The organism is Micromonospora sp. NBRC 110009 (assembly GCF_030518795.1).
Classification (GTDB): Bacteria; Actinomycetota; Actinomycetes; order Mycobacteriales; family Micromonosporaceae; genus Micromonospora.
The window spans coordinates 5,023,309-5,079,272 of record NZ_CP130427.1; the positions used below are offsets into that span (position 1 = coordinate 5,023,309).

Consider the following 55,964-nt stretch of genomic DNA (forward strand, 5'->3'; position numbering starts at 1 on the left):
AGTCCGGACAACGACGACCCGGAGCACGCCTCCCGGCCGTTCGACGCCGACCGGCACGGCTTCGTGCTTGCCGAGGGCGCGGCCGTGCTGGTGCTGGAGGAGGCCGAGCACGCCCGCCGCCGGGGCGCGCACGTCTACTGCGAGCTGGCCGGCTACGCCAGCCGCAGCAACGGCTTCCACATGACCGGGCTGCGCCCCGACGGGGTGGAGATGGGCCTGGCCATCTCCGATGCGCTGCGCCAGGCCCGGCTCGCCCCGTCGGCCGTGTCGTACATCAGCGCGCACGGCTCCGGCACCCGGCAGAACGACCGGCACGAGACCGCCGCGTTCAAGCGGGCGCTCGGTGCCACCGCCTACCGGGTGCCGATCAGCTCGATCAAATCGATGGTCGGGCACTCGCTCGGCGCCATCGGCTCCATCGAGATGGCCGCCTGCGCGCTCGCCATCGAGTACGGGGTGGTGCCGCCCACCGCGAACTGGAGCACCCGCGACCCGGAGTGCGACCTGGACTACGTGCCCAACGAGGCCCGCGAGGTGCCGGTCGACGTGGCGCTCTCGGTGGGCAGCGGGTTCGGCGGCTTCCAGTCCGCGATGGTGTTCCGCCGGCTGGCGGTGAACTCATGACGGCGCGGGCGGTGGTGACCGGGATCGGGGTGGTGGCGCCCAGTGGCGTCGGCGCCGACGCGCACTGGGCCACGGTGCTCGCCGGCACCCGGCGGATCGGCCCGATCACCCTGTTCGACCCGGCGACCTATCCGACCCGGGTGGCGGGGGAGGTGCCCGACTTCGACGCCGGCGGGTTCGCCGACACCCGGCAGCGGGTGCAGACCGACCGGTGGACGCACCAAGGCTTCGCCGCCACCCGGCTGGCGCTGGCCGACGCCGGGCTGCCGGAGGTGTCGCCCGACCCCTACCGGTGGGCGGTCACCCTGGCCAGCTCCTCCGGGGGCAACCTGTTCGGCCAGCGGGAGCTGCAACGGCTCTGGGGCGGTCCGACCCGCACGGTCGGGGCGTACCAGTCGATCGCCTGGTTCTACGCGGCCAGCGTCGGGCAGCTCTCCATCCGGCACCAGTTCAAGGGGCCGTCCGGGGTGACCGTGTCCGAGTCCGCCGGTGGGCTGGACAGCCTCGCCCACGCCGTGCGGACCGTGCGCCGGGGCACCCCGGTGGTGATCGCCGGGGCGACCGAGTGCCCGCTCAGCCCGTACGCGCTGGCCTGTCAGCTCCGCTCCGGCCTGCTCAGCGACACCGCCGACCCGGAGCGCGCGTACCGGCCGTTCGACGCCGCCGCCAACGGCTACGTGCCCGCCGAGGGCGGTGCGGTCTTCGTGGTGGAGGAGTTGGGCCACGCCCTCGCCCGGGGTGTCCGGATCTACGGCGAGATCACCGGCTGGGCGGCTACCCACGACGCCGCCCCCACCGACCGCGACGCCGGCCCGGACCCGACCCACTACGCCCGGGCGCTGCGGCTGGCCCTGCAACGGGCCGGGGTCCGCGCCCACGACGTGGACGTGATCTGGCCGGACGCGCTGGGCGTGCCGGCGTACGACCGGGCCGAGGCCGCCGCCCTGCGCGCCGTGTTCGGCGACCGCACCCCGCCGGTGACCACCCAGAAGCCGCTGACCGGCCGGGCCCACCAGGGGGGATCGGCGCTGGACGCGGCCACGGCGCTGCTCGCCTTCCACCACGACCTGCTGCCCGCCTCGGCCGGCCCGGACCGGCCCGCGGCGGGGTGCGAGCTGACCTTCCTGCGGCAACCTCGCCGGCCGCGCAGCCGCATCGCGCTGGTCGGCGCCCGCGGCTTCGACGGCTTCAACAGCGCGCTGGTGCTGCGGGGCGCCGCGCCACCGCCCAGCGGCGACGCCTAGGCAGGGCCGTCGAGGATCTCGTGCCGGTGCCGCTCGGCCGGGGTGTGGTCCGCCGGCCCGGTGCCGACGTCACCGTGGTCGCCGTCGGACACCTGGTGCAGGACGCGCTCGCCGTCGCCGACGAACTCGCCGACCAACTGTCCGTGGAGGTGTTCGACCCGCGCACGCTCCACCCGTTCGACTGGGACGGCCTGCTGGCGTCGGTCTCCCGCACCGGGCGTCTGGTGGTGGTGGACGACTCCAACCGGAGCTGCGGCAGGACCCCTTGTTCGCGTTGACCAAGGAGTTTGCGTCACCGGAAGCCCCGATCCTGACGCAAACTCCTTGATCAACGAAGTGGCGCCTTGCTCAGGCCGGGGTGGCTCGCTCGGACGGTGTGGGGGTGGCGAGGAAGGCGGCGATCGGGTCGACGAGTCTGAGCGGCGCGGCCGCGATCCCGTTGTGCCCGCAGCGGGGGACCTGGAGCGTGCGCGCCCGCGGCAGGACCGCGGCCAGCAGCTCGTTGACCTCGGCGTACCAGGGCGCGGCCTGGGCGCCGCAGGCCAGCAGGACGTCGGCGGTGATCCCGGCGTACTCCTCGGCCGGTCCCTCGTGCGCCTGGATCTGCCGGGTCTCGCGCAGCGTCATGGAAAGCAGCCCACCCATCTTCCGGCCGATCGGGGTGCGGAGGAACAGCCGGCAGACCGCCGTCTGTACGCCGAGCGGGAGGCGCGACGCCGCGTCCTGCGGGTTGACGCCGGCGCCGACGAGCGCCATCGCCCGGGGGATGTTCCCGGCACGGATCGCCTCCTCTGCCGGGTCGAGATAGTCCGTCGGCAGTCCGTGTCCCGCGAGGCAGAGCGGCGCGTCGTAGACCACGACCTGGTCCAGCGGCAGCCGCAGCGCCGCCCGCAGCACCACGAACGCGCCGTAGCTGTGCCCGATGGCCCGGCGGGCGCCGGTGTGCGCGAGGACTGCGCCGAGGTCCTCGATCTCCTGCTCGACCGTGTACGGCTCCCGGCGCGCCGGAGCGTCCGCCCGGCCGCGCCGGTTGTAGAGGTGCACCGTGAACCGGTCGGCGAGCCGCGCCGCCAGCCTGCGGTACTCGTCGATGGTGACCCCGCCGCCGTGCACCACCACGACGTCCGGGCCGGTGCCCGTCGAGTGCAGGACGATGGCCGCCCCGTCCGGTGCCGTGATCCGCTCCATCACCGTCTCCTCCTCACCCCGCCGAAACCGCGAACGGTGTTTGCAGTTTACAGTGGTGTGGTGAGCGGCGCATCCACGGATTCCGGCGGGCGGTCCATCTGGAGCCGGCCGGAGCGGGGCACCCGGGGGCCCATCCCGACCCACGGCCGGGACGCGATGGTCGCCGCCGCAATCGAACTGGCCGACAAGGGGGGCCTCGGCGCGGTGTCGATGCGGGCCGTGGCCGGGGCGCTCGGCATGGCCGCCGGATCGCTCTACCGGCACCTGTCCTCCCGCGACGACCTGCTGGCCCTCATGGTCGACCGGTGCGTCGGCGAGCTGCGGCCGTACCCGGAGGGCGCCGGTGACTGGCGGGACGCCATGCTGCTGCTGGCCCGCCGTCAACTGGAGCTGTACCGGCGGCACCCGTGGCTGGCCGCCGCGATCACGCACGCGGGCACGCCCGGCCCGAACACCCTCGCCTGGTTCGACACCTGCCTGCGCGCCCTCGAGCCGGTCCACGCCCCGGTCACCGCGAAATTCGAGGCGATCGCCATGGTCACCGGCGTGGTCTCGCTCTTCGCCCGCGCGGCGGCGGCGTCCGGCCCGGTGAGTTTCGACCACGTCGACCTCGCGGCGTACCCGCACCTCGCCGCCGCGTTCGCCGAGCCCCCGTCCGCCGCGCCCCGCCAGGACCTCTTCGAGCGGACGCTGCGCGGCCTGCTGACCGGCCTCCTCACCACCGAGCCCGACTGACCACCGTCGGACAATGCGATCGACGTCCAGCCGGCCACCTCGACAGAATGCCCGGGTGAACGGCGTGCGGGGGTTGCCAACCGGGGTGCTGGACGCGGTGGTGCGCCAGGTGTACGGCGGGACCCGCGCCCCGCGGGACGTGACGCGCCTCGCCGGCGGCACCAAGAAGGGTGTCTACCGGCTCACCCTCGACGACGGCACGAGTTGCGTCCTGCACCGCTGGGACGACACCGAGGACTGGTGGCCCGCCACGGACCAGGACGCGGACGGCCCGTTCGCCGCCGCGACCGGCCTCGACCTCTTCGTCGCCGCGCACGCCGAGCTGACCGACGCCGGCGTGCGCGTACCCGAGATCCTGCTGCTCGATCCCGATGGCGACCTGGCCGTGGTGGAGGACGTCCGCGGCGGCAGTCTGGAAGCCCTGCACGCCCGCGACCCCGGCCGCGCCGCGCCCGTGCTCGCCCGGCTGGCCGAGCTGGTGCGCGCCCTGCACGGCCGCTGCGGCGACCGGTACGGCCGCCCGCTCGCTCTCGCGCCCGCGGACGCGCCACCGCCGCAGACGGTGATCCGGGACCGGGCGCTGCGTCACCTGGCGGAGTGCGCGCGCCGGGTGCCCGGCCTCGCCGCGGCTTGGGACCGGATCGCTGCCCTGCTCGACACCGCCCACGCCGCCGTGGCGCCCCGGAACGGCTACACCCTGATCCACGGTGAGCTGGGTCCGGACCACGTCCTCGTTGACGAACAGGACCGGCCGGTGCTGATCGACGTCGAGGGCGCGATGTACTTCGACCCGGAATGGGAGCACGCCTTCCTGGAGCTCCGCTTCGGCGACACCTACCATCACCTGGCCTTCGAGGGCCTGGACGAGGCCCGCCTGCGTCTCTACCGCCTGGCCCTGGACCTGTCCCTCGTGGAAGGGCCACTCCGCCTGCTCGACGGCGACTTTCCTGACCGCGCCTTCATGCGGTCCATTGCCGACCACGCGACGAACCGCCTCCTGGCCCGCCCTCCGTCCCGTTGACCGAGGAGTTCGTGTCGCCGGAGGGCGGATTTCCGACGCGAACTCGTCCGTCACCGGGGTGCGAGGTAGGCGCCCAGCACCCGGAGGGTCTCCGTCGCGGCGATGGCGTCGCTGCGGGCGCTGCCATGCCGGCCGTCGCTGCTGTACAGCGACGGGTCGGCGACCATCGGGTGGTCGGTCAGGTGCACGTGCAGGGTGCCGAGCCGCCGCGCCACCGCGGCCGTGTGCGAGGACAGCAGGCGCATCCGCTCACCCAGTCCGGCTTGGAGCGCCGGGGGGACGGCCGGGCTGTGCGACACGTCGAACATGCCGACCGTGATGACGTCCGCTCCCACGTCCCGCAAGGCGGTGACCATCGCGGTGAGCTCGGCGTCCACCGCGTCCGGGTCGTAGCCGGGCCGGAAGGCGTCGTTGCCGCCGCAGACCACCAGCGCCAGGTCGGGGCCGAAGTCGAGTGCGGGAGCGACCTGCGTCGCCCGCACCTCGTGCGCCCGCAGCCCCCGCCGGCCCAGATTCAGGTACGCCAGTCCAGGGTGGACGGCCCGCAGCTCGGCGGCGATCCGGTCCGCCCACTGCAGGTCCGGGTACCCCTCGACCGGCTCGCACATGCCCTCGGCCACGCTGTCGCCCAGCACCACGAACCGTCGCCACGGGTGGCCGCGCAGCAGGTCCGCGCTCTCTCCCTCGCGCAGGCACCACGGGTCCGTCGCTTCGGTCACCGTCGATCCCACAACCGCACGCTAGCCGATCCGCGCGTGGCCGTCGATCGTCGATCAGCGCGGCGCGAGGGCGAGCAGGAGGAGGGTCGCCACCAGGCCGGCGCCGGCCACCACGAGCATCGGCCGGGGGGTCAGCACGGCATGCCGGCGGTCGGCGATCAATCGGGCCGGAGCCAGCCCGACCAGCGGTCCGAGCAGCGTGACGACCAGTGCCAGCACCGGCATGCCGACCGCGAGGTCGCCGCCGGAGCCGTGCCCCAGCGCCCGCGCGGCCAGCCCCAGGGCGTACGCGACGACCGCGCCGCCGATCCCGCAGCCCACCAGCAGCGGGTTGGCCGAGCCGGGCAGCTCGCCCGGTTGGCGGGTACGGTCCAGCAGCTCGCGTACCCCGTGCAGCAGCGGCACCGGGTCCCCGGCGGCGTCCCGGGCCGGCCCCGGCGGGTCGCCCAGCCGCCGCCCGCCCGCGCCGACCCGGGCGCGCAGCTGCCCCCACAGGTGGGTGGCCTCACCGTCGACCCGCTCCACCAGCTCCCGCGCCTGCGCCACCTCCGCCTCGGCCCGGCGGACCTGCTCGGTGGCCTCGGCCACCGCCCGGTCGGCCGCGGCGCACTGCTGCGCGTACCAGGTGTGCGCCTCGGCGCGTTGGGCGGCCACCCGGGCGGTCAGCTCGGCGAGCCGACGGATCTGGGCGGCGTACGTCTCACTGGTGACCGGTGCGTTCATCGGGGAGGACCATAGGGGATGATCACCTGTCCGGTGCGGTGCACCGCCCGGTCGAAGTAGAGACCGCGCCACGGCCGCGGGTACCAGTCCGGGCCGCCGGTGCCCGGGTAGAGCGAGGAGCCCAGCTCCGCGCCCTGCACGTCGAGGGCCACCCACGCGCCGATGTTCTCGATGCGGGCGGCCGGACCGCCCAGGTCGGCCCGCATCCGTGCCACCCCGCGCCACCAGGCCAGCACGTGGGTACGCCGTTCCGGCCCGTCGTGCAGGATCCGGCGCAGCTGCTCCAGGCCGGTACGCCCGCCGGCCTTGCCGGCGAGCTGCCCGGCCGCCGCGTCGACCGCGTACAGCAGCAGGTAGTGCGGGCTGTTCGGGGTGCCCGGGGCGCCCAGCGTGTCGCCCACCTCGGCCATCAGCTCGGGCACGGTCTCCTCGTCGTACCAGGCGGCGTCGCCGGCCAGGTCCTCGTAGAGGGCGCGGGCGGCCGGGTCGGCGTCCGGGTCGAGGCAGGCGATGGAGAACCGGGCGGTGCCGGGGCGGTGCTGGCGGGCGAGGGTGCGGGCCGCCGCGTCGAGCACCGCGCACGCCTCGTCGACGCGGGTGCCGAGCACGGCCAGGTTCCGTCCGGGGGCGCGGGGCAGCCGCAGCGCCGCCGAGCGGGCCTGCACGTCGATGATCTCCCCGAGCAGCGCCACCGGGTTGCGCGGCACGCCCTGCTCGGGGGCGGTCAGGGCGCGGAAGTCCGGTGCGCCGGCCAGCTTCGGGATGGCGTCGCCGTCGAAGAGCCGGGCCGGGGCGGCGTCCTGCGGGCGCATCCGCCACAGCCGGTGCTGCAGTTCGCTCCAGGTCTCCCAGTCGCTGGCCGACGGGATGCGGGCCACCTCGTTCCCCTCGACCAGGCCGGACTCGGCGTTGACCACGGCGTGGTGCCGGGGCAGCGACTGCGCCGCGTCGTTGCGTTCGGCCAGGATGCGCAGCGCCTTGGGCAGCGCGATCCGCAGGGTGAACTGGGCGACCAGCGCGGGCCTCCCCCAGAGCGCCTCGATGCCGCGGACGTCCTGCGAGGCGAGCACCAGGTGGATGCCCTGCGACCGGCCCCGCCGGGCCAGGTCCTCCAGCAGGTCGGCGGCCTCCCGGGCGACCACGTCCCGGCCGGCGAGCAGCGCCTGGAACTCGTCGACCACCGCGACGATCCGGGGCCAGTGCCCGGTCGGGTCCACCGCCCGCAGCTCGGCCAGCTTGGTGACCTCGTGCTTCTTCGCGGCGTCCGCCCGCCGGCGCAGCTCCTCGGCGAGGAAGCGCAGCAGCGCCAGCCCGAACTCGCGGTCGGTGTTGACGTTGATGCCGACCAGTCGCATGTGCGGCAGCCAGCTCGGGTCCCGCCGGCCCTTGGCGAACCGGGCGAAGGACACCCCCTCCTTGAAGTCCAGCAGGTAGAACTCCAGCTCGGCGGGGGAGTAGCGGGAGGCGAGCGCGCCGATCCATGCGAAGATCAGGTTGGTCTTGCCGGTGCCGGACGGGCCGCCGATCAGCGCGTGCGGCGGGTAGTCGCCGAGGGTGAGCAGCACCGGCCGCCCGTGCGGGCCCTCGCCGATCGGCGCGGTGAGCCCGTGCGCCGAGTCCTCCCGCCAGTACCCCTCGGCCGGGGGCAGCAGGTCGGTGAAGGGCGCCGGCGGCGGGCCGGCGTTGACCCGGGACGCCACCTCCCGGCAGGTCTCGGTGACCAGGGTGGCCGGCGGCGGCTCGTCGAGGACCACCGGCAGCCCGGCGATCCGGGCGTCGTCCGGCTCCACCGCCACCCGGGTGACCGTCGGAGCATCCGGCAGGTCGATGCCGCGGACCACCAGGTGCACCCCGCAGGCCGCCCCGGTGCGGACCACCCGGTCCAGCTGGCCGCGCTCGTGCCGGGACAGCTCGTCCCCGCCGAGCAGCACCGCCACCCGCCACGGCTCGGGCCGGCGGCCGGTCGCCGCGGCGAGGGCGCGCAGCGACGGGTACTCGCCGGCGAGCACGGTCTCGTTGATCCGGCGGATCTGTTCCACCAGGTCGTCCAGCAGCTTGCCCAGCCCGCCGGGGCCGACGAACGTGAGCAGCCCGCCGGTGCCGAGCGGGGCGAACCCGGCCAGCCCGCCGCCGAGGTGCTCGGGGTCGTACCCGAACAGCCGTACGCCGCCCGGGTCGGCGCGGCCCACCGAGCGCAGCAGCAGCGCGGGCAGCAGCGCGGCGATGCCCTCCCCGTCGCTGCCCGCGAGGTGCACGTGCCCGCCGTCGAGCAGCGGAACCAGCGCCGGCACGGCCTCGCCGCCGGGGATCCGTACCGTGCCGACCCGGACCGCGCCGGGGGTCTCGGTCCGGCCGGCCGGGGTGGGGCGCCAGTGGTCCCAGCGCGCGGACGCCGCGCCCGGCGCCTCCCGCTCGGCCGCCGCGGCGGCCCGGCGGGTGAGCTCCGCGATCCGCCGGGCGTGCCGGGCGTCGATCTCGGCCAGCCGGCGGTCGCGGGCGGCGCCCACCCGCTCCGGTACGGCCGCGGCGGCCCGCCGCACCCGGGCCAGCCGGTCCCGGCCGGCGGCCAGTTCCGCGTCGGCGGCGGCGAGCCCGTTCCGGGTCGCGCCGAGGGCCTCGGAGAGCATCCCCCGGACCCGCGTCACCAGTTGGGCGCGGACGTCAGCCACGGGTCCGCTCCCGCTCGTCGGCGGCCCTGGGCAGGTCCCGCCCCAGCCGGTCCAGCAGGACCCCGGTGACGACCCCGGCGGTCACCGCCGGATCCGCCGCGTGCGGCTGCCCCTCGTCGCCGGGGCGGTGGGGCGGGGGCATCCGGCAGACCCGGCTCAGCAGGGTGTCCAGCACCGGGGGCGGCAGTCCGGGCAGCAGGTCCCGCACCCGCCCGTCCAGTTCCCGGCGCAGCCGGCCCAGGTCGTCGGCGCGCGGCGGGTGCCCGAGCAGCTCGCCGGCCAGGTCGCGGAGCATCGGCGGGGCGATCGCGGCCAGCCCCAGCCCGACGTCGGCGTGCGCGCCGCGCAGCTCGCGGTGCAGCCGGTCCCGGTCACCGGAGCGGACCCCGGTGACCACCCGCCGCAGCAGCTCCCGGGAGTCGCCGACCCGCTCGTCCGGCTCGTCCGGCGCGCCCTCCCGGCCGCCGGTCAGCTCCGCCACCCGCACCGCCCACCAGCGGCGCACCGTCGGCTGCTGGCCCGGCTCCGGTACGCCACCCGGGGCGGGCGGTGGTGTCTCGCCCCGGGTGGCGTACCGGGGCCGCCGCTCGCCGGTCGGGGCCGGCGCTCCGTCGGCGGCCAGCCCGATCGCCGCCAGGTACGCCGACAGCTGTTCCTGGGCCACCCGCAGCGCGTACCCGGCGGTCTCGGCGTGCTCGGTCGCGGCCGATAGCTCCGGCACCCCCATCGGGTTGGCCGACTCCTGGCGTACCCAGCGCAGCCGCTCGGTGGCCTGGCCGAACTTCTCGAGGGCCAGGGCGAGCGGGGCGAGCGGTAGCTCCTCGGCGGCGGCGCGGACCTGCGCGCCGATGTCCTCGACGATGGACACGGACCGGCCCTCAGAGGGTGGCGACGTAGAGCTGCGCCTGCTCGACCGCGACCAGGGTGGCGGCGAGGCATTCCTCCAGCTCCTGGCTGGCCTGCGTCAGCGACGCCTGGGCCGCCTCCACGGTCTCGTGCCCGCTGCCCTCCAGCGCCCCGGCCAGCGTCTGCTGCGCCTCGGCCAGCTTCTCGCCGGCCGCCTGCACGGCTGTCTGCCCGTCACCTATCTGTTGGAGGGCGACATCGATGGCTGCCTTCAGCTCGGCGACGCTCGCCACGGGGGACCTCCTGGGGGCAAGGGAGATCTCCATTACAACCCATCCCCACGGGTGGGCGAACATCCGCCCTCGCGGTGTTCCTGCCCCGTTGTCCGATTGTGCCGCTGAAGTGCGCGAAGAGCCGCGACGGCCGACCGCCCGGTCCCGCCGGGGAGACAACCGGTCCCGCCCACGGTCGGGCGGCGGTGGTCACCGGAGCAGCCAGCGCGGTCCGTACACCTCGGCGCCCAGCGCACCCACCCGGGACCGCAGCTCCCGGTCGGCGGTGACCACCACCCGGCGGCGGCCCGGCGCCGCCGCGACCAGCTCGACCATGGTGTCGTCGCCGGACCCCGGCGCAGCCACCACGGCGACCCCGGGCACCGCCGGCACGTCCCGCGCGGCGCCCTCCAGCACCAGCACCACCTCCACCGGCGGCGGCAGCTCCGGGGGTACGCCCGCTTCGGCCAGCGGCACCAGCGCGTCGCGCAGCCGCGCGGCCGCCCCGGCCCGGTCCCGCCACCAGCCGTCGGGCCGCGAGCCCACCACGTTCGCGCCGTCGACGATCAGCAGCGGCCTGGTCTCCATGCCCCCAGCGTGCCACCCGGCCGCGTTTGTCGCGCCGAGCGCCGGGTAGCCACCGCCGACCGTGCCGCGCCATGTCGCGCCCCGGCCGTGCCGACCGACTGCGGAGGACAGAGATGATGGGACCCGGTGAATTCGGCAACGACCCGTGGGACGAGTTCCTGGCCCGGTACTTCGGCCGGGGCGAGGGGGGACGCCGGCCGGCGCACCGGGTCGACATCACCCGTCTGATGACCGCCGACGCGCGGGAGATGCTCGCCGACGCGGCCCGCCGGGCCGCCCAGAAGCACAGCAACGACCTGGACACCGATCACCTGCTCTGGGCGGCGTTGCAGCGCGAGCCGCTGCGCGACCTGGTACGCCGCGCCGGCGCCGACCCGGACGCGCTGGTCAACGCCCTCGGCGGGCGCGGGGACGGGGCGCCGCGCGGCGAGGTGCCGCCGAACCTGTCGCTCACCCCGGCGGCCAAGCGGGCGCTGCTCGACGCGCACCAGCTGTCCCGGGCGATGGGGGCCAACTACATCGGTCCCGAGCACATCCTGATGGCCCTGCCGCTCAACCCGGAGTCGCCGGCCGGCCGGATGCTGGCCGCCGGCCGGATCCAGCCGGAGTCGTTGCAGGCGGCCAGCGCCGAGCGCGGCCAGACGGGCGGACCGCGGCCGGACCGCGGCACCCCCACCCTGGACCAGTACGGCCAGGACCTCACCGACCTGGCCCGGATGGACCAGATCGACCCGGTGATCGGCCGGGCCGACGAGATCGAGCAGGCCGTGGAGATCCTCTCCCGGCGGACCAAGAACAACCCGGTGCTGATCGGTGAGGCCGGTGTCGGCAAGACCGCCATCGTGGAGGGGCTGGCCGAGCGGATCTGCGACGGCGACGTGCCGCAGACCCTGATCGGCAAGCGGGTCATCCAGCTCGACCTGGCCGGCCTGGTGGCGGGCACCCGCTACCGGGGCGACTTCGAGGAACGCCTCAAGAAGGTGATCGACGAGATCCGCGCCCACCGCGAGGAGCTGATCATCTTCCTGGACGAGATCCACACCCTGGTCGGCGCGGGCGGCGCCGGCAGCGAGGGCGGGATGGACGCGTCGAACATGCTCAAGCCCGCGCTGGCCCGCGGCGAGCTGCGGGTGATCGGCGCGACCACGCTGGACGAGTACCGGCGCAGCATCGAGAAGGACGCCGCGCTGGCCCGCCGGTTCCAGCCGGTGCTGGTCCCCGAGCCGTCCGTGGAGGACACCGTCAGCATCCTGCGTGGCCTGCGCGACCGCTACGAGGCCCACCACCAGGTCCGCTTCACCGACGAGGCGCTGGTGGCCGCCGCCGAGCTCTCCGACCGGTACATCACCGACCGGTACCTGCCGGACAAGGCGATCGACCTGATCGACCAGGCCGGTGCCCGGGTCCGGTTGCGCACCCGCACCCCGGCAGAGGATGTCCGCGAGCTGGAGCGCCAGCTCGACGAGGTACGCCGGGACAAGGACCAGGCGGTGGCCGACGAACAGTACGAGAAGGCGTCCTCGCTGCGCGACCGGGTGTCCGACCTGGAGGACCAGATCCGCCGCGCCCGCGGCGAAGGGGGCCCCAACCAGGTGCCGGAGGTGGGACCGAAGGAGATCGCCGAGGTGGTCTCCCGGTCCACCGGCATCCCGGTCAACCAGCTCACGGAGGAGGAACGCGACCGGCTGCTGCGCCTGGAGGGGTACCTGCACGAGAAGGTGGTCGGCCAGGACGACGCGGTCAGCGCGGTCGCCGAGGCGGTGCGCCGCTCCCGTACCGGGCTGGCCGACCCGAACCGGCCGATGGGCAGCTTCATGTTCCTCGGGCCCACCGGCGTCGGCAAGACCGAGCTGGCCCGGGCCCTCGCCGAGGCGCTGTTCGGCGAGGCGGACCGGATGGTCCGGGTGGACATGAGCGAGTTCCAGGAGCGGCACACGGTCAGCCGGCTGGTCGGCGCCCCGCCCGGATACGTCGGCTACGAGGAGGCCGGCCAGCTCACCGAGGCGGTCCGCCGCCGCCCGTACGCGGTGGTGCTGCTCGACGAGATCGAGAAGGCGCACCCGGATGTGTTCAACATCCTCCTTCAGGTGCTCGACGACGGCCGGCTCACCGACAGCCAGGGCCGGACGGTGAACTTCAAGAACACCGTACTGATCATGACGAGCAACCTGGGCTCGGAGCTGATCACCGGCACTCAGCGCACCGTCGGCTTCGCCGCCGGCGAAACCGGCGGCCAGCAGGAGTCCAACGAGCTGCGGGAGCGGCTGATGCGCCGGCTCCAGGAGAACTTCCGGCCCGAGTTCCTCAACCGGATCGACGAGATCATCATCTTCCAGCGCCTCGAGGCCGAGCAGCTGCGGCAGATCACCGAGCTGCTGCTGGAGGAGACCCGCCGCCGCCTGCACGCGCAGGACATCCAGGTCGAGTTCACCACCGCCGGCATCGACTGGCTGGCCGAGCACGGCTACCAGCCCGAGTTCGGCGCCCGGCCGCTGCGCCGGGTCATCCAGCGGGAGGTCGACAACCGGCTGTCCCGGATGCTGCTGGAGAACGAGATCTCGCCGGGCCAGAAGGTCGTCGTCGACGCGCGGGACGGTCAGCTCGCCGTCGACGTGACCGCCGGCGAGCGCGGCTACACGGCAGCATCGACGTCCCACCCGCGGTGAGCGGGGACGTGCCGTCTCCGACGGGTGCCGACGTCCCATCCCGGAAGGATCGGAGGGCGGAGATGACCGAACCCGAGGAGACCCGGGAGGACAGCGAGCGCAGCGAACCGATCGTGGCGCCTCCGACGGCCAACCCGTCCCGGGTCAAGGTGCCGCCGGAGGGCCTGCAGCAGCAGACCGACAAGGACGAGGGCGACCGGACGCCGTCCGGGCCGTCGCCGGGAGAGGAGGCGTGATGGTACGCGGAGGGCGCGTGGATCCTGAGGTCGACGTGATCTGGGACGACTTCCACGCCCTGGTGAACGTCCCCTCCGAGCAGCTGCGCCAGTGGTTGCTGACCCGCGGCTCGGGGGAGGAGACGTTCGGCCCCGACCCGGACATGGGCCTGCCCGAGCCGGGCCGGCACATCCTGCGGGTGCTCAGCAAGCGCAAGGTGGACCTGACCCGGCAGGACATCGAGGTGATGCAGGAGGCGATCGACCGCATCGAGTCCCTCATCGACGAGCGGCCGAGCCAGGGCAACACCGACAACGAGTGGCGGCACTCGCTGCTCGACCTGGGCCACGACGTCCTCGTCGAACGCTGACCCGGCCAGCCCGACGCCGTGCCCCCTCGCGGGGCACGGCGTCGGCGCGGGGCGGCCTACTCCGATTCCATGCTGGGCAGTTGCAGGCCGGCGGCGTCGGCCGCCGCCTGCCGGTCCGCGAGGGCGCGTTCCTCCCGGCTGAGCAGGTTGGCGTACTCGGTGATGTCCCCCGGTTCGGGCACCTCCGGCAGCCGGCGCAGGAAGGTCTCGACGTCGGCGGAGGCGGCGGTGTGCGCGGCGGCCGCCTGACGCAGCAGCTCCCGTTGGTCGGCGGCGGGGTACAGATCAGTCATGTCGCCGTGATACCCGCGTTCAGGCCGTTCGCACCCCGCCGGCCGTCACCGGCTGCGCGCCGAAGTCCGGGTGGCGGAGCAGCCAGGCCAGGTAGTCCGGGTGGTTGGCCAGCGCGTCGGTGTACGCGGCCACCGCCGTCTCCAGCACCGTCTCGGCCACCCGGGCGGCCGGCGCGTCCGGGTGCCAGCCGAGCAGCAGCCGCCAGCGCAGCGGCGCCCCGGCCAGCCGGCGGGTGACCAGACCGGCCACCGGCCGGAAGGTGGCCTGGCAGAGCGCCACCGCCTCGCCGGCGTCGACCAGATCGAGGCAGCCGCGCACGTCCGTCTCGTAGAGCTTGCGGGGGGTGAAACCGGCCCGGGCGCAGGCGGCGGCGAAGCAGTCGCCGAAGCAGCCGTCGCCCGGTGCCGCCACCCACTGCTCGCGCCGCAGGTCCACCAGGCGGATCTCGTCCCGGTCGGCCATCGGGTGGGTCTGCTTCAGCAGCACGAAGACCGGGTCGACGGCGACCTCCCGCCAGCTCAGCCCGAACTCGGCCGACGGGGCGGCGTCCCCGCAGGCCCCGGTGAGCGCGAAGTCCAGCCGGCCCCCGGCCACCAGCTGGGCCAGCTCGTCCCCCGACCAGGACGCGTACGTGCTGATCTGCACCTCGGGCCGCTCGGCGGCGAGCCGGTGCACCAGCCGGCCCAGGATCGGGCTGTTCACCCCGCCGAACCGGTAGCGGTTGAGCGGGTCACCCGCCCCGGCCAGCCTTGCCGCCTCGTCCTGAAGGCCCTTCATCGCCGGCAGCAGCACCCGGGCCCGGTCCAGCACCAGCTCGCCCAGCGCGGTGGGCCGGGCGCCGCGGCGATCCCGCTCGAAGAGCGGGCCGCCGAGCGCGCGTTCGATGCGCTGGAGCTGGGCGGTCAGCGCCGGCTGGGCCAGGCCGAGCGTCGAGGCGGCCTTGGTGACGCTCCCCGTCTCGGCGATCGCGCAGACCACCCGCAGGTGTCGCAGCTCCAGATTCATAGGGTGACGGTAGGACCACGAACGGGTATGCGGAAGGGTTGATCCGCCATCGGCCGGTGCCGATCAGTGGATGCCGCCGGCGGTCACTGCTCCCGGGGCCGTTCCAGGTCCGACAGGCGAGTGCGCCGGCCGGTCACCACGTCGCGCACCTTGTCCAGCACGCCCACCGCGGGCTCGACGATCTTGTTCCAGGGCGGGGTCGCCGGGGTGCCCGGGTGCGGCCGGGTCGGCGCCGCCTCCTCGGCGATCTCCCACCGGTTGCCCAGCCGGATCAGCTCGGCGTCGCTGGCCACCTCCCGCAGCGGGGTGACCAGGGCGGCGACCCGGCTCACGTGCCGGCGGACCCGCTCGGCCACCTCGGTCAGCCCGGGGTCGTCCGGCCCGGACAGTCCCTTCAGGGCGGTCAGCAGCGCCGCGTCCGCCTCGATCTCCCGGTCCACCAGCTCGGCGCCCTCCGGCACCGCCGCCCGGGCGGCGGGGAAGAGGTACTGCTCCTCGGCGGAGACGTGCCGGGACAGCGCGGCGGTGAGCACGTCGAGCACCTCCCGCCGCCGCGGCGCGGTCAGCCGCGGGTCGGTGACCTGCTCGACGAGGCCGAGCAGCGCCCGGTGCTCCCGGTCCACGAGGTCGGCCAGGCTCCGGCCGCCCGGCCGGTACGCATCGTCGGCGGCGGGCGGCAGCGGCGGCAGGGGGACGGTCATGGTGCCCTCCTCGACTGGTGGCTACGGCCATCCGGGCTCGGGGGGGGGGGGGGCCCCCCCCCGCCCCCCCCCCGCGACCCCGGACAACCGATCGACGGGTGTGGCGGTCCGGCGGTACCCGTCGGCGCGATCCGCGAAACCGCACGCGGGCGGGGGTGCGCCCACGTCGGGGCCGGCTGGTATGAAGATGCGATGACGAGCGACGCCGCCTCCGCCCGACCGGACCCCACCGCCGAGGTCGTGGATCTCTGCCGCGACCTGCTGCGCATCGACACCACCAACACCGGGGACAACGACACCAGCGTCGGGGAACGCCGCGCGGCGGAGTACGTCGCGGAGAAGCTCGCCGAGGTCGGCGTCGACGCGGAGATCCACGAGTCCGCACCCGGCCGGGCCAACCTGGTCGCCCGGATCCCCGGCACCGACCCGGGCCGCGACGCCCTGCTGGTGCACGGCCACCTCGACGTGGTCCCCGCGGACCCCGACGAGTGGTCGGTGCACCCGTTCTCCGGCGAGCTCCGCGACGGCTACCTGTGGGGCCGCGGCGCGATCGACATGAAGGACTTCGACGCCATGGTGCTGGCCGTGGTGCGCGGCTGGCAACGGTCCGGGGTGCGCCCGGCCCGGGACATCGTGCTCGCCTTCACCGCCGACGAGGAGGCTGGCAGCGACTACGGCGCGCACTTCATCGCCCAGCGGCACCGCGACGTCTTCGACGGCTGCACCGAGGCGATCGGCGAGGTCGGCGGCTTCTCCTACGCCATCGACGACCAGCGGCGCCTCTACCTCATCGAGACCGCCGAGAAGGGCATCGACTGGCTGCGCCTGCACGCCAAGGGCCGCCCGGGGCACGGCTCCTTCATCCACGACGACAACGCGGTCACCGCGCTGGCCGAGGCGGTCGCCCGGATCGGCCGGCACCGCTTCCCGATCACCGTCACCGACACCGTGCGGGCCTTCCTGGCGGAGGTCTCCGACATCCTCGGCATCGAGATCGACCCGGAGGACCCGGAGACCGCGATCGCCAAGCTCGGCCCGATCGCCAACATCGTCGGGGCGACGATCCGCAGCACCGCCAACCCGACCCGGCTCGCCGCCGGCTACAAGGACAACGTCATCCCGGGCCGGGCCACCGCCACCATCGACTGCCGCAGCCTGCCGGGCCAGTCGGAGCTGCTGGAGGAGCAGCTGCGCGAGCTGGTCGGCCCGGACATCGACATCGAGTACATCCAGCGCCAGCCGGCCCTGGAGACCACCTTCGACGGCGACCTGGTCGAGGCCATGTCCGCCGCGCTGCGCGCCGAGGACCCGGGCGCCCGGCCGGTGCCGTACATGCTCTCCGGCGGCACCGACGCCAAGGCCTTCTCGCGGCTCGGCATCCGCTGCTTCGGCTTCGCGCCGCTGCGGTTGCCCGCCGACCTCAATTTCTCCGGCCTGTTCCATGGCATCGACGAGCGGGTCCCGGTGGACGGACTACAGTTCGGCGTGCGGGTTCTCGACCGGTTTCTCCGCAACTGCTGATCGCGCCCGTCGCGTCACCGTCGGCGCGGAACCCCCCATCTGCGAAGGGACTGCCACCTATGACCGACCAGCACGGTGAGCTGGACGCCGCCCTGGAGCGCGTGATCGACGCGGCCCGCGCCCACCTGGCCGCCGTTCGCGCCGCCCAGGGGCGGATCGACGACGACAACGTCTGGCAGGCGTACGTCGCGTTGAACAACGCCTCCTTCGCGTACGACGAGCAGCTGCTCGACGCGTTCGGCGAGGTGACCCCGTGGGACGTGGAGTCGATCGACCCGGACGAGGCCGACGAGCGCTTCGGCGCCGCGGAGGGCGTGGAGGCCACCGACCCGCACCCGCGGGTCATCTCGGTGCGCCAGCGCCGCGACTACCGGGTGCCGAGCGTCTCCGCGCTGATCCGGGTGGCCGAGGCGGCCCGCCGCGAGGGCACCCCGGAGGAGGATGAGCCGGCCCCGGTCGAGGGGGTCGGCGAGGCGGTGCTGGAGCTGCTGCAGAGCGGCGACGGCTCGCTCGGCGCGCTGGACGTGCCCGAGCTGGAGCCGCTCGACGGCGTGGTCATGGTCAGCGAGGTCGGCACCCCGGTCGACCTGGAGTCGTTCGACGACGACGACCCGGTCGGCCCGTTCCAGCCGGCCGCCGAGGACCGGCTGGTCGGCCGGCTCGACGAGCACCCGTTCCTCGACCTCGACGAGGAGCACGACCACGACCACGCCCACTAGGCCGTGACGGCTCCGGGGCCTGACCGCAGGGTGCGGGCCCCGGGCGCCGGCACGGGTACGGCTGGCGCCGCCCTCAGTACGACAGGCCCGGCTGCGGCTGGTTGACCCGGCGACGGCGCAGCATCACCTGCCGCGTCCCGTCCCGGTACAGCCGCACCCGGGCCAGTTCCCATCCGGAGAACTCCGCCTGGATCGCCAGCTGCGCCGCGGCGGTCAACCGGTCGACATTCGCGGGCAACCGCAGCGGCGCGTATTCGTAGTCCATGCCCCCTATGCTGCCCAGCCCGATCGCCGACCGCCACCCCCTGACGGTGAGCCACGTCGCGCCGTGGCCGGCGGCGGGCTCAGCCGTCCCGTTCCGGGTAGCCGACCGGCACGGCCGAGACGTCGTCCAGCGCAGTGACGATCTCGTCCGGCAGGGTCATCCGCTCCACCTGCAGGGCGCCGAGCAGCTGCCCCACGGTCCGGGCGCCGAGGATCGGCGCGGTCACCCCGGGCCGGTCCCGGATCCAGGCCAGCGCCACCTCCAGCGGCGACACGCCCAGCCCACCCGCGGCGGTGGCCACCGCCTCCACGATGCTGGAGCAGCGCGGCTCCAGGTAGGTGGCGACGAAGCGCTCGAAGTGCGGCGAGGCGGCGCGGGAGTCGGCCGGCCGGCCGTGCCGGTACTTGCCGGTGAGCACCCCGCGACCCAGCGGCGACCAGGGCAGCACCCCCAGCCCCATCGCCGCGCAGGCGGGCAGCACCTCGCGCTCCACGCCCCGCTCCAGCAGCGAGTACTCGACCTGGGCGGCGACCACCGGGGCCCGCCCCGGCCAGGCGGCCTGCCAGGCGGCGGCGCGGGCGGTCTGCCAGCCGGAGAAGTTCGACACCCCCACGTACCGGGCCTTCCCGCTGGACACCGCGTGGTCCAGGGCGGCCAGGGTCTCCTCGAGCGGGGTGTCCGGGTCGTACCCGTGCACCTGCCAGAGGTCGACGTGGTCGGTGCCGAGCCGGCGCAGCGACGCGTCCAGCGTGCGCAGCAGGTGCCCGCGGGAGCCGTCCCGGCGGCGACCGCTGCCCGGCCGCAGCCCCGCCTTGGTGGCGATGAGCAGGTCGTCCCGGGGGACCAGGCTGCCCAGCAGCGAGCCGATCACCGACTCGGCGTCACCGTCGGCGTACACGTCGGCGGTGTCGACGAGGTTGCCGCCCGCGTCGAGGTAGCTCTTCAGCTGGGCGGCCGCGTCGTCGGCATCGGTGTCCCTTCCCCAGGTCATGGTGCCGAGCGCGAGCCGCGAAACCGCCAGCCCGCTTCGGCCGAGCGGTCGCTGTTGCATGGGTGAACCTTATTTCGAACCCGGCGTCACGGATATCCTCGCCCGGAGTCAAGTTCCTGCTCAACCTTCCGCCCGGGTGTGACCTTTTCGGGGTGACCGGTGATCGGCCGCCCCACCCGCATTGCGTAACCTGATGCGACCTGTCGTGCGGATGGTGGGAGGACCAGTGCGACTCGGACTCAGCCTCGGATACCAGACGGCGTGGAGCACGCCCGCCGACCACCTCGCCCTGGCACAGGAGGCGGACCGGCTCGGCTACTCGGTGGTGTGGGCGGCGGAGGCCTACGGCTCCGACTCGCCGAGCATGCTGGCCTGGATGGCCGGCCAGACCGAGCGGATCGACGTGGGCGCCGCGGTGATGCAGATCCCCGCCCGTACCCCGGCGATGACCGCGATGACGGCGGCGACCATCGACGCGCTCTCCGGCGGCCGGTTCCGGCTCGGCCTGGGAGTCTCCGGCCCGCAGGTCTCCGAGGGCTGGCACGGCGTCCGCTTCGCCAAGCCGCTGGCCCGGACCCGGGAGTACGTCGACATCGTGAAGCTGGCGGTCGCCCGCAAGGAGGTCGCGTACGACGGCGAGCACTACACGCTGCCGCTGCCGGACGGGCCGGGCAAGGCGCTGCGGCTCGGCTTCCACCCGCCGCGCGAGCACATCCCGATCTACCTGGCCGCGGTCGGCCCGAAGAACCTGGAGCTGGCCGGGGAGATCGCCGACGGCTGGCTCGCCGTCTTCTACGCCCCCGAGTTCGCCGAGGAGCAGCTCGCCTCCGTCGGGGCCGGGCGGGCCAAGGCCGGCAAGGAGCTGGCCGGCTTCGACGTGGTCCCGTCCGTGCCGGTGGTGGTCGGCGACGACATCGCCTCCTGCGCCGAGCTGGTCCGCTGGTACGCCGCCCTCTACGTCGGCGGGATGGGCAGCCGGCAGCAGAACTTCTACAACCAGCTCGCCACCCGGATGGGCTACGGCGACGCCGCCCGCGAGGTGCAGGACCTCTACCTCGCCAAGCGGCAGCGCGACGCCGCCGCAGCCGTGCCGATGGAGTTCATCGACCGCACCTCCCTGCTCGGCCCGAAGGAGCGCATCGCCGAGCGGATGCGGGACTACGCCGCCGCCGGCGTGACCACCCTCTCGGTGACCCTGTTCGTGGCCGACCGGGAGAGCGGCGTGCAGACGCTGCGTACCGTCGCCGAGGCGCTGGAGCTCGCCGGAGTCGGCGAATGACCTGGGTCGAGGCCATCGTCCTGGGCATCGTCCAGGGGCTCACGGAGTTCCTGCCGGTCTCGTCCTCTGGACACCTGCGGATCACCTCGGCGATCTTCTTCGGCCGGGACGCCGGGGCGTCGTTCACCGCGGTGACCCAGCTCGGCACCGAGGCGGCGGTGCTCATCTACTTCTTCAAGGACATCTGGCGGATCGTCCGGACCTGGTTCCTCGGCCTGGTGGACCGCTCGGTCCGCGCCAGCCTCGACTACCGAATGGGCTGGTACGTCATCATCGGCACGATCCCGATCGGGCTCTTCGGGCTGCTGTTCAAGGACCAGATCCGCACCGCCGGCCGGAACCTGTGGCTGATCTCCTTCACGCTGATCTTCTTCGCGATGGTGCTGGCCTTCGCCGAGTACTGGGGGCGGCAGACCCGCACGCTGGAGAACTTCCGGATGCGCGACGGCGTCATCATGGGCTTCGCCCAGGCCATGGCGCTGATCCCGGGCGTCTCCCGCTCCGGCGGCACGCTCACCGCCGGCCTGCTGCTCAACCTCACCCGGGAGACGGCGGCGCGCTACTCGTTCCTGCTGGCCATCCCCGCCGTGGTGATCTCCGGCGTGTTCAGCATCCCGGACGTCTTCGAGCCGTCCGCGCCGGGCACCGCCGCGCCCAGCGGGGCGCAGATGGTCGTCGCCACGGCGATCGCCTTCGCCATCGGGTACGCGGCCATCGCCTGGCTGTTGCGCTACGTCGCGCACCACACCCTGTACCTGTTCGTCCTCTACCGGGTGGCGCTCGGCTCCCTGGTCCTCTGCCTGCTCCTCACCGGGACGATCAGCGCCACCTGATTCTCCGGGTGACCGGCTCCGGCCGGTCGAGATGAAGACGCCGCTGGCCGGCACCCGTGTTCGGGTGCCGGCCAGCGGCTTGGTGCGCTTGTGTGGTTGTCAGCTGTTCCAGTGCTGGGCGACGAGGTCGGCGGCCTGCTGCTCCCACTGGGCGTAGGCGTCCGGGTAGGCCGAGACCTGCACGGTCTGGGCGGCCTGGGTCAGCGGCATGTCCTGCCACCCGTCGACCTGCTTCAGGCCCTTCTCGAAGGCCAGGGTCGAGTACTCGGGGTTGGTGATCTGCTCCGGCGTACCCCAACCGCTGGAGGGGCGCTGCTGGAACAGGCCCAGCGAGTCGTGGTCGTTGGCGTCGCCGAGGTGGCCCAGGTTCTCCAGCTTCGACTCCTGCAGGCTCGTGGCGATCGAGATCACCGCGGCCCGCTCCGGCAGACCCGCCTTCTTCGTCGCCGCAATGATCGCCTTCGCATTACCGACCTGCTCATCGGAGAGGTCGATGCGCGACTGGGCGCCCTGCACACCATGCGGAATCAGCTTGCCCATATCCGGCTTGTCGGCCTGCACGACCGCGACCGGCTTCACCTGGCTGGTCGGGGTGTCGGCGTGAGCGGCGATCGGACCGGCGAACACACCACCGGTGAAAGCCAGACCAGCAACACCCAGCACGCTCTTACGCAGCATCGAGTTCATGACAAAGCTCCATTCGGGGGTTTGGCGTCCACGCCCAAAAGGGGGGTCAGGCAGCAGACGCAAGCACCGTCAGGCGCTCAAACAAGGGGAAAGTCTTCGACCGGCAGGCCCGCGGGGCATCGGGGGAACGCCTCTTCGCGGCGCCGGGACCATGTGTAACGACCGGCGGCCCACCATCATTCCGGCGGCCACGCACCCGCCTCGGCGGCGCGTCTTCCTCGGTCGTTCACCCGTGTTCAACGACCCCCGCCCACCCACGATTCCGGCCCCGGGATGCCACCGGTCACACCCGGAAACCGGACACACCACCCCGTCACGGGCCAGGCGGCGCAGGCCCCGGCACGGTCAGTGGAACACCAAGGAGGTCACCGGAGCCCGGAGACAGCCATGACGTTCCACCCAGCACATCCCGGCCAGCCCACAACCGGACAAAACAGCCCGCGCTCCGTGCGGAGCAGGGCGGCAGCGTCGTGGGCCCGCCGCCGGAAGACCTGGAACCAGACATCCGGCGTACCTCAGGCGCAGACCGCGCAGGCCGCACGGCGCCGGCCCCAACAACCGCAACCAGGCAAGGCACGCAGCGGGAAATGCAAGGACCTAGGGTGGTCAGGGTGGCGACCCTTCTGCTTCTGCGACACGGCCGGACCACCGCGAACGCCGACGGCGGACTGGCCGGCCGGCAACCGGTCGAGCTGGACGAGACCGGTCGGACCCAGGCCACGGCGGTCGGCGAGCGGCTGAAGGGGCTCCCGCTGGCGGCGGTGGTGACCAGCCCGCTGATCCGCTGCCGGCAGACCCTGGAGCTGGCCCTGCCCGAGGCCGAGCCGGTGGTGGAGGAGGGGCTGATCGAGTGCGGCTACGGCGCCTGGGAGGGGCAGCCGCTGAAGAAGCTGGCGAAGGAGCCGCTCTGGCCGGTGGTCCAGCAGCACCCGAGCGCGGCCATCTTCCCGGAGGGGGAGTCGATGGCGGCGATGGCGGCGCGGGCGGTCGCGGCGGTGCGTGCCTGGGACGCGCGGGTGAGCGCCGAGCACGGGCCGGAGGCGGTCTGGCTGGCCTGCAGCCACGGCGATGTGATCAAGGCCATCGTGGCCGACGCGCTCGGCGTACATCTGGATCTTTTCCAGCGGATCGTGGCGGACCCGGCGTCGGTCACGGCGATCCGTTACACGCCGCTGCGGCCGTTCCTGGTCCGGCTGAACGACACCGGCGGTGACCTGGCCGGCCTGGTGCCGCCGCCGCGCAAGCGGCGCCGGCGGGCGGTGCGGGCGACGGACTCGGACGCGGCGGTGGGCGGCGGCGCGGGGGCGGCCCGGTGAGCGGCTCCGCCACGCCCGGCGACGGCCCGGGTGGGTCCTGGCGTTTCGCCCTGGGCGGATTCGCAGTCGGTGCGCTGCGCGACGCTCCCACCCTCCGGATAGGGTCGTGGGTATGACCCACCAGGTGCACGCCTTCGAGCCGCCCGAGCGGTTCGTCGCCGGAACCGTCGGCCCGCCGGGGGAGCGTACGTTCTTCCTGCAGGCGCGCGGCGGTGGCCGGCTGGTCAGCGTCGCGCTGGAGAAGGTCCAGGTGACCCTGCTGGCGGAGAAGCTGGAGGAGCTGCTCTCCGAGGCGCAGCGCCGGTTCGGCGTCGACCTGCCGGAGCTGCCGGCCGCGGTCGGCGACAACGACCCGCTGGACACGCCGGTCGACGAGGAGTTCCGGGTCGGCACGCTGGGCCTGGCCTTCGACGTGGACACCGCCACCGTGGTGATCGAGGCGATCGCCGTCGGGGAGGCGGAGGTCGAGGTCGCGCTGGGCGAGGCCGACGACGACGAGGACGAGGACCCGGACGAGCCGGACGACGACCTGGACCGGCTCCGCGTCCGGCTGACCCCCGAGGCGACCCGTGCGTTCATCGAGCGGGCCCGCCGGGTGGTCAACGCCGGCCGTCCGCCCTGCCCGCTCTGCGGCCAGCCGTTGGACCCGGCGGGTCACCTCTGCCCGCGGCACAACGGTTATCACCGGTGACCTCGTCGGAGCTGCAGCCCCGACAGCACGGTGCCGCCGCGCTGCGACTGCTCAGCGACGGTGAGTTGGCCCTGGAGGGGCGGCTGGTCGACGCCTCCAACACGACCCTGCGCGGCATCCTCACCCTCGACGGGATGACGGCCCGCTGCGTCTACAAGCCGGTACGTGGGGAGCGTCCGCTCTGGGACTTCCCGGACGGCACGCTCGCCGGCCGGGAGGTCGCGGCGTACCTGGTCGCCCGGGCCACCGGCTGGGAGCTGGTGCCGCCGACGGTGCTGCGGGACGGCCCGTTCGGCCCGGGTTCCTGCCAGCTCTGGATCGACGAGCCGGAGGACGCCGAGCCACTGGTCGGGTTCGTGCCGGCCGAGGCGGTGCCGCCGCGCTGGTTCCCGGTGGCCACGGCCCGCGACGACGACGGGGCCGCGTACGCGCTCGCGCACGCCGACGACCCGCGGCTGGCCCGCCTCGCCGTCCTCGATGCGGTGATCAACAACGCCGACCGCAAGGGCGGCCATGTGCTCGTGGGCCCGGACGACCGGATCTACGGGGTCGACCACGGCGTCTGCTTCCACGTCGAGGAGAAGCTGCGGACGGTCCTCTGGGGCTGGGCCGGCCGGGAGCTGCCGCCGGACGCGGTGGGGGTGCTCGACGGGCTGGCCGGCCAGCTCGCCGGCGCCCTCGGTGACGAGCTCGCCGAGCACCTGACGATCAGCGAGGTCGCCGAGCTGGCGGCGCGGGTGGACCGGCTGCGGGGGACCGGCCGCTTCCCGCTGCCCCCGGAGGACTGGCCGGCCATGCCCTGGCCGCCGATCTGAGCCGTTGTCGCGTTGATCACCCGTGGCCCGGCACCCGGGCGCCTGACAGATCGTTAGGCTGACGGTCATGGAGTCTTGGGCGGGACACGAGGTGCCACGGCTGCCGGGCAGGGGCGAGCCACTGCGGTTGTACGACTCGGCACGGCAAGGTCGCCACCCCAGCCGGCCCGACGGGGACGCCGCCATGTACGTCTGCGGCATCACCCCGTACGACGCCACCCACCTGGGCCACGCCGCCACCATGATCACGTTCGACCTGGTGCAGCGGATGTGGCGGGACGCCGGCCTGACCGTGCGCTACGTGCAGAACGTCACCGACATCGACGACCCGCTGCTGGAGCGGGCCGAGCGCGACGGCGAGGACTGGAAGGTCCTGGCGATGCGGGAGACCGCGCTGTTCCGGGAGGACATGGAGGCGCTGCGGATCATCCCGCCGGCGCACTACGTCGGCGCGGTGGAGTCGATCCCGGACATCGCCGAGAAGGTGCTCGTGCTGCTCAAGGACGGCGCCGCGTACCGGCTCGACGACGGCACCGGCGACGTCTACTTCGACATCAGCGCCGCCCCGGAGTTCGGCTACGAGTCGAACCTGTCCCGCGAGGAGATGCTGGAGATCTTCCCGGAGCGCGGCGGCGACCCGGATCGGGCCGGCAAGCGGGACCCGCTGGACCCGCTGCTGTGGCGGGGTGCCCGGGAGGGCGAGCCGTCCTGGCCGGGCGGTGAGCTGGGCGCCGGCCGGCCCGGCTGGCACATCGAGTGCGCGGTGATCGCGCTGAACCTCCTCGGTGACCGGATCGCCGTGCAGGGCGGCGGCAACGACCTGCTCTTCCCGCACCACGAGTGTTCGGCGGCGCACGCCGAGCGGCTCACCGGCCAGGCCCCGTTCGCCGACCACTACGTGCACGCCGGCATGATCGGCCTGGACGGCGAGAAGATGTCGAAGTCCAAGGGCAACCTGGTCTTCGTCTCCCGGCTGCGCGCGGACCGGGTGGACCCGATGGCGGTGCGGCTGGCCCTGCTGAGCGGGCACTACCGTGCCGACCGCTCGTGGACCGACGAGCTGCTCACGGCCGCCCAGGAGCGGCTGGCCCGCTGGCGGCGGGCCGCCGCCGTGCCGGCCGGTCCGTCCGGGCCGGCGTTCCTGGCCGCGGTACGCGCCCTGCTCGCCGACGACCTCGACACCCCCGGCGCCCTGGCGGTGGCCGACGACTGGGCGGCGCGGGCGCTGGCCGGGGTGGCCGACGACGCGGCGGCGCCGGGGCTCTTCGCCGACACCGTCGACGCGCTCCTCGGCATCCGCCTGTAGGGAAGGCCCCCGCTCAACGCGTGCGGTGGAGAGGGGAAGTCCCTCTCCACGCTCACGCCCGGTGGGGTGTCAGCCGAGGACGAGGCCGGGGTCCGGGTCGGGCTGCTCGGCCGGGGCGGGGATCCGGTACTCCTCGGTGAGGGTGGTCATCGGGCCGGGCCAGGTGGCCTGGGCGACTTCGATCGGCTTGCGCCGCTCGTCGTACGCGACGTGCAGCAGGTGCAGCACCGGGGTGTCGGGGCGGATCTGCAACGTCTCCGCCTCCTCCCGGCTGGGCTGCCGGGCGCTGATCGTGTCGGCGGCGGTGACGTAGCGCCGGCCGGTGGCCTCCTCGGCCTCCTGGTACAGCGGGCGCCCGAAGGCCTCGGCTCGCTCCAGGGAGGTGCCGGCGGTGTCGGCCGGCAGGAACCAGGAGGCGCCGACCTCGACCGGGGACTCGTCGGTGCGGACCAGGTGGCGCCGGCAGAGCAGCTCGGTGCCGTCGGCGACCCCGAAGGCGTCGGCGACCTCGGGCGGGGCGGGGGACCGGCCGACGGAGACGAGCTGCTGCTTGTACCGGGCGGCCAGATCGGTGTGGTAGCCGCGGAAGCCGCCGTAGCGGCCCCGGGACAGGCGGTTGAGGCGGCGCCGGGTGCCCCGGACGTACGTACCGGAGCCGGGCTTGGTGATCAGGACGCCCTCGACCCGCAGCTGGTCGACGGCGCGCTGCACGGTCTGCTTCGCCACGCCGAACATCTCGGCGATGGCCGGGATGGACGGCAACCGCTCGCCGGGGGCCCAGTCGCCGCGGCGGACCTGGGCCTTGAGCTGAGCGGCGATCTGCCGGTGCGGGAATTCGGCCGCGCCGGGATTGATCTGCATGCCCGCCTCCTCACGACAGCTAGGTTCCTAGGATGTCGTAGAGGGGGTGACCTCGTCACCCCGACACGACGAATCCGGGCCCTCGGAAGGACCCGGATTCTTGTGGAGAGGAACTACCAGGAGCCGGCGGTCGGGCCGGCGGAGCCGCCCCGGCGGCGCAGGTACTTCTCGAACTCCTGCGCGATCTCGTCACCGGTGAGCGGGGTGATGCCGGCGTCGCCGACCCGTTCCTCCAGCTCGCGGACGTACTCGCCCAGCTCGGCGTCCTGCTCGGCGGCGCTGCGCACCCGCTGCTCCCACTCGGCGGCCTCCTCGGCCAGGTCGGCCATCGGCACCGGCAGGTCGAGCACCTCCTCGACCCGGTGCAGCAGCGCGAGCGTGGCCTTGGGGCAGGGCGGGTTGTTGGCGTAGTGCGGCACGTGCACCCAGAACGACACCGCGTCCACCTCGGCCCGGGTGCAGGCGTCGTGCAGCACGCCGACGATGCCGGTCGGGCCGTCGTAGCGGGTCGGGGTGAGCTGGTAGCGCTTGGCCGCGTCGGCGTCCGACGCGCTGCCGCTGATCGGCAGCGGCCGGGTGTACGGCACGTCCGCCAGCAGCGCGCCGAGCAGCACCACCCGCTCGACCTCCAGGCTGTGGCAGAGCTCCAGGACCTGCTCGCAGAAGGTCCGCCAGCGCATGCTCGGCTCGATGCCGCGGATCAGCACCACGTCCCGGTCGGTGCCCTCCGGGCTGGCCACCATGAAACGCGTGGTCGGCCACTCCACCCGACGGGTCTCGCCGTCGGCCATGGTGATGGTCGGCCGGCTCACCTGGAAGTCGTAGAAGTCCTCCGGGTCCAGCTCGGTCACCTGCCGGGCCTGCCAGACCTGCTCGAGGTGCTCCACCGCCGCGGTGGAGGCGTCCGCCGCGTCGTTCCAGCCTTCGAAGGCCGCGATGGCGACCGGGGACCGCAGCACCGGCAGCCCGTCGAACTCGGTCACGCCGTCACCTCACCCTGCTCGTCGGGAGCGGCCCCGGGTCCCCGCCCGGACGTCCGCCCGCCGTGCACGGTCGCGTCCCTGATGTCCTTCACGTCCGCCAGCCTACGTGGCGGCGCGGGATGCGGCCCGTCGGCCGCGCCGGTCGGGTGCGCCGACCGGCCGGACAGAACGGATGAACAGGACGCGGTGATCCCGCTGACAGTATGTGGGAAGCGGTGTGTGCCCCGACCGGGTTCCGAATTGCCGCACTAACCTGGCTCTGTGCGGACTTCGTTGCTCGATGTGCTGGCAGAACGGATCCTCATCGCCGACGGGGCGATGGGGACGATGCTCCAGGCGGCCGACCTGACCCTGGACGACTTCGACGGACTCGAGGGCTGCAACGAGATCCTCAACCTCACTCGCCCGGACGTCGTCCGGGGCGTGCACGAGGCGTACCTGGCCGCCGGCGCGGACTGCGTGGAGACGAACACCTTCGGCGCCAACCTGCCCAACCTCGCCGAGTACGGCATCGCGGACCGGATCCGGGCGCTCTCCGAGGCGGGGGCGCGGCTGGCCCGGGAGGCCGCCGACGCGTACGCGACGCCGGAGCAGCCACGGTTCGTGCTCGGCTCGATGGGTCCGGGCACCAAGCTGCCGACCCTCGGCCACGCCCCGTACGCCTCGCTGCGCGACGCGTACCAGGAGAACGCCGCCGGCCTGATCGCCGGCGGCGCGGACGCGCTGATCATCGAGACCTGCCAGGACCTGCTCCAGGTCAAGGCGGCGGTGGTCGGCGCGAAGCGGGCGCGGGCCGAGCTGGGGCGGGACGTCCCGATCATCTGCCAGGTCGCCGTGGAGACCACCGGCACCATGCTGCTGGGCAGCGAGATCGGCGCGGCGCTGACCGCGATCGAGCCGCTCGGCGTCGACCTGATCGGCCTCAACTGCTCCACCGGCCCGGCCGAGATGGGCGAGCACCTGCGCTACCTGTCCCGACAGTCGCGCATCCCGCTCTCGGTGATGCCGAACGCCGGCCTGCCCGTGCTCACCGCCGACGGGGCATACTTCCCGCTCACGCCGGTGGAGCTGGCCGACGCCCTGGAGCAGTTCGTCACCGAGTACGGCGTGGCCCTGGTCGGCGGCTGCTGCGGCACCACCCCGGAGCACATCCGGGTGCTGGTCGAGCGGCTGCGCGGGGCGCGGCCGGTGGTCCGGGAGGCGAAGCCGGAGGCGGGCGTCTCGTCGATCTACCACCACGTGCCGTTCGCCCAGGACGCCAGCATCCTGATGGTGGGGGAGCGGACCAACGCCAACGGTTCCAAGGCGTTCCGCGAGGCGATGCTCGCCGCCGACTGGCAGGCCTGCGTGGAGATCGCCCGCGGCCAGGCCCGGGACGGCTCGCACCTGCTGGACCTCTGTGTCGACTACGTCGGCCGGGACGGCACCACGGACATGCGCGAGCTGGCCGGCCGGTTCGCCACCGCGTCCACTCTGCCGATCATGCTGGACTCGACGGAGCCGGCGGTGGTCGAGGCCGGGCTGGAGATGCTCGGCGGGCGCTGCGTGGTCAACTCGGTGAACTTCGAGGACGGCGACGGCCCGGAGTCCCGCTACGCCCGGGTCATGCCGGTGGTCCGGGAACACGGCGCCGCCGTGGTCGCCCTGCTCATCGACGAGGAGGGCCAGGCCCGCACCCGGGACTGGAAGGTACGCGTCGCGGTCCGACTGATCGAGGACCTGACCGGCCGGTGGGGGCTGCGCCGGGAGGACATCCTCATCGACGCGCTGACCTTCCCGATCGCCACCGGGCAGGAGGAGACCCGCCGCGACGGCATCGAGACCATCGAGGCGATCCGGGAGATCGCGGCTCGCTACCCGGGGGTCAATTTCACCCTCGGCATCTCCAACGTGTCGTTCGGTCTCAACCCGGCGGCCCGCCAGGTGCTCAACTCGGTGTTCCTGCACGAGTGCGCGCAGGCCGGCCTGACCTCGGCGATCGTGCACGCCAGCAAGATCCTGCCGATGTCGAAGATTCCCGACGCGCAGCGCGAGGCCGCCCTCGACCTGGTCTACGACCGCCGCCGCGAGGGCTACGACCCGGTGCAGCGGTTCATCGAGATCTTCGAGGGGGTCGACGCCGCGTCGGCGCGGGCCACCCGGGCCGAGGAACTGGCCGCGCTGCCGCTGGACGAGCGGCTCAAGCGCAGGATCATCGACGGCGAGCGCAACGGCCTGGAGGCCGATCTGGACACCGCGATGGCGGAGGGGCACGCCCCGCTGTCGATCATCAACGACCTGCTGCTCGACGGCATGAAGGTGGTCGGCGAGCTGTTCGGCTCCGGCCAGATGCAGCTGCCGTTCGTGCTCCAGTCCGCCGAGGTGATGAAGACCGCGGTGGCCTACCTGGAGCCGCACATGGAGAAGACGGACGACGACGGCAAGGGGCGCATCGTGCTCGCCACCGTCAAGGGCGACGTGCACGACATCGGCAAGAACCTGGTCGACATCATCCTGTCCAACAACGGCTACGAGGTCGTCAACATCGGCATCAAGCAGCCGATCAACGCGATCCTGGACGCCGCCGAGGAGCACCGGGCGGACGCGATCGGCATGTCCGGCCTGCTGGTCAAGAGCACGGTCATCATGAAGGAGAACCTGGCCGAGATGGCCTCGCGCGGCATCGCGGAGCGCTGGCCGGTCCTGCTCGGCGGGGCGGCGCTCACCCGGGCGTACGTGGAGGACGACCTGCGCTCGATGTTCCCCGGGCAGGTGCACTACGCCCGGGACGCGTTCGAGGGGCTGTCCCTGATGGACCGGGTGATGACGGCCAAGCGGGGCGGGGCGCCGGTGGTCGACCCGCAGCGGGAGGCCGCCCTGGCGGCCCGCCGGGAGCGGCGGGAGCGGCAGCGGGCGACGGTCCGCGAGGCGCTGCCCGAGCTGGACGACGCATCGGTCCGCTCCGACGTGGCGCGGGACGTGGAGGTGCCCACCCCGCCGTTCTTCGGCACCCGCGTGGTGAAGGGGGTGCCGCTGGCCGACTACGCGGCGCTGCTCGACGAGCGGGCCACCTTCCTCGGCCAGTGGGGGCTGCGCGGCGCCCGCGGTGGCAAGGGACCGTCGTACGAGGAGCTGGTGGAGACCGAGGGGCGGCCCCGGCTGCGCTACTGGCTGGACCGGCTGATCGCCGACAAGGTCCTCGAGGCGGCCGTCGTGTACGGCTACTTCCCGGCGTACGCCGAGGGCAACGACCTGGTGGTGCTGGACGAGAACGGGCACCGCGAGCGGGCCCGGTTCTCCTTCCCGCGGCAGCGGCAGGAGCGGCGGCTCTGCCTGGCCGACTTCTTCCGGCCGAAGGGCGACGAGCTGGACGTGGTGGCGTTGCAGTTGGTCACCGTCGGCCAGCCGATCAGCGAGTACACGGCGAAGATGTTCGCCGGCAACGAGTACCGCGACTACCTGGAGGTGCACGGCCTGTCGGTGCAGCTCACCGAGGCGCTGGCGGAGCACTGGCACCGGCGGATCCGGACCGAGCTGACGCTGCCCGGCGGGCGTACGCTCGCCGACGACGACCCGGCGGACCTGGCCGGCCTGCTGCGCACCGACTACCGGGGCTGCCGGTACGCGTTCGGCTACCCGGCCTGCCCGGACCTGGAGGACCGGGCGAAGATCGTGGAGCTGCTCGGCGCGGAGCGAATCGGGGTGCAGCTGTCGGAGGAGTTCCAGCTGGTGCCGGAGCAGGCGACGGACGCGATCGTGGTGCACCACCCGGAGGCGAACTACTTCAACGCCAAGTGATCGCCGCAAGCGCTCTGACCTGCGGTGGAGCAGCCGGAACGGCCCTGATTCCCATGATCATGCCGTTTCCAGGCCGTCTAGGCTCTGCGGGTCGTCGGCGAAGGCGTGGTCGATCGCGCGGCGGGTGCGGTCCTCGCTGGCCGGCAGCAGGTGGGTGTAGATCCGGAGGGTGAAGCCGGGGTCGGAGTGCCCGAGGTAGGCCGAGAGCGCCTTCACGCTTTCGCCGGCGTCGAGCAGGACCGAGGCGTAGGTGTGCCGGAGCACGTGCATGCCGTTGTGCCGGTTGTCGGGGACGCCGGTGGCGCGGATGGCCCGCTTCCAGACGCCCCGGTTGAAGGCCGTCCGGTCCAGCGCTGTTCCGGCCGGGGTCGTCAGGTAGAGCGTCACGGTCCGCGGCTCGCCGGTCGAGGAACCCCACGGAAGGGTGACGTCGACCGGCGGGTACCGCTTGGCGTGCTCAGTCAGGCGGCGTGACACCGATTCCGGCAGTGGGACGTCGCGGACCTTGCCGCCCTTGGGTAGCGCGAAGATCAGGCGCCCGCGCACGAGCTTGACCTGACGCGTCACGTGCAGGACGGGCCGGGCCGGGTCGATGTCGTCCGGGCTGACGCCGAAGATCTCACCCTGGCGCAGGCCGCAGCCGGCGCCCAGGTCGACGGTGACCCGGTAGCGGTCGGCCAGGGCGGCGCGGAAGCGGGCGCGTAGGTCGTTGGGCCACGGGACGACCTTGGGCGCTTGGTACTTCGGTGGCCGGATCGTCTTGACCGCGAACGGGTTGCTGACCACCTTCCGGTCATCGACGGCCGCGTTGAAGATCATGGAGACGTCGTTGAACAGGACCCGGCGGTAGCTGGCCGCCAGGCCCTTCGTTTGCAGCTGGTGTGCCCAGGCGCGGATGGTGGCGGGTTGGATGGCGGTGAGTGCCTGGTCCCCGAAGGCGGGGTAGACGTGGAGCCGGAACTCGTATTCGAGCCGGTCCCGGGTCAGCTCGTCGGTGGTTGCGGCGGCGAGCCAGTCGTCGGCGTAGCGCTTGAAGGTGATGCGCCCGGCGTCCGGGTCGACGTAGGTGCCCTTGAGGATGTCGGCCTGGACGCGGGCGAGGAACGCTTGCGCTTCCCGCTTCTTCTTGTCGGGGAACGACTGTGACTTCTCTTTGCCGTCTGGCGAGGTGTAGCGGACGCGGTAGCGCATTCCCTGCCCGCATTCAGGTTTCGGTTCCTGGCGGGACTTGCCATCAGGGCCGACGACGGTGCGGTACCAGCGGTCGACGATGTGGGCCATGTCAGGCCGCCGTGGACTGGTCGGCAAACCAGGCGCGCACCGCGTCGGGGTCGTAGCGGAGGTGGCGGCCGACGCGGGCGGCGGGCGGTCCGTACTTGCGCTTGCGCCACTGGTAGAGCGTCTGGACGGGGACGCGCAGGTAGGCGGATACGTCTTCGATTTCCCACAGCGGTTCGGGGGCGGTAGATGCGTTCATCAAGGCTCCTTTCGGGCGGTAGCGGTAGGTGGATCAGGAGGGCATGTCGGCACGTCGTTCGGGCGTGGGCCGAAGGCGATGTGTCGCTGTGGAGTTGTCAAAGGACGGGTTCCGAGGTCGTTGACACGTACGTGTCAAGCGGCCAGGGATCGGGTGGTGGTGCGCTGTTGGGCCAGCTCGTCGGCCAGGGCGTCGAGTCCGGCGAGGTGTCGGGCGCGGGCCATGGCGGCGGCGGTGTTGGCCAGGAGGGCGTCGCCGGTGGTGATCCAGCCGGTGGCGTGGTAACCGAGTTCGTAGATGACCTGCTCGGCTTGTTCGTCGTCCCAGGTGTGGGGGTGGCCTTCGGTGCGTCGCCAGATGGTGCGCTGGAAGCGGATGAAGCCGAGGGTGGCGGAGAAGGCGCGGCTCTTGGTGGTGATGTGGCCGCCGTAGCCGAACTGGTGCGCCCATCGGCGCAGCCGGGTGTAGTCGGGGTGCTCGCCGAGGTCCCAGCAGGCGCGGATGAGCCGCCCGAGGTGGGTGCGGGGATCGCCGTGGACGTCGACGGAGAGGTCGTCGACGCGGCGCAGGTTCAGGCCGGTGACTTCGGTGCTCTTGGTGACGTACTTGGCGAGGTAGCCGGTGATCTGGGCGAGGTTGACTTCACCGCCGGGGGCGTTGACGTGCTTGATGTCCAGGCCCTTGTCGCCCCACGCGATGTGCCAGCCCTGCCCGTTGTTGGCTGGGTGCGGGGCGGAGGTGTAGGCCGTCTTGACGAAGGCGGCTTCCACGGCGTCAGCGAACATGTCGCGGGTGATCTGCCGAGGCGGCGGGACGATCGCGCCGGGGCAGTCCGGGTTCTCGCCGTCGAGGCGGATCAGGGCGTGGTAGTGGATGACGCCGCGTACCTGGAACTCGTAGACCTTGATGTAGCGGCGGCGCAGCTCGACGCCGTGGGCGCGGCCGAGGCGGCGTAGTTCGCGGTCGACCTGCTGGATGGTGCGGCGCCACAGTTCTGGTGCTTCGTGGTTCCAGACGACTTGGGCGGTGTGGTCGTAGCAGTCCAGGCACAGCGGCTGCCCGAGCTGCCCGTCACCGGCCTTGTGCCGGCCACCGCACCGCAGGTCGACGCCGTGGGGGCAGGTGCGGCCGAACGGGTGGCAGACGGAGGCACGGCAGGTGCAGCCGTCCTTGCGGCGGCAGTCCGCGGCGTGGACCTTGACGACCCGGTGGTGCACCGGCCCGAAGGACGGGGCGGTGGCGGTGAGGAAGATGGCGATGTGCTCGTGCAGCGGCGGCAGTCCCCACCGGTCGCCTTGGAGCCCTGCCTTGATGAGGTGGTAGGTGTCGCGGCGGTAGACCTCGGCGCAGGACGGGCAGACGGCGACGCGGCGGTTGCCGCACGGGGTGTAGATGGCGCCGTCGGGCATGTCCTCGGTGTCGATGGTGACCATGCGGTTGCCGTCGCGGTCGTTGACGTGGATCTGCCCGGCGAGGCGGATGGGGTGCTTGCACGCCGAAGCGGCGCGGACGTGGCCGAGCCAGTCCGGGTAGTCGGGGTCCTGAGCGCGGGCGCGGCCGGAGGCGACGGTGCGGGGGTCGTGCCCGCGTACCCAGCCGTCGTCGGCGGGGCGGGTGGAGGTGGGTGCAGCCCAGGGCCAGTAACCGGCGTCGGCGGAGGCTCCCGTACCCGGGACCGTGGTGGTCCCGGGTGCGAGAGGCAGCGTCGAGGAGGTCACGCGGTGGCTCCCACGGCAGTGCCGTTGTGCTGGTGGTCGTTGATGGTCGGTTCGGTGGTGAGGGCCGTCAGGAGGTCGGCGGCCGTGTGAGTGGGCACGCGCAGCCGGACGGCGAGCTGACCCGGGTTGATCGGCTCCCCGTGGGCCTTGGCGTGCGCGGCGGCGACGAGCCGGGCGTTGGACAGCAGCGCGGGCGGCAGACCGCCGGTTGCCGGTTGCGGAGCCACAGGTGCCGGGGTCGTGTCGGTGCCGGTGGTGTCCGGGGTGGGCTCGACCGTCGTCGGGGTGTCGGTGCCCTCGCCAGAGGCGGGCAGGGTGATCGGTTCGTTGGCGGGTTCCGGGTCGGTGTCGGGTGCGGGGTTGGTGGCCGGGGTCGCGGCGGCCGGGCGGACCAGCGGCGAGGCGGGGATGTCGGGTGACGGGGCCTCGGCGGTGGTGGCCGGCGCAGGTGCCGGGACGAGTTCGGTGGGCCGGGAGGTGCGGTTTCCGGTGGCGAGGAGCGCGGAGGTGGCCATGAGCATCAGGCCATCCACGGCGAGGGGACCGAACCAGACGACGAGGGTTTCCTCGTTGTAGTGGTCGAGCAGTCCGGACAGGTGCCGGTAGGACACGAACGCGGCGACCAGGGCGACGGGCGGCAGCCCGACCCACCGCAGCACGTTCCAGCCCCAGCCCGTCGGCCAGGGTGTGCGAGCAAGGATCTCGATGGCGATGAATAGGAACAGCGGCCACACGACCGCGGAGACCACCGCTCCCGGCTCCGGGGTCCAGTCGGCCGGAGCGTTCTTCGGGGCGATGAACGAGTGGGCGATGTTGGCGGCGACGGAGACAGCGCCGCCGGAGAACGCGCCGATGTAGGCGTAGACGCGGCCGTTCTTCTTCGTGGTGGTCATGACGCCGCCTTGGGGTAGGTGACGTGTTGCTCGGCGTGTATGCCGGTGAGTCCGGCGCGGATTGCCTCGCAGGTGGCGCAGGGGTCGCCGTGACCAGAGGTGCAGTCGGTGAGGTGGGCGTCGTGGATGATGCGGATGGACTCGGCGTAGTAGCCGGACAGGAACGATTCGAAGGCGAGCGGGCCGCGCTCGGCGAAGTCACCGGCGATGGCGGTGACGGCGTAGTCATCGGGAGTCATGCGCTCCTGGGCGGCGACGTTCACAGGTGAGTCCGTCATCGGGCACCTCCTGAGGTGCAGTCGAGGCATGCGCCGGCGCGGCGGGGGATGTAGTAGGGCTTGACCTGGCCGCAGTCGGGGCAGGTGCGCCGTGCGGTGAGCGCCTTGTCGATGGCCGCGCGCTGGGCGGCGGTGGCGGTGCGCTTGGGTCGGGCGAGGTCGAGGCGGTAGAGGTAGGCGACGCGCTTGCCGCGCCGCCACATCAGTTGCGCGGCGGGGTCCTGGCCGCCGGGGCGCAGCTGCCGGGCGCGGAGCTGGCGGCGGGTGAGCAGCCCGTCGGGGGCGAGCTTGAACGGGTAGGTCGGCAGGCCGTAGCGCTCGCCGGTCGGGTCGTAGAACACCATCGGGTCGTCGTCCTCCCGGTCGGCGTCGTCCTGGTCGTGGTCGTCGTCGCCGGCAGAGGCGCCGGTGGTGAAGGTGGGGTGGTCGTAGGTGTCGCGGTCGATGTCCTCAGGCAGGAACGCGGCCGAGCACACGGCGCAGACGATCGGCCCTTCCTCGAAGGCCGTGGTGGAGATGCGCAGCTTGCGGGGGCACTCGCACTCGCAGGCCACGCCGTTGTTGTTGTTCGTGCGCTGCTTGCCCTCCCCGGTGGGTTCGGGGTGGCGGTAGAAGCGCAGCGCGTCGGTCAGGTCGGTGATGACGGCCCGGTAGCGGGCGCGGGTGATGTCGGTGAGGGTGCAGGGGGAGTAGCCGAGCTTGTCGTCCTTGGTGGTGGACATGCCGAGTTCGCCGGCGAGGGTGGCGAAGCGCTTGTTGTGCCAGCGGCCCTGGCGGGAGGTGTCCTGAACGCCGCGGACGTCGGCCAGGGCGTGGGTGGCCTCGTGTAGCAGGGTGGTGAACACGGCTTCGGGTTCGCGGGACAGGCCCTCGCCGGAGATGAGGATTTCGGGGAGCTGGGTGTCGCCGTGCTGCCAGCGCAGGGCGGCGAAGTGGCCCCACTTCATGCCCTGGGTGGGCTTGGTGGGGGAGCCGGAGCCGACAACCAGGACGGCCGCCGGAACCTCGGGGTGCTGGTGACGGATGGCCGCCCAGGCGGCTTCCAGGGTGCGGAGCAGTGCGGCGGTCGAGATGTCGTCTTGACACGTACGTGTCACGTCGGGGGTGTGGGCGGCGGTGCTCATGCGGCCCTCCGGATGGTGTGCTTGCGGTAGGCGATGGCGGCGGCGCACAGCGCCTCGATGACGTCGCCGGCCGTGCGGCCGGGCAGGGTTTCCCAGGCGAAGACCGGGGCGTGGAGTCCGGCGTGGCCGACGGCGATGAGGTAGGTGTTGAACCACTCGACGGCGGCGCTGTAGGTGTGCCGGTCGGCGTCGGTGACGCCGGTGAGGTACCAGCGGGGCTGGCCGAACACGGCGGCTCGGATCGCGCCGAGGATCGACGCGGGATAAGTGCCGGTGCTGTGGCAGGCGCACTTCGCAGTGCACCCGTCGTGGATGTCGTAGAGGCTGTTCGGGGTCCAGCCGTAGCGGCCCAGGTAGAGGGCGGCGTGGTCGAGAACGGCGTGGACGTTGCCGGTTGGCAGGGCGGCGACGGTGCTCATCGGGCACCGAGCCAGGCGAGGAAGCCGTCACGGGTCGGGAGCTGCTCGTTGCCGTACGCGTGCTCGGCGTAGGTTTCGAGCTCGTCCTCGGTGGCGTGGTCCCAGTCGTAGCTGTCGGCGGCGGCCCGGAGGGTCGCGATGACCTGCTCGGCGCTCTGACCGGGCCGGTCGTTCCAGGACAGGGGACAGGTCGGGTCGTCGTCCTCGGTCTCCCGAGGCTGCGGCTCGTTCAGGTCGAGGAAGTCGGAGAGGGCGTCGAGAGCGCGGGTGTAGTCGCGCGCGGCGGGCTTGGACTTGACCTTGTGCGGAAGCCAGATGCAGCGGCCGTGAGCGGCCATCCCGATGGCACCGGCAGCGCAGGCGGGCGGGAACGGGGTGTCGTGGGTGACGCGGTAGTAGACGCCTTGCGTCCAGCCGTGCAGTTCGAGGTAGCGGGCGGCGCAGCGCAGGATGTCGGCCGGGGTCAGGTCGGCCAGCGCGCCGGGGTGGGGCTGTTTTTGGGTAGGGTTCATGGCGGCCACGTCCTTTCGTGGGCGGTGGTTGGTGGCCGGCAGATCGGGCAGCTTTCCTAGGGCCGTGTCCCGGTCTGTCGGCCGTTCCTCTATCGGTGGTGCAGGTGGAGCCGGAGGAACACCCGCTGCCGGTTGTCGTGCGGTCCGGCGGCGGTGGGTGCGGAGCGGAAGACGAGTACGCCCGCGTGGCGGGCGATGGTCGTGAGGGCGGCGATGTCTTCGCCGGTGCCGACGAGCACCAGGTCCAGGACCCGGGTCGGGACGGCTGTCCGGGTGCTCATGCCGCCACCGTGGTTTCGGTCGGGGTGTCGGTGCGGGTGTGGCGGCGGGTCCAGGCGGCGTAGTCAGCGACCCGGATGATGTCGGCGTCGGTCATGTATGCGGCCTTGACGAGGCTGGGGATGCCCCCTTCGGAGATGAGGTAGCCGGCACCCTGGTTGTTGGGGTCGATGGTGTTGGAGGAGTAGCCGCGGGCGGCCCAGCCGTGCCCGAGCACGATGTCGGAGGAGACGTCGGTGGTGCAGCGGCCGGCGAACCGCCACGCGAACAGGTCCCGCAGGCTGGTGGGGATAATGTCCGAGGACGGCCGCTGCGTGGCGGCGGCGACGATGATGCCGACGGCGCGGCCCCGGGCGACGATGTCGCGCAGCAGCGCGGCGAACAGCTTCTGCGTCTTCTCGTCTCCGGAGGTGGCGGAGAAGTAGGCGATCTCGTCGCAGGCGACGAGGATCTGACCGAACACGTCATCGCGGCCGATCTTTCGACGGCGGCGGGCCTTGAGGAAGGCGTACCGGTTGTCCATGACCGTCTGCACCCGGCGAAGGGTGCGGATGGCGTGGTCGATGTCGGGGCCGACGAACACGTCGCAGGCGTCCTCCCACAGCCCCAGCTCGACCTGCTTGCCGTCCAGCAGGCACAGCCGCACATCGGGGCACAGGGCGGCGTGGCCCACGATCGTGTTCAGTAGCGAGGACTTGCCCGCGCCGGGCTCACCGCCGATGAGGATGTTCCGGTAGATCATCGGCAGGTAGACGGCCTGGCCGAACTCGTCGATGCCGAGGAACACCGGGTCGAAGATGGATAGGCCCGCGCCGACCGGCACCGTGTCGACCGGGGTGGCGGGTAGTTCGATGGTGTCCGTGAGGTCCATGGCGGGCTCCCGGGGTCGGTTGACACGTACGTGTCAAGCAAGGGCGGGGGAGGGGAGAGGCGCGGACGTTTGACCCGTCAGGGGTGCTTGGTCCGCGCCGTCCCGGTGGTCAGGCGTAGTCGGAGGGGTCGAACCCGTTCGGGCTGGTGCCGGCGGCGGGGGTGTTGCGCGGGCGGCGCGGCCGAGGCGTCTCGGCGGTGAGGGTGTCCGGCACGTCGGGCAGGTCGAGGCCGACAGGCGGCATCCCCGAGGAAGTGGGAGCGTTGGCCGGCACGTCGGTCGGGACGTGTTCCGGCAGCGGGGACACGATCGTTGCCGCGAGAGGTTCGCGGCGAGTGATGTCCAGGCGGATCAGAGCCGCGTAGCGGCGGGAGGCGCGCATGACGCGGACCTCGTTGGCCCAGCACGCCACGGCGAGCTTCTGCACCTGGCCGTCCTGCTCCAGATCCCGGAGCGACAGGCCGGGGCGCAGCCACACCCACACCCGCTCACCGGCCGGGGTCGGCTTCGCGGGCAGGATCAGCGGCAGCGAACCGGAGCGGTTCGTGGCGATGAACGCGGCGAAGCACAGGCGCAGCCGGTGCCGAACCACGAGGCACCAGATGAACGCCATGACTCGGCGGCGGACCGGGCCGATCGCGGCCGGCAGGCCGACGACCAGGGCGACGACGAGCAGTGACCCCCACAACGGAGTGGACTGCATCAGCGCGGTCCAGCCGTAGACGGCGACCAGTCCGAGCAGGATCTCCGGCAGCCAGTGCCAGAAGACGCGCAGGACCGGCCAGGCCACGATCAGTGCGAACACCGCCGCGCCGCAGGCGGCGCCGATGAGGCTGCCGAGCAGGGCGCCCACGATGGGGTGCAGGTAGTGCGAGGCGACGGTGGCGGCCAGGAGGCCGACGACGCCGACAGTGACCCAGAAGGCGATGGTGGCCCGACGACGGTAGGAACGGGCGACCGGAGCTTCGATGACGGTGACGGTGCCCCCACGGTTCGACCAGCCGAACGGGGACCTCTGGCTAGACTTGGACACGACAAGTCCTCCCAACGTGGGACCGGAGTTGTTGACAGGACGCGGGCTCGCAGACGACGCCAATCAACGGCGAGCCCGTGTCCACCACTTCGCTGTTGGAGCAGGTGACACGTCCGCCGCTAGGCGGCGGTGTCCAGCGGCGTCAGGCCCGTGGCCCGGAACGCCACACCCGAACGGACCTTGCCGTCCCGGTCGTTGACCCAGGGCAGCGCCTCCAGGTCGACCGGCTGCACCGGCTGACGGACGGTCACCGGCGGCATCACCGGGTTGACTACCGTCACGTTGATGACCTCCGCGCTCCCCTCCGAGAGGGCGTAGAGGTGCACGGTCCACATCGGGTTCTTCGTCTCCCGGTCGAACTTCTGCTGGCCGTTCTGGTCCAGCTTCGGCACCGGGTTCACCGACACCTCGTACGACACCCGCGAGGTGTCCAGCAGCAGACGTCCCATGACTGACTCCTTCATCTCGTGAGCTGAGCCCACATCGGTGGGCCAGATACGTCCTCCCTGGACGGCAGCTCTTGTGGAATCAGGGTGCGTCGATCGGTAGTGACGAGTTCACCACGAGCTATGGACGACTAGGGACGTCCTTGCTACGGTGAGTCGTCCCTCTCAGTCGTCCCCGATCGAGGATGGAGCGAGGATGCCGAACGATCGGCTGCGCAGCGGCTTGCTGAAGAAGGGTCTGACGCCGGCCAATCTCGCGGACCAGCTCGGCGTCGATCCGAAGACCGTCGAGCGGTGGATCACGCAGAACCGGAACCCGTACCCGCGCTACCGCCACTCCATCGCGGAACTGCTGGACGAGAGTGAGTCGTACCTCTGGCCGGACGCTCTGCCGACGCAGCGAGCCGTGCAAGTCAGCCAGTCCGAGGTCGTCCACATCTACCCGCGCCGTGGGGCAGTCCCGACCGACCTCTGGCAGCAGCTCTTAGAGAAGGCCACCCGGCAGGTCGGCGTGCTGGTCTACGGCGGGCTGTTCCTGCCGGAGTTCAACCACCGATGGGTGCCGACGCTGCGAGAAAAGGCGTTAGCCGGCGCCCAGGTCGAGCTGCTGTTCGGCGACCCGGAGGGCAAAAACATCGCCGACCGCGGGGACGACGAAGGCATCGGCCCCGCCATGTCCAGCAAGATCCTGAACGCCCTGGCCTTCTACAAGGACCTGCGGGACCTCGACAACGTCGGGATCTACTACCACGACACGATCCTCTACAACTCCATCTACCGCTTCGACGACGAGATGCTGGTCAACACCCACCTCTACGGCACGCCGGCCGCTTACGCCCCCGTACTGCACCTACGCCGGCTCGGCGGCGGCGACCTGTTCGACAGCTACGTCGCCAGCTTCAACCGAGTCCTCGGCAAGAAGCGGGCCGTCTGGCCTGAACACTGAGCCGCCCGCGGTGAGAGGCTAGGGCCATGGCCCGGATCGAGCACTTCAACAACCCGAACGCCCCGAAGCCGAACAGCATCGTCGTAGCAGTGACCGTCTTCGTCCAGGACGAGCAGGGACGGGTACTGCTTATTCAGCGCACCGACAACGGCCTGTGGGCGCTGCCCGGCGGCGCACAAGACTTCGGCGAGCACATCGCAGAGACGGCCGTGAGGGAGACGCGCGAGGAGACCGGCATCGAGGTCCAGGTGACCGGGGTAGTCGGGATCTATACGAACCCGAACCATGTCGTGGAGTACAGCGACGGCGAGGTGCGGCAGCAGTTCTCAATCTGCTTTCGCAGCCAATACGTCGGTGGAGCCCCGACGACAAGCAACGAGTCCTCGGCGGTCCGCTGGGTCGAATGGGAGGCACTCGATCGCCTATCGATCCACCCGTCCATGCGGCTCCGCATAGACCATGGCTTCGAGCGACGCAGCGAGCCTTACATCGGCTGACTCGCCATTCGAGCCTCTGTCCGCTGTATAGCGTCCATTAGCATGGGCTCTGCTCTTCTCCAGAACCGAGTTACCAGATGATTGGGCCCGTATCGATCTCGGATCTCGGTAAGCCTGTCCTCCGCCGTCATGTTCTGTCCATCGGGGCCAGTGGTCATGTCGGCAAACCACAATGCATCGGATGTAGGTGAAGTCTCCGGCGAGAATTCGGCTGATAGTTCTTGGCTTAAGCCACGCTCTTCAGCCTCGTAGATTGCACATGAGTGGTAGGCAACGAGATTCGCGACTCGCAGTGGGAAGTGCTCGCGAACAAGCCAGCGCGCCCCGTCGAGCGAATGGAATCCAGTGTCCACCAAGGCCGGCGCATACCCGATGTCGTGGAGCCAAGCAGCGGTCACGAGAATCTCCGGGTCTTCACCAGTGACGTGGCTCAGTTCCCGTGCCTTCGACGCAACCGCCTGAACGTGCCGCCAGCGCCGGGGAAGGGCGTCCGCGAGATGCGCTTGAGCTACCAGCGCTGCCCTCTCCAAGTCATTCACCTACCCAATCTACGCCTTCCGCGGTGCCGCACGCTAGAGGCGGGCGAACGTGACGTTAGCCGGGGTGCAGGCACCTTTCGATCGGATACCTTGCCCGGCAACACCCAATGTCTGCTAAGCAGATCACTGTAGATCTGAGTGTAGCGGCCGAGTCCCTTGGAACTATAAATGGTGTAGCGTCCGAGAAGTTCTGTGGAGGGCAGCCAGTAGGTGGCCAGCGCGTAGATTCCCCCAGCTACAGCGGCGGCAGCGGTCGAGGCCGGCAGAATTCTGGTGAACGGTAACACGTACATGATCGTCAGTGGAAGGTAAAGTATCCCAATAACAAGAAAGATTGGCAATCGTAACAGGTCGCCAATAACACCCGAGGAACGCGAACGCAACACACGCACATTTAGCCCAAGTCTTAGCGGCAAAAAGAACGCCGCCGCAGGGCCAACCGTCGCCGGAATAAGGTACGCCGACTTCGAAAATTTTCCGTAGAAGCTGTGGCGCTCGTAGGTACGTGTTGCTGCTGAAGTCACGAGCGAAACAATCAAGGTGGTCGCGACATGGACCCCAAGGAGCGCCTCCGGCAGATCTGTAGGTGGCTCTTGCCCCCCAGTTGGCCGGCCATAATCGTACAGAACCCAAAGTGCCGCGAATCCGAAACAACAGAGGCTGCTGTAGGCGAACGCTCGAACTGCTCTGAACGGGCGAATCTTACGCCACCAACTCGTATGTTGTTCCAAGAACCTCAAGGGTTGGCCTGGAGCGCTTAAGGCCTGTATGTAGAGGTTTGTCTTCGGTAGGCCATCGAAGGCTTTGAGCGTGTAGGCGCAACCGAGCAAGGTAACGAGGTTGGAGGTCAGGGGCAGACCATTCCTCAGCGGATATGCAGCCCTGCGATGCGAGTCCGGCACCCATCGCAAATTGAGGCCAGGCTGCAACTGTAGCTCGTTGAAGCAAGCGCGACTCATCGCAAGGACTATGAGACGTTGTACAATTTCCCTAGCTATCTTGGTATGGCCAATGGTTGGTACGGAAAGTGAGTGCCAGAGCGGGGCAACTAGAGCCGGGTTATCGTCCGGAATTACCAGTGAAAGCTGAACAATCGTCTCAGGGAAGTCGATGGCTGATGTTTGGGCCATGCTTTGTATGAGTTTGGCTGCAATGGGCGACTCCCCGCCGAAGATCCCAGAGAATATTTGACGTTGAAATTCAGCATCCTTCAGCCGTGCAATCCTTTGTAGTTCAGTCCCCAGCACCTCAAACGCTGATTCTCTTGCAGCCTCCGTGCGCGAATGCGTGGCTTGAATTAAGGCGGACAGGAGTGGAAGAACCCTCTCCCTTGCCAGGTCACTAGCCGATAGTTCAACCTGCACACTCTTTACCAGCGCTGTAGCGACCTCCTCAGGGACCATGGCGGTAGCGAGGCAGGCGCATGCCAGCTCTGGGTTCAAAACGCCAAGCTTCGTCAGGAAGGGTCCGGATTGCGGGTTATCAGGACTGCAGAAGAAGATTGTTACCTGCCGCCATTCTGGATCATCTGCCTTCGTATATAGGAAGGACGAACCTTTTGAGGGGTCCAACGCAAGCCTGGATGCTACGAAGTATTCATGCAATGACCGGTGCGCGTAGGCGAAATGTCCTTCATCTGAAGTGCTGGTTAGGATGCCTGACCGGTCGATAATCTCGTCAACAAAGTTTTCCGCTTGATCCCTGCGGAGCCGCGTTATTGTCGGCTGCCTCTTCAAGCAGTAATCGACGATGTCATTGTAGGAGAAATCTGCAAAAGATGCAGATCGAGTGTTTGTGAGGTGAATCGCGAAGTCCCGCAAAAAGCGCAGCTTGTCGTCTGTGGGGAATCTGTTCATGCGAAGCTGACCCTCGACGGGGAAGTCATGTCGGCGAAGGAGTTCCGTAAGCATCTCGCTATAGAGCTGTCCGACGGAGCGAGGAATCTCGTAGCCAGGCAGACTAATATAGAGGCCGACGGATATTGCGAGTAGGAGCGGGACGCGGTGCAGGTCAAGTGTTCCCGAGGCACGCACATCCGCAAGGAAGGTATGAGGTGACCGGTTCTCGGGAAAGTCCCTTTGCCTCTTCTGCACGAATCGACTGATGCTGGGTTCGTCGAGCGGGGAAACCAGGAAGTGGCGATCGGAGAACCATGTCCAGTCTTCTCTGAACTGTAGATAGTTCTGTCGCCTGCAACTGATGACAATTCGTGCCATCGAGGTAGGAAGGCGGGACGCTTCGGGCCTTGTCGCGAAGTCGTAAATGGCGGCCCTTACTCTTTCGTACGATGCTTTCGATATTTCGTCAAGCCCGTCGAGTAGGAGCACGATACGACCCTGCAAGAGGAGCCGGCGCAGGAATTTTTCCGGGCGCTTCACGCCCGCCCGACTTCTAAGAAGATCTAGAATGTAGCTTTCGAACGTTCCGCCGGCCTCGATGTGCCCAGCAACATGGCGCAAGGCGACGAGGATGGGAAATTCATTCGTTCTCGCCAGCGCCTTCATGTCCCTGCTAGCTTCACGGTGGCGGCGACGGGATCGAAGTATCCCCGAACCGTAAGCCTTGAGTAGGGTGGACTTGCCGCTACCCGGATCGCCCACAAGGAAAACCCGCCTTGGGCCGAAAGGTGCTAATACGGCAGTCGCATCCATGCGGACATCCGCTCCGGCGGCCATTGATTGCACGGATAGGGACACGTAGGTGTCGTCGAGGCTGAGTTCTTCAACTCGCTTTAGAACTATGTTTTTTAGCGTGCCATGCTCCCGCAAGAACCAGCGCCGATAGCGGGCGCGAACTCGGCCGGTCGTGAGGGAAGCATGCTCTCCAGCGGCCAGAAGGATCTCACGAACCCGACGAGACAGCAGGCCGAGTAAGGGCAGGAGGATGGCCAAGATAAGGCCTGCCTCGTCGGCGCTCATGCGCAGGTACTTCTGGAGTAGCTCCTCCACGGAACCTCCAAGATCGCTTGATTCACGCAGCTTGGCAGGGCAGCCCCGGCTAGGCAACCGTCCTAGGGGTGTCTTGTGAGGACTTTCTGTACGAAATCAAGGCGGCCCGCGTCGCGGGCCGCTCGCGCCGCCGAACCTGGGCCGGGCCGTTGGCCCGCCGCCGCGCCTCTGGCCTTCGGCCGCCAGCGCGTCGGTGTTAGCCCGCCGGCGGCGCGACGTACGAAGAAACCCCGGACCGCCATGGGTTCTGGCAGATCCGGGGCTTCATGTTGACGAGGGCAAAAGCAGTGCCTCCGGCGGGGTCCTCGGGCACTCCAGGATGGTGGCGCCATCCCGACGGCCTTCGTCCGGGGCGAAGCCGAGTGGATGTGGTCTGCCCGGTCAAGGTCGTTCAGCCGCTGGGTGCTCCACCTTGACCGGGCAGACCACACCCCCTCCACGTTGTGCGGACGAAGGCCGACGGGATGGCTCGGGCGACACTGCTCAAGGCGCGTTAGGGCCTGGGCTTGACCAGGATGAGGCGGGCTGGATCGACACCGGAGGCGGCTCTCAAGGTGGGAAGGTCTGCACCGGAGATACCCCGGATCTCCAGATCCACCTTGGAGAGTGCCAAGGCGCTGGCGATGGACTGCCCCTCCGCTATTGCGGCGTAGAACCTAGCAGCGAACCTGATCGCCGCGGTGTCCTTGATTTTGTCACTCATGCCTACGGCGGCTGACGTTACCTCCGTCAGGGCTTCGAGCTGCGCCTCAGACTTGCATGCGTTCAGCACCACCAGGCGGGGAGGCTGGTCCACTGCCTGCAGGGCGCTAACGAAGGTCGCGGCGGTCATCGTCGTTCCGACCGCTAGCGCAGTGCCACCGTCGAAGCTCAACATCGATTCGTTGCCGTGGCCAGAGAAGTGGATAACGTGAGGACGGAACCGGGTCAATCCGTCCAGTAGATCAGGACCCGTTGCGGCAGGCATCGGCTCGATAGCGACCATATCTCGATGGGTGGCTGCCCGTACTGCCTCCTTTACGTTTCGCACTTCCTTATCCACTCGTAAATCACCCAGAGGGGAGGATGTCAAGTAAAGGATGCGCAGGGGATCGGCCGCTTGGGAAGTGCTGGATGGCGTGAACTTCTGTGCCTTAATGATGTCGGCTTCGATGTGAGAGCCGGCGGAGAAGTGCCCGGGTGCCTGATGGTGCGTAACATCCGTTACTCGGTGCAGCACCACCTTGTCGTTTGCAATCCTCTGCTCGATTAGGTCGCCTTCTTCGACGTCCGCGTCGATATCAAAGAACGCTTTCCCCTTTTGGATGGATGCAAGTACCTCCGTGCGAGTTTGCCCATCCGAGGTGTCGCGAATGACCGTGACCATTGATCCTATTCGGCGGAGCATGGATGAGAACGACATAAATCCTCGCGCTTTTGGTTGTGGAGCCAGCGCTGCTGGCGAAAGGTCTGAGAGTAGTCGATCGGAAAAGCTTTAGCGATGGGCGGGTCTCTGGCCTTTATCGGCCGCAGCAGGCGCAGGTGCTGCCAAGTGGGCCAGTGTTTACACGGATAACTCGCTCCGCCTCCCTAATAGAGAATGAGCGGCTCTTGTCGCCACGCAGCACGTCGTTCATTTCTCTAATAAGATCGTCTTGTTGGGCCTGATTGAGGTTGAGAAAGCCTCGCAAGACCTGCGCCGTGGCCGCGTCCATGCCGTCCTCCGCTTAGATACGCCGATTTTTGAAGTCACCACAAACGCCGCAGGCTGAAGGCTTCATTGAGGTTGGAATCTCCCCGCAGCCGACGCATTTGCGGCCCCGGTCCCTAAGGGCGGACCGATGCCCTCGCCGCTTTTCCTGGTCAGTCACTCCGTGCGTGTAGTCTTGCGCCCGACGGGCAGTGTCTCTGGCCTTGAGTGCGACGTACCGATGCCTGAGCTCGTGCAGTTCTAGCGGCTCGTTTGCTAACTCTTCAAGCTCCTGAGCGATTTGGCTGTTGTCGATAAGTGACGCTGCCGAGTAACCGTATTCCTCCACCCAGGTTGCAACGACTGACCATAGTGAAATAACGAGCTGGACGAGTCCAATCAGCGCGCCGATGGCGACCGCCAGATGCAGGAATCGAAACCCCGCGCCGTAAGCCAGGGCTAGCCCTCCCACGACTATCGGGACCGCAAGTGCTACAAAGGTGAGCAATTGCAAACGACGCTTGAGGTTCTCCGCCCGGTAGCCAAAGATGGCCGCGGTCGCCGAGGCGTAGAATGCCCGGTCCCAGATCTCCGCCTTGATCGCATTGATGAGGTGGTCCTCCCGGGGTTCCTCATCAGCGCGAGACTCGCTCATCGGTACTTCTCTCCGTCGACCAGCCGACAGGCTAGTGGGTGGCGACGCAACACCATACCCTGTCGGAGCTCATTCAGTAGCGTCGGACGAGCGCGGCGGCGTGTTGATGCTGAACATTCATGCCGATTCTGGGTAAATCCGGCGAGGTCGCGGCACCGAGGTGAAGTAGTAACAGCAGGGAAATACGGCGACCGACCACACCTAGCGGAACCACGGTGACTGCCATCGGACCGACGACCAGCGGCGCAAGCCGGACGCGACCGCATCGCCGATCTCTGGGGGATAAGGGTCGTCCTGATGACGAGGGAGCCCAAGATCATGCCGTCTGCAGGCCGTCTGAGGTGAACTAAGGGTGACCAACGATGACGATCGACGGCAGAGGTCAGCGCAGGCCAGGGGCCGTTCGGTCTGATTGAAGCTGATACGCCGAGGGCCTTCCACATTGCAACGCCAGGTGATCGCCGCAGGTGCGGTGACCTGCGGCGGAGCATCGGTCGAGTACCGGCCGGTGTGAGCGGCTGCCGCGGCCGGCCCGGCCGGGCCCGGAGCGGCCCTACCGGATGTTACCGGTGTGGCCGAGGGAGTAGCGGCCGGGCTGCGGCCATACGGTCAGGCCGTGCGGGCCCCGACCGACCGGTATCCGGGCCAGCAGCTTGCCGGTCTCCGTGCTCAGCACGTACACCTCGTTGTGGTAGCGCCCGGACAGCCAGAGCTGCTTGCCGTCCGCCGAGAGGCCGCCCATGTCCGGGCTGCCGCCGCCGGGGATCCGCCAGGTCGCCGTGGGTTTCAGGCCGGCCAGGTCCAGGACGGTCACACTGCCTTCGTCCCGGTTGGTGACGTAGGCGAGCTTCGCGTCGCGGCTGAAGTAGATGCCGTGGGCGCCCCGGCCGGTGCGGATGAATCCGGTCTGCCGGGTGGCCTGGCCGTCGAAGACGTACACCCCGTGGGCGTGCATGTCCGCGACCAGGAAGTGCTGCCCGTCCGGGGTGAGTCGGGTGTCCTGGGGCATCCCGTCGGACGCCTCGGTGAGCCGGAAGTCGCGCAGCTTGCGCAGGCTGGCGGTGTCCAGGACCAGCATCCGGTTGGCGAACTCGCAACTGAACAGCATGGTCCTGCCGTCGGCGGTGTAGTCCATGTGGTTGATGCCGCCGCACTCGGGGAACCGGACCGACCGCACCCGCTGCCAGGTGCCCACGTCGTAGAAGTCCAGCCGCTGGTACGCCTCGGCGACCACGATTGCCTGCTTGCCGTCCGGGGTGAAGTAGAGGTTGTAGACGTCCTCGAGCTTCCGGAACTGGCCCGGCTCGCCGGTGCGGGCGTCGATCGGGACCAGGCCACCGTTGGGGATCTGGCTGGACGCCACGTAGAGCGTGCGCAGATCGTAGGAGGGCACCACGTGCTGCGGCTCGGGGCCGCCGGGGAATTTGTCCACCACCTTGTAGGTCGCCGGGTCGATCACCCAGACGTCGTTGCTCTTGGTGTTCGGCACGTAGACCAGCGGGCGGTCGCCGCGCACCGGCGCGGCGAGTTGGTCGGGGCCGGCGGCGGCGTAGACGTTGCCGGCCGCCGGGTAGCTCGGCATGCCCGTCACCAGCGGCCCGAACGACCGGCCCGCCGAGGTGCCCGCGGGCGGGCTGGTCAGCGCCTCCCTGGTGGGTGCCCGGTCGGTGCAGGCCAGGAGCCCGGCCGACAGGAACAGGACCGGGACGGCGGTCAGCAAGCGGCTGCGGGACATTACCCCATAATAAGGGACAAATGTCTGCCGGGACGGGGAGAGCCGCCGTCTCCAGTACAGCGGTGATGACGACTGCGGTGGTGCCTGAGACGGTGCCGAACGTCAGGGTCTCGGTGGCCTGCATGACACTGCCTCGGCAGCGATGCGCCGGGGAGAACCAGCCCGAGGCTGATCCGCAGGGCGGCGATGCCGTGCCGTGCGAGCCACTGCGCGAACCCGGTCACCGGGTGCTGGCCGTCGTCCGGCTTGACTCCGGTGGCTTTCCCGTAGGACTTATCGGCGCCACGCCGGCCGCTCGGCGTAGGTCACCGCCCGGAGGACCCACTCGACCGGGCCGTACCGGTGGGTCCTCATCCAGAGAGCGCTCAGTACCAGCTGCGCGGCGAAGATGCCAAGCGCGATGGCCAGCACGCCGGCCGGCGGTACCTGGCCGATCAGGCCGAGACCGAGCCCGGTGAAGATCAGAGCACAGATCAGGGACTGGCTCAGGTAGTTGGTCAACGCCATCCGGCCGGCGGGTGCGAGCGCGGTCGATATGTGACGCCCCGCCGGTGTGTGGAACAGCCGCAGCATCGTGGCGGCGTACGCGGCCGCCAGGGCCGTCCCGGTGAGGGTGGCTAAGGCAAGGCCCTCGCGCGTGGTTCTGCCGCCCAGGGCTACGACAGCAAACGCACCAGCGAGACCAACGGGGTATCCAACGCGCTGGATCAGGCGCAGACCGCGAGTATGTGCCGACACGTCGGCCAGCATCTGGCGACGGCCGGCGGCAAGCCCCAGAAGGAACATGGCCAGGGCGACGGGTCCTTCCAGCTTCGCCGTCCCGGCGATCATGTGTGGTATCGAACGGATGTTCTGGGCGATGACGGAGGCTGGTCCGCCGGCCAGCGCCGCTGTGATGCTTTCCCCGGCCGTGAGGGCGGCCGACTGCTCGACCGACGGCGCCTCCGCCAGGGCCATCGAGCCGAACAGGAGTACGACGACCCCCACGAGCAGGCCGGTCAGGATCACCGCCGTGCGGGGCCGGATTCGGTGTACGGCGAGCAAAACCAGCCCGAGTACGGCGTAGGTGGTGAGGATGTCGCCGTGGAATAGCAGCACGGCGTGCAGTCCGCCAAGCACGAACAGGCCGGCCATCCGGCGCAGGAATCGCGGCCGGAAGGCGGTGTCCCGGCGCCGCGCCGCGTCGAGTTGGAGCGTGAAGCTGTAGCCGAACAGAAATGAGAAGAGCAGGTAGAACTTCATCTCGAACAGCAGCGCCATACTGTCGTGGATCCGATGGTCAAGCCAGGAGGGGTACGCCGGATCAGGGATGCGGTGGAACGCGTAGCCCGAGGCGAAGTACCAGATGTTGACCAGCAGGATGCCGAACAACGCGAATCCCCGCAGCGCGTCCACGTCCAGGATCCGATCGAACGCATCACTGCTCGGTGGCGTCCGAGCCATAGGCCCCTTTACCCGGGGGACAGCGGTGTTCACGGCCCGAGCGGGATCTACGGGCCGCCGCCTGCCGCCTCACAACGGCCGTTCCCGCGCGGGCGAGCCACAGCGATCCTCGGGGCCGACACCGGACGACGACGGCCGGGGTGGTGTGTTCGTGCCGGCTTGGTCGACTCGGAACGCTTCCTGCGATTGTGATCCTCTGGTTGGCGGGCTTCGCACACATCACGCACGAGCGCAGACGACAAGAGGCGGGCCGCACTCCTTCCGCAGATGCCTACCGTGCGTGAGGTGCGTGGACGTATGGCGAGTCGTCCTGGGGGACAAGCGGTCCTCTTGGCGGCGAGCAAGTCACCGTCAAGATCAGGCCGTCTGCAGGCCGTCTGAGGTGAACCAACGGCGACCAACGATGACGACCGACGACAGGCCCGAGCGCAGGTCATGAGGCGTTCGGTCCGGTTGAAGTTGGTATGCCGAAGGCCTTCCACATTGCAACGTCAAGTGATCAGCGCAGGCGCGCTGACCGTGATGCCGTTGCCCTGAGTCCGTGCCGAATTGGCCCAGTTGGCGTTGCCCTCATCGGAGCTACCAATGCGCACCCTGATCGCCACCGCGTTCGTCTCGCTCGACGGAATGACAGTCAGTTTGCGCCGCGACCACAACCACTTCCGTATGCGGCAATCTCGCTCACTCGCGGAAGGACGGGAGCGAAAGGCTGGCGGGCATAAGGTCGGCTCGACAAGGCGATCTTGACCAGGACGGGGCAGGACATGGACCACGGCACCCGCGACGAGGTGCTCGGCCGCCTGGCTGAGGCAGTCGGATCCATCACAGTCGCACACCCGGCGCGGGTAGCCATCGACGGACCGCCCGCCGCGGGCAAGACCACGCTCGCCGACGAGCTGGCCGTCGTCTTGCGCACACAGGGCCGCAACGTCATCCGCGCGACGATCGACGATTTCCTCTTCCCCCGGGCACAGCGCTATCCGCGCGGTGAGTACTCGGCCGAAGGCTGCTACTTCGACACCCACGACTACGGCGCGCTGAACCGGGTTCTGCTCGATCCGCTCGGTCCGGGCGGAGATCGACGCTTCCAACACGCGGTTTACGACCGCACAGCGGATACGGCGCTGTCCCCACCGATCAGGACCGCCCCCGCCGACGCCGTACTGGTCTTCGACGGCGTGTTCCTCATGCGCCCGGAACTGATTGATCGGTGGGACCTGCGCATCTTCGTGTCGACCGCGCTCGAGACAACCGTGGATCGTGCCGTGATCCGAGAGCGCCGGGTGTCACCTCGGGCCGAGGTCGAACGGCGCTGGCGCGGGCGTTACATCCCCTCCCAACAGCTCTACTTCGCCACGGTCCGCCCGACCGATCATGCCGACATCATCGTGCACAACGACGAGCCGCAGCAGCCGGTCTGGGAAACCCGAACGCACTGACGGGACTCAATCCGGCACGAGCGCGCGCCAGCCGCCGGCCAGGGACAGTCACGCGGCGTGGCCGGCTTCCGGGAGCCTGCAGGCGCGACGACGCGACTTGGAGCTACTGAAAGCCGCCGCTCGGCGCCGTCTGACGGCCGGTCAGGCCCGCATCATCGATCCGACCAGCAAGCTGGACAATCTGCGCGTGCTGGGGGAGGCCGGCGTCCGGCGGCACGGTACGCGACGGTCAAGCGTCGCCTGCCGGGGTTCGCGGAGGAATCGCACCGGCATCCCTCGCGAACCGCGGTCAGAATGTGGCGATCGGGTTGACCGGGCTGCCGGACGTACCGGCGAAGCGGACCGGTGCGACCGCGAGGTGGAAGTCCCACTGGCCGAGCTCGGCAGCCGTCGTCGCGCACACCTCCAAGTCGCAGTTGTCGAGCAGCCACAGACCCATCGCGACGAGGCTCACGGCGTGAACCGGCATCAACACGTCTTCGTACTCCGACGGCTGAACGTCCTGAGGGGTGTCAGCGCCGATCAGCGCGACCTGCCGTTCATGCAGCCACGGCAGGCAGGACGCGTGCCAGCCGGCCTGCCTGAAACCGCTGGCCGCACCGGCCTCGTGCCGGACGCGGCCATGGCCGGTCCGCAGGAGTACCGCATCGCCGGATTGCACCCGCACACCCTGGCGACGCTCGGCCTCCTCGAGATCGTCGGGAAACACACCCTGCCCCGGCTCCAACCACGGCACATCGCGGACCCTCGCAATGTCCAGCAGGACCCCACGCGTGATGATCCCGTTCGCCGCCGCCGTGACGGCCGCCCACCCCGATCCCGTTGCGGCATCGACCAAGGAGTGTGACCGCCCGTTGTACATCGTGCCGTCCCAGAAGACATGGCACGGCGAGTCGACGTGGGTGACGGTGTTGCCGTGGAACGTGATGCCGAGCCGCTCGGACGAAAAGCCCCAGCGCCGGTCGTTGCGGAATTCGGGCACCGGCATATCCTCGGCACCCGGCATGTCGGCGGCGCACGGGCACGTCGTCGTCGACCGCTCCATCTCCTCCGGTACGGCAACCTCCCATGCGCACGACACGCTCCTGCCGTGGCGCACGGCCCGCGCCGCCGCCAGCCGGACCTCGTCGGTGATGTGGTTCAGAGTCCCGAGCTCGTCGTCGTCGCCCCACCGTCCCCAGTTCGACAGCGTGTTGAAGTACCCGAGCACGTCGTCCTGGGTGGGTACCGGTCGCCCTGCCGTCATCCCAGCACCGACGCCTCCGGTCACGCGGTTCGAGGCACCGCAGGTAGGCCCCGACCGTACTCCGGGCACGGCCGAGGTCGTCAAGCACCGACCATTCCGCAAGGTGTCGCACAAACAGCGGCAGATCAGGATGTCGGCGGTGACGACAAGGCCCAAGGTCGGTCGGCACATGTACGGCTGGGATGATCGTCGCCATGTGGTTGGAGTCGCGGTGACGGCTACGTCAGATCGTGGAGTGGTGCCGGTACACCGTTCGTTGGCGGTCTATCCCGGTACGTTCGATCCTTTCACCCCGGGGCACCGCGACATGGTGGCCCGTGCCCGGGTGATGTTCGACCGGGTCATCGTGTTGCTGGCGGTGAACGCCGACAAGCGACCAACCGCCGAGGCCACGACCAGGGCCGTACGCGTGCGCGACGCCATGCCAGCGGCCTGGGGCAATGTCGAGGTGGACACCTGGATCGGCCTGACCACCGCCTACTGCCTGCGCCGCGGCGCCACGGTCATCGTCCGCGGCCTACGTACGGACGCGGACCTTCGCCACGAGTACCAGCTCGCTGCGATGAACGAGCAGCTCGGCATTCAGACCGTCTGGTTGCCGTCCCGTCCGCAGCTGGCCGCCACTTCGTCGACGGTCGCACGTGCATACCGCTCGGCACAGTCGGCCCGCTCGCCCCTGAACGCTGAAGAGTGACCCCCTCGAACTGCAGGTGACCCAGCCCGAGGGTCGGCGACTCGGCCGGCACCGTGGGCCGACGTAGTCGGCAGGCGAGTGTTCCAGGATGGCGTCGATGACAGACCCGATAGAACCCGACCACCACCGACAGGCGCCGCGAGACCGTCGGGGCCTGGTACCGACGCACGTCTTGCAGCCAGGACGTGCAACTACAAGCGCGATCCCTGGCTTGTTTCACCGCGGTGCGCGAGTGGTGCGTGGTCATTCTGGAGGCCGGCCGTCAACTGGTCCAAGCCCAGCGAACCCAGCTCCAGCGCGTGACGATGGAATGCGCGCCGGTCGCCGGGGAAGGACGAGCGGCCTGCCAGCCACACGCGCTCACCCACCTTGTAGGCCAGCGCCTGCCCTGGCCGGCCCAGGTAACGCCCGAGCTCGGCGGACGCGTACGGCCCCTGGTGACAGCGGTCCCGCAGCAGCTGCAGCGCAGCATCCGGCGTCCACACTGCTCCGTCACTCGAGGGCATCGGCAGTCGCAGGTGCAGGCCGATGTCGAGCACAACCCGGGCCGCCCGCAGGAGCTGCATGAATAGATGCCCCAGTCGAGCACCCGGCTGTTCATAGAGCCCGAGCTCGTCCATGAACCGCTCGGCGTACAGTGCCCAGCCCTCCTGGCTGCCGGAGAGGCCGCCGAGCAGGTTCAGCCGCGGCCCGAGACCTCCCCGGCAGACCTCGGAGCCGAGGTGGAGGTGGTGGCCGGGAACGCCCTCGTGATAGGCGGTGCTGTAGGCGATCCAGGTGGGGAAACTCGCTGCGTCCTCGGGGAGGGACCACCAGACCCGACCCGGCCGAGTCAGGTCCCGCGACGGCCCGATATAGGCGATGCCGGACGACGTGGTCAACCGCGCCTCGATGCGCCGCAGCGGGGCGGGGATGTCGAAGTACACGCCGTCCAGTCGCTCGGTGGCGGCCTCCAACAGCTCCTGCAGCCACGCGGCGAACGCCTCCCTGCTGTGCAGCGTGCCGGGCGCGTCGGGGCTGGCGAGCCAGGCGAGCACCTCTGGCACACTCCCGCCCAGGGCCTTCGCTTCCGCGATCAGCTCTGCCTCTGTCGCTCGGAACTCGTCCCAGCCCCAGTCGTACAGCTCGCGCAGGTCAGGCTGGGCCGCGAGGAAGGTGCGCACCCAGAGTGCGTACCG

55 protein-coding genes and 1 pseudogene (2 of these 56 only partly in view) are annotated in these 55,964 nt (G+C 70.7%); 21 read left to right on the forward strand and 35 right to left on the reverse strand.

Annotated features, from left to right (window positions below):
• The 3 genes and pseudogenes from Q2K19_RS23855 to Q2K19_RS23865 form a co-directional block, all read left to right on the forward strand.
• Nucleotides 1–624: the 3' end of a beta-ketoacyl-[acyl-carrier-protein] synthase family protein gene (locus tag Q2K19_RS23855; protein WP_302763860.1), read on the forward strand. 645 nt of this gene lie to the left of the window's left edge; 624 of the gene's 1,269 nt are visible here — the last part of the coding sequence; its start codon lies beyond the left edge, outside the window; it ends in the stop codon at nt 622–624.
• Nucleotides 621–1,868: a beta-ketoacyl synthase N-terminal-like domain-containing protein gene (locus tag Q2K19_RS23860; RefSeq protein ID WP_302763862.1), complete on the forward strand. Its 1,248-nt coding sequence runs from the start codon at nt 621–623 to the stop codon at nt 1,866–1,868. Before Q2K19_RS23855 ends, Q2K19_RS23860 begins: the two co-directional genes overlap by 4 nt.
• An 8-nt stretch (nt 1,869–1,876) precedes the next feature.
• A pseudogene (locus Q2K19_RS23865) lies at nt 1,877–2,125 on the forward strand (transketolase C-terminal domain-containing protein); the annotation flags it as partial.
• A gap of 91 nt (nt 2,126–2,216) precedes the next feature.
• Here the strand turns inward: Q2K19_RS23865 and Q2K19_RS23870 are convergent.
• The gene (locus Q2K19_RS23870; protein WP_302763863.1) at nt 2,217–3,056 is read right to left on the reverse strand and encodes an alpha/beta fold hydrolase; all 840 of its coding nucleotides are present in this window, start codon (nt 3,054–3,056) and stop codon (nt 2,217–2,219) included.
• A 60-nt stretch (nt 3,057–3,116) separates the two neighbouring features.
• On the opposite strand from Q2K19_RS23870, the gene Q2K19_RS23875 reads away from it, so the two are divergent.
• Nucleotides 3,117–3,791, forward strand: coding sequence for a TetR/AcrR family transcriptional regulator (locus Q2K19_RS23875; protein WP_302763864.1), 675 nt, complete (start codon nt 3,117–3,119; stop codon nt 3,789–3,791).
• Nucleotides 3,792–3,846: 55 nt separating this feature from the next.
• Nucleotides 3,847–4,812 carry a phosphotransferase family protein gene (locus Q2K19_RS23880; protein ID WP_302763866.1) on the forward strand — a complete coding sequence of 322 codons (966 nt, stop codon included), beginning with the start codon at nt 3,847–3,849 and terminating at the stop codon, nt 4,810–4,812.
• A 50-nt stretch (nt 4,813–4,862) separates the two neighbouring features.
• On the opposite strand, the gene Q2K19_RS23885 is transcribed toward Q2K19_RS23880, so the two are convergent.
• The 6 genes from Q2K19_RS23885 to Q2K19_RS23910 form a co-directional block, all read right to left on the reverse strand.
• The gene (locus tag Q2K19_RS23885) at nt 4,863–5,543 is read right to left on the reverse strand and encodes an SGNH/GDSL hydrolase family protein (protein WP_302763867.1); all 681 of its coding nucleotides are present in this window, start codon (nt 5,541–5,543) and stop codon (nt 4,863–4,865) included.
• A 42-nt stretch (nt 5,544–5,585) separates the two neighbouring features.
• The gene (locus Q2K19_RS23890; protein WP_302763868.1) at nt 5,586–6,254 is read right to left on the reverse strand and encodes a hypothetical protein; all 669 of its coding nucleotides are present in this window, start codon (nt 6,252–6,254) and stop codon (nt 5,586–5,588) included.
• Nucleotides 6,251–8,923, reverse strand: coding sequence for an FtsK/SpoIIIE domain-containing protein (locus tag Q2K19_RS23895; protein WP_302763869.1), 2,673 nt, complete (start codon nt 8,921–8,923; stop codon nt 6,251–6,253). Before Q2K19_RS23895 ends, Q2K19_RS23890 begins: the two co-directional genes overlap by 4 nt.
• Nucleotides 8,916–9,791, reverse strand: a complete 876-nt coding sequence (locus Q2K19_RS23900) for a hypothetical protein (RefSeq protein WP_302763871.1) — start codon at nt 9,789–9,791, stop codon at nt 8,916–8,918. The genes Q2K19_RS23895 and Q2K19_RS23900 overlap by 8 nt, the downstream gene beginning before the upstream one ends.
• A 10-nt stretch (nt 9,792–9,801) precedes the next feature.
• Complete coding sequence (locus Q2K19_RS23905; protein WP_030504016.1) at nt 9,802–10,062, reverse strand: hypothetical protein; 261 nt, start codon at nt 10,060–10,062, stop codon at nt 9,802–9,804.
• Between the two features lie 189 nt (nt 10,063–10,251).
• Nucleotides 10,252–10,629 (reverse strand): hypothetical protein, encoded by a 378-nt coding sequence (locus Q2K19_RS23910; RefSeq protein ID WP_302763889.1) that lies wholly within the window; start codon nt 10,627–10,629, stop codon nt 10,252–10,254.
• Nucleotides 10,630–10,742: 113 nt separating this feature from the next.
• On the opposite strand from Q2K19_RS23910, the gene Q2K19_RS23915 reads away from it, so the two are divergent.
• The 3 genes from Q2K19_RS23915 (at nt 10,743) to Q2K19_RS23925 (ending at nt 13,881) form a co-directional block, all read left to right on the forward strand.
• Nucleotides 10,743–13,295 carry an ATP-dependent Clp protease ATP-binding subunit gene (locus tag Q2K19_RS23915; protein WP_302763890.1) on the forward strand — a complete coding sequence of 851 codons (2,553 nt, stop codon included), beginning with the start codon at nt 10,743–10,745 and terminating at the stop codon, nt 13,293–13,295.
• A 62-nt stretch (nt 13,296–13,357) separates the two neighbouring features.
• Nucleotides 13,358–13,531 (forward strand): hypothetical protein, encoded by a 174-nt coding sequence (locus tag Q2K19_RS23920; RefSeq protein ID WP_302763893.1) that lies wholly within the window; start codon nt 13,358–13,360, stop codon nt 13,529–13,531.
• Complete coding sequence (locus Q2K19_RS23925; protein WP_302763895.1) at nt 13,531–13,881, forward strand: DUF3140 domain-containing protein; 351 nt, start codon at nt 13,531–13,533, stop codon at nt 13,879–13,881. Before Q2K19_RS23920 ends, Q2K19_RS23925 begins: the two co-directional genes overlap by 1 nt.
• A gap of 56 nt (nt 13,882–13,937) precedes the next feature.
• Here Q2K19_RS23925 and Q2K19_RS23930 read toward each other — a convergent pair whose 3' ends face one another.
• The 3 genes from Q2K19_RS23930 to Q2K19_RS23940 all read right to left on the reverse strand — a co-directional run bounded on the left by Q2K19_RS23930 (nt 13,938) and on the right by Q2K19_RS23940 (nt 15,881).
• Entirely contained in the window at nt 13,938–14,174 is a 237-nt protein-coding gene (locus tag Q2K19_RS23930; RefSeq protein WP_302763896.1) for a hypothetical protein, read from the reverse strand.
• A gap of 19 nt (nt 14,175–14,193) precedes the next feature.
• A complete protein-coding gene (locus Q2K19_RS23935) occupies nt 14,194–15,180 on the reverse strand; it encodes a LysR family transcriptional regulator (protein WP_302763899.1) in 987 nt (328 codons plus the stop codon).
• A gap of 83 nt (nt 15,181–15,263) precedes the next feature.
• Nucleotides 15,264–15,881 carry a hemerythrin domain-containing protein gene (locus Q2K19_RS23940; RefSeq protein ID WP_302763900.1) on the reverse strand — a complete coding sequence of 206 codons (618 nt, stop codon included), beginning with the start codon at nt 15,879–15,881 and terminating at the stop codon, nt 15,264–15,266.
• Between the two features lie 192 nt (nt 15,882–16,073).
• Here Q2K19_RS23940 and Q2K19_RS23945 point away from each other — a divergent pair, with 192 nt between their 5' ends.
• Nucleotides 16,074–17,402: a M20/M25/M40 family metallo-hydrolase gene (locus Q2K19_RS23945; protein WP_302763903.1), complete on the forward strand. Its 1,329-nt coding sequence runs from the start codon at nt 16,074–16,076 to the stop codon at nt 17,400–17,402.
• Between the two features lie 59 nt (nt 17,403–17,461).
• On the forward strand, nt 17,462–18,121 hold the full coding sequence (locus tag Q2K19_RS23950) for a hypothetical protein (protein ID WP_302763904.1): 660 nt from the start codon (nt 17,462–17,464) through the stop codon (nt 18,119–18,121).
• A gap of 73 nt (nt 18,122–18,194) precedes the next feature.
• Here Q2K19_RS23950 and Q2K19_RS23955 read toward each other — a convergent pair whose 3' ends face one another.
• Complete coding sequence (locus Q2K19_RS23955) at nt 18,195–18,386, reverse strand: DUF5703 family protein (RefSeq protein ID WP_073838148.1); 192 nt, start codon at nt 18,384–18,386, stop codon at nt 18,195–18,197.
• 79 nt (nt 18,387–18,465) lie between these two features.
• Complete coding sequence (locus Q2K19_RS23960) at nt 18,466–19,437, reverse strand: aldo/keto reductase (protein WP_302763907.1); 972 nt, start codon at nt 19,435–19,437, stop codon at nt 18,466–18,468.
• A gap of 166 nt (nt 19,438–19,603) precedes the next feature.
• Here Q2K19_RS23960 and Q2K19_RS23965 point away from each other — a divergent pair, with 166 nt between their 5' ends.
• Nucleotides 19,604–20,656: an LLM class F420-dependent oxidoreductase gene (locus Q2K19_RS23965; protein WP_302763908.1), complete on the forward strand. Its 1,053-nt coding sequence runs from the start codon at nt 19,604–19,606 to the stop codon at nt 20,654–20,656.
• Entirely contained in the window at nt 20,653–21,489 is an 837-nt protein-coding gene (locus Q2K19_RS23970) for an undecaprenyl-diphosphate phosphatase (protein ID WP_302763909.1), read from the forward strand. Before Q2K19_RS23965 ends, Q2K19_RS23970 begins: the two co-directional genes overlap by 4 nt.
• A gap of 99 nt (nt 21,490–21,588) precedes the next feature.
• On the opposite strand, the gene Q2K19_RS23975 is transcribed toward Q2K19_RS23970, so the two are convergent.
• Nucleotides 21,589–22,176 (reverse strand): hypothetical protein, encoded by a 588-nt coding sequence (locus Q2K19_RS23975; protein ID WP_302763910.1) that lies wholly within the window; start codon nt 22,174–22,176, stop codon nt 21,589–21,591.
• 602 nt (nt 22,177–22,778) lie between these two features.
• Between Q2K19_RS23975 and Q2K19_RS23980 the strand changes: the two genes are divergently transcribed.
• The 4 genes from Q2K19_RS23980 to mshC all read left to right on the forward strand — a co-directional run bounded on the left by Q2K19_RS23980 (nt 22,779) and on the right by mshC (nt 26,304).
• Entirely contained in the window at nt 22,779–23,492 is a 714-nt protein-coding gene (locus Q2K19_RS23980) for a histidine phosphatase family protein (RefSeq protein ID WP_302763912.1), read from the forward strand.
• A 112-nt stretch (nt 23,493–23,604) separates the two neighbouring features.
• Nucleotides 23,605–24,183 (forward strand): DUF3090 domain-containing protein, encoded by a 579-nt coding sequence (locus Q2K19_RS23985; RefSeq protein ID WP_302763914.1) that lies wholly within the window; start codon nt 23,605–23,607, stop codon nt 24,181–24,183.
• Nucleotides 24,180–24,998: an SCO1664 family protein gene (locus Q2K19_RS23990; protein WP_302763917.1), complete on the forward strand. Its 819-nt coding sequence runs from the start codon at nt 24,180–24,182 to the stop codon at nt 24,996–24,998. The genes Q2K19_RS23985 and Q2K19_RS23990 overlap by 4 nt, the downstream gene beginning before the upstream one ends.
• 67 nt (nt 24,999–25,065) lie before the next feature.
• Complete coding sequence (gene mshC / locus Q2K19_RS23995; protein ID WP_302763919.1) at nt 25,066–26,304, forward strand: cysteine--1-D-myo-inosityl 2-amino-2-deoxy-alpha-D-glucopyranoside ligase; 1,239 nt, start codon at nt 25,066–25,068, stop codon at nt 26,302–26,304.
• Nucleotides 26,305–26,373: 69 nt separating this feature from the next.
• Here the strand turns inward: mshC and Q2K19_RS24000 are convergent, their stop codons facing one another.
• Nucleotides 26,374–27,165 carry a GntR family transcriptional regulator gene (locus Q2K19_RS24000; RefSeq protein ID WP_302763920.1) on the reverse strand — a complete coding sequence of 264 codons (792 nt, stop codon included), beginning with the start codon at nt 27,163–27,165 and terminating at the stop codon, nt 26,374–26,376.
• 113 nt (nt 27,166–27,278) lie between these two features.
• Nucleotides 27,279–28,148, reverse strand: coding sequence for a PAC2 family protein (locus Q2K19_RS24005; RefSeq protein ID WP_302763921.1), 870 nt, complete (start codon nt 28,146–28,148; stop codon nt 27,279–27,281).
• Nucleotides 28,149–28,409: 261 nt separating this feature from the next.
• Here Q2K19_RS24005 and metH point away from each other — a divergent pair, with 261 nt between their 5' ends.
• A complete protein-coding gene (metH, locus tag Q2K19_RS24010) occupies nt 28,410–31,925 on the forward strand; it encodes a methionine synthase (RefSeq protein WP_302763923.1) in 3,516 nt (1,171 codons plus the stop codon).
• 57 nt (nt 31,926–31,982) lie between these two features.
• On the opposite strand, the gene Q2K19_RS24015 is transcribed toward metH, so the two are convergent.
• The 12 genes from Q2K19_RS24015 to Q2K19_RS24070 form a co-directional block, all read right to left on the reverse strand.
• A complete protein-coding gene (locus tag Q2K19_RS24015) occupies nt 31,983–33,206 on the reverse strand; it encodes a tyrosine-type recombinase/integrase (RefSeq protein WP_302763925.1) in 1,224 nt (407 codons plus the stop codon).
• Between the two features lies 1 nt (nt 33,207).
• Nucleotides 33,208–33,402 carry a helix-turn-helix domain-containing protein gene (locus Q2K19_RS24020; protein ID WP_302763926.1) on the reverse strand — a complete coding sequence of 65 codons (195 nt, stop codon included), beginning with the start codon at nt 33,400–33,402 and terminating at the stop codon, nt 33,208–33,210.
• Between the two features lie 134 nt (nt 33,403–33,536).
• Entirely contained in the window at nt 33,537–35,120 is a 1,584-nt protein-coding gene (locus Q2K19_RS24025) for a replication initiator (protein ID WP_302763928.1), read from the reverse strand.
• On the reverse strand, nt 35,117–36,013 hold the full coding sequence (locus Q2K19_RS24030; protein WP_302763929.1) for a hypothetical protein: 897 nt from the start codon (nt 36,011–36,013) through the stop codon (nt 35,117–35,119). Before Q2K19_RS24030 ends, Q2K19_RS24025 begins: the two co-directional genes overlap by 4 nt.
• Complete coding sequence (locus tag Q2K19_RS24035; protein WP_302763930.1) at nt 36,010–36,291, reverse strand: hypothetical protein; 282 nt, start codon at nt 36,289–36,291, stop codon at nt 36,010–36,012. Before Q2K19_RS24035 ends, Q2K19_RS24030 begins: the two co-directional genes overlap by 4 nt.
• Nucleotides 36,288–36,635, reverse strand: coding sequence for an RRQRL motif-containing zinc-binding protein (locus Q2K19_RS24040; RefSeq protein WP_302772731.1), 348 nt, complete (start codon nt 36,633–36,635; stop codon nt 36,288–36,290). Before Q2K19_RS24040 ends, Q2K19_RS24035 begins: the two co-directional genes overlap by 4 nt.
• A gap of 776 nt (nt 36,636–37,411) precedes the next feature.
• Nucleotides 37,412–37,834, reverse strand: a complete 423-nt coding sequence (locus tag Q2K19_RS24045; protein WP_302763931.1) for a DUF6197 family protein — start codon at nt 37,832–37,834, stop codon at nt 37,412–37,414.
• Nucleotides 37,831–38,346 (reverse strand): DUF6197 family protein, encoded by a 516-nt coding sequence (locus Q2K19_RS24050; RefSeq protein ID WP_302763933.1) that lies wholly within the window; start codon nt 38,344–38,346, stop codon nt 37,831–37,833. The genes Q2K19_RS24045 and Q2K19_RS24050 overlap by 4 nt, the downstream gene beginning before the upstream one ends.
• Before the next feature lie 89 nt (nt 38,347–38,435).
• Nucleotides 38,436–38,627: a hypothetical protein gene (locus tag Q2K19_RS24055; protein WP_302763936.1), complete on the reverse strand. Its 192-nt coding sequence runs from the start codon at nt 38,625–38,627 to the stop codon at nt 38,436–38,438.
• Nucleotides 38,624–39,496, reverse strand: a complete 873-nt coding sequence (locus Q2K19_RS24060; RefSeq protein WP_302763937.1) for an FtsK/SpoIIIE domain-containing protein — start codon at nt 39,494–39,496, stop codon at nt 38,624–38,626. Before Q2K19_RS24060 ends, Q2K19_RS24055 begins: the two co-directional genes overlap by 4 nt.
• A 109-nt stretch (nt 39,497–39,605) precedes the next feature.
• Nucleotides 39,606–40,529, reverse strand: coding sequence for a hypothetical protein (locus Q2K19_RS24065; RefSeq protein WP_302763939.1), 924 nt, complete (start codon nt 40,527–40,529; stop codon nt 39,606–39,608).
• Between the two features lie 119 nt (nt 40,530–40,648).
• Nucleotides 40,649–40,978 carry a hypothetical protein gene (locus Q2K19_RS24070; protein WP_302763940.1) on the reverse strand — a complete coding sequence of 110 codons (330 nt, stop codon included), beginning with the start codon at nt 40,976–40,978 and terminating at the stop codon, nt 40,649–40,651.
• A gap of 193 nt (nt 40,979–41,171) precedes the next feature.
• Between Q2K19_RS24070 and Q2K19_RS24075 the strand changes: the two genes are divergently transcribed.
• Both Q2K19_RS24075 and Q2K19_RS24080 read left to right on the forward strand, forming a co-directional pair.
• A complete protein-coding gene (locus Q2K19_RS24075; RefSeq protein ID WP_302763943.1) occupies nt 41,172–41,921 on the forward strand; it encodes a helix-turn-helix domain-containing protein in 750 nt (249 codons plus the stop codon).
• 26 nt (nt 41,922–41,947) lie between these two features.
• On the forward strand, nt 41,948–42,418 hold the full coding sequence (locus tag Q2K19_RS24080; protein ID WP_302763944.1) for an NUDIX hydrolase: 471 nt from the start codon (nt 41,948–41,950) through the stop codon (nt 42,416–42,418).
• Here Q2K19_RS24080 and Q2K19_RS24085 read toward each other — a convergent pair.
• The 6 genes from Q2K19_RS24085 to Q2K19_RS24110 all read right to left on the reverse strand — a co-directional run bounded on the left by Q2K19_RS24085 (nt 42,406) and on the right by Q2K19_RS24110 (nt 51,359).
• Complete coding sequence (locus tag Q2K19_RS24085) at nt 42,406–42,957, reverse strand: HD domain-containing protein (protein WP_302763946.1); 552 nt, start codon at nt 42,955–42,957, stop codon at nt 42,406–42,408. The two genes, Q2K19_RS24080 and Q2K19_RS24085, sit on opposite strands and share 13 nt — an antisense overlap.
• Complete coding sequence (locus Q2K19_RS24090) at nt 42,954–45,905, reverse strand: NACHT domain-containing protein (protein WP_302763947.1); 2,952 nt, start codon at nt 45,903–45,905, stop codon at nt 42,954–42,956. Before Q2K19_RS24090 ends, Q2K19_RS24085 begins: the two co-directional genes overlap by 4 nt.
• A gap of 493 nt (nt 45,906–46,398) precedes the next feature.
• Nucleotides 46,399–47,271, reverse strand: a complete 873-nt coding sequence (locus Q2K19_RS24095) for a CHAT domain-containing protein (RefSeq protein ID WP_302763950.1) — start codon at nt 47,269–47,271, stop codon at nt 46,399–46,401.
• A 340-nt stretch (nt 47,272–47,611) separates the two neighbouring features.
• The gene (locus Q2K19_RS24100) at nt 47,612–48,229 is read right to left on the reverse strand and encodes a mobilome CxxCx(11)CxxC protein (protein WP_302763952.1); all 618 of its coding nucleotides are present in this window, start codon (nt 48,227–48,229) and stop codon (nt 47,612–47,614) included.
• Between the two features lie 553 nt (nt 48,230–48,782).
• A complete protein-coding gene (locus Q2K19_RS24105) occupies nt 48,783–49,964 on the reverse strand; it encodes a YncE family protein (RefSeq protein WP_302763953.1) in 1,182 nt (393 codons plus the stop codon).
• 273 nt (nt 49,965–50,237) lie between these two features.
• Nucleotides 50,238–51,359, reverse strand: coding sequence for a DUF418 domain-containing protein (locus Q2K19_RS24110; RefSeq protein WP_302763954.1), 1,122 nt, complete (start codon nt 51,357–51,359; stop codon nt 50,238–50,240).
• Between the two features lie 812 nt (nt 51,360–52,171).
• Here Q2K19_RS24110 and Q2K19_RS24115 point away from each other — a divergent pair.
• Nucleotides 52,172–52,846: a cytidylate kinase family protein gene (locus Q2K19_RS24115; RefSeq protein ID WP_302763957.1), complete on the forward strand. Its 675-nt coding sequence runs from the start codon at nt 52,172–52,174 to the stop codon at nt 52,844–52,846.
• Nucleotides 52,847–53,135: 289 nt separating this feature from the next.
• On the opposite strand, the gene Q2K19_RS24120 is transcribed toward Q2K19_RS24115, so the two are convergent.
• A complete protein-coding gene (locus Q2K19_RS24120) occupies nt 53,136–54,056 on the reverse strand; it encodes a cyclase family protein (protein WP_302763960.1) in 921 nt (306 codons plus the stop codon).
• 139 nt (nt 54,057–54,195) lie between these two features.
• Between Q2K19_RS24120 and coaD the strand changes: the two genes are divergently transcribed.
• Nucleotides 54,196–54,786, forward strand: a complete 591-nt coding sequence (gene coaD, locus Q2K19_RS24125; protein WP_302763962.1) for a pantetheine-phosphate adenylyltransferase — start codon at nt 54,196–54,198, stop codon at nt 54,784–54,786.
• A gap of 191 nt (nt 54,787–54,977) precedes the next feature.
• On the opposite strand, the gene Q2K19_RS24130 is transcribed toward coaD, so the two are convergent.
• A protein-coding gene (locus Q2K19_RS24130; protein WP_302763964.1) for a DUF885 domain-containing protein crosses the window boundary here: on the reverse strand, nt 54,978–55,964 show its 3' portion. Its footprint extends 678 nt past the window's final position; only the last 987 of its 1,665 coding nucleotides appear in the window; the start codon falls outside the window, past its right edge; its stop codon occupies nt 54,978–54,980.

Excerpts from the sequence above, each read along its gene's own strand:
- Q2K19_RS24030 (WP_302763929.1), bottom strand. The coding sequence starts at position 36,013 with ATGACCACCACGAAGAAGAACGGCCGCGTCTACGCCTACATCGGCGCG.
- Q2K19_RS23950 (WP_302763904.1), top strand. The coding sequence starts at position 17,462 with ATGACCGACCAGCACGGTGAGCTGGACGCCGCCCTGGAGCGCGTGATC.
- Q2K19_RS24070 (WP_302763940.1), bottom strand. The coding sequence starts at position 40,978 with ATGGGACGTCTGCTGCTGGACACCTCGCGGGTGTCGTACGAGGTGTCG.
- Q2K19_RS23870 (WP_302763863.1), bottom strand. The coding sequence starts at position 3,056 with ATGGAGCGGATCACGGCACCGGACGGGGCGGCCATCGTCCTGCACTCG.
- Q2K19_RS24080 (WP_302763944.1), top strand. The coding sequence starts at position 41,948 with ATGGCCCGGATCGAGCACTTCAACAACCCGAACGCCCCGAAGCCGAAC.
- Q2K19_RS23920 (WP_302763893.1), top strand. The coding sequence starts at position 13,358 with ATGACCGAACCCGAGGAGACCCGGGAGGACAGCGAGCGCAGCGAACCG.
- Q2K19_RS24020 (WP_302763926.1), bottom strand. The coding sequence starts at position 33,402 with ATGAACGCATCTACCGCCCCCGAACCGCTGTGGGAAATCGAAGACGTA.
- Q2K19_RS24115 (WP_302763957.1), top strand. The coding sequence starts at position 52,172 with ATGGACCACGGCACCCGCGACGAGGTGCTCGGCCGCCTGGCTGAGGCA.
- mshC (WP_302763919.1), top strand. The coding sequence starts at position 25,066 with ATGGAGTCTTGGGCGGGACACGAGGTGCCACGGCTGCCGGGCAGGGGC.
- Q2K19_RS24095 (WP_302763950.1), bottom strand. The coding sequence starts at position 47,271 with ATGGTCACGGTCATTCGCGACACCTCGGATGGGCAAACTCGCACGGAG.
- Q2K19_RS24050 (WP_302763933.1), bottom strand. The coding sequence starts at position 38,346 with ATGAACCCTACCCAAAAACAGCCCCACCCCGGCGCGCTGGCCGACCTG.
- Q2K19_RS24060 (WP_302763937.1), bottom strand. The coding sequence starts at position 39,496 with ATGGACCTCACGGACACCATCGAACTACCCGCCACCCCGGTCGACACG.
- Q2K19_RS24100 (WP_302763952.1), bottom strand. The coding sequence starts at position 48,229 with ATGAGCGAGTCTCGCGCTGATGAGGAACCCCGGGAGGACCACCTCATC.
- Q2K19_RS23940 (WP_302763900.1), bottom strand. The coding sequence starts at position 15,881 with ATGACCGTCCCCCTGCCGCCGCTGCCGCCCGCCGCCGACGATGCGTAC.
- Q2K19_RS24075 (WP_302763943.1), top strand. The coding sequence starts at position 41,172 with ATGCCGAACGATCGGCTGCGCAGCGGCTTGCTGAAGAAGGGTCTGACG.
- Q2K19_RS24105 (WP_302763953.1), bottom strand. The coding sequence starts at position 49,964 with ATGTCCCGCAGCCGCTTGCTGACCGCCGTCCCGGTCCTGTTCCTGTCG.
- Q2K19_RS23945 (WP_302763903.1), top strand. The coding sequence starts at position 16,074 with ATGACGAGCGACGCCGCCTCCGCCCGACCGGACCCCACCGCCGAGGTC.
- Q2K19_RS23975 (WP_302763910.1), bottom strand. The coding sequence starts at position 22,176 with ATGAACTCGATGCTGCGTAAGAGCGTGCTGGGTGTTGCTGGTCTGGCT.
- Q2K19_RS23890 (WP_302763868.1), bottom strand. The coding sequence starts at position 6,254 with ATGAACGCACCGGTCACCAGTGAGACGTACGCCGCCCAGATCCGTCGG.
- Q2K19_RS23860 (WP_302763862.1), top strand. The coding sequence starts at position 621 with ATGACGGCGCGGGCGGTGGTGACCGGGATCGGGGTGGTGGCGCCCAGT.
- Q2K19_RS23935 (WP_302763899.1), bottom strand. The coding sequence starts at position 15,180 with ATGAATCTGGAGCTGCGACACCTGCGGGTGGTCTGCGCGATCGCCGAG.
- Q2K19_RS24035 (WP_302763930.1), bottom strand. The coding sequence starts at position 36,291 with ATGACGGACTCACCTGTGAACGTCGCCGCCCAGGAGCGCATGACTCCC.
- Q2K19_RS24000 (WP_302763920.1), bottom strand. The coding sequence starts at position 27,165 with ATGCAGATCAATCCCGGCGCGGCCGAATTCCCGCACCGGCAGATCGCC.
- Q2K19_RS24055 (WP_302763936.1), bottom strand. The coding sequence starts at position 38,627 with ATGAGCACCCGGACAGCCGTCCCGACCCGGGTCCTGGACCTGGTGCTC.
- Q2K19_RS23915 (WP_302763890.1), top strand. The coding sequence starts at position 10,743 with ATGATGGGACCCGGTGAATTCGGCAACGACCCGTGGGACGAGTTCCTG.
- Q2K19_RS23985 (WP_302763914.1), top strand. The coding sequence starts at position 23,605 with ATGACCCACCAGGTGCACGCCTTCGAGCCGCCCGAGCGGTTCGTCGCC.
- Q2K19_RS23970 (WP_302763909.1), top strand. The coding sequence starts at position 20,653 with ATGACCTGGGTCGAGGCCATCGTCCTGGGCATCGTCCAGGGGCTCACG.
- Q2K19_RS23960 (WP_302763907.1), bottom strand. The coding sequence starts at position 19,437 with ATGCAACAGCGACCGCTCGGCCGAAGCGGGCTGGCGGTTTCGCGGCTC.
- Q2K19_RS23930 (WP_302763896.1), bottom strand. The coding sequence starts at position 14,174 with ATGACTGATCTGTACCCCGCCGCCGACCAACGGGAGCTGCTGCGTCAG.
- Q2K19_RS23955 (WP_073838148.1), bottom strand. The coding sequence starts at position 18,386 with ATGGACTACGAATACGCGCCGCTGCGGTTGCCCGCGAATGTCGACCGG.
- Q2K19_RS23910 (WP_302763889.1), bottom strand. The coding sequence starts at position 10,629 with ATGGAGACCAGGCCGCTGCTGATCGTCGACGGCGCGAACGTGGTGGGC.
- Q2K19_RS24040 (WP_302772731.1), bottom strand. The coding sequence starts at position 36,635 with ATGGTGTTCTACGACCCGACCGGCGAGCGCTACGGCCTGCCGACCTAC.
- Q2K19_RS24015 (WP_302763925.1), bottom strand. The coding sequence starts at position 33,206 with ATGGCCCACATCGTCGACCGCTGGTACCGCACCGTCGTCGGCCCTGAT.
- Q2K19_RS24045 (WP_302763931.1), bottom strand. The coding sequence starts at position 37,834 with ATGAGCACCGTCGCCGCCCTGCCAACCGGCAACGTCCACGCCGTTCTC.
- Q2K19_RS23925 (WP_302763895.1), top strand. The coding sequence starts at position 13,531 with ATGGTACGCGGAGGGCGCGTGGATCCTGAGGTCGACGTGATCTGGGAC.